The following is a 57,671-nucleotide window of genomic DNA, read 5'->3' as shown; positions in this document are numbered from 1 at the left end:
GGACTCCCCCTGATGCTAAAAAGTGTGTTTTTTTAGCTTCCGAAAATTGTTTGGAGTGTAGAGTGTTTCTTTCTTAAAAACATGGATGAAGTACTTCACATCATTGAAACCCGACGCTTCGCTAACTTCATAAATCGTAAGATCAGAGTCGAGCAGAAGTTGTTTGGCCTTGTCCACCCGTTTCTTAGTCACATAAGCTGTATAATTTTCTCCTCTAGCGTTGAAAATATTACTTAAGTAGGGTGTGGACAGATTGAGATAGCGAGCGACCGATTCGAGGGACAAAGAAGCATTCAAATAATGTTTTTCCACATATTTTACGGCCTGCAAAAAATGGTCAGGGGCCTTTTTTTGTTCAATTTTCATGATCTCATCAATCATCGGTTCAAGCCCTTTGTGTCGCCATATCTTCAATTCGTTTGATGTCTTTATATTCTTTAAATCGTGCAGCCACAGTACCTGCTCAGCAAATCCACTGGTGTTAGACACATATTTACCGAAAAAAAGGTAAAGTTGAAAATGGGCCACCCACTGCTGTTCGAAATATTCGCAGGTATGTAAGAACTGATTCACTTTGTGCAGGATCTTGTCTTTCTCCCTCGCTTGCAGCGCCTCCAGGAGATAAATTTCATCCTTACTGGATAAAGCTATGTCGTAAGGCATATGAGTTTTTAAGCTTATGCTATTTTTATCATTAAGAAGATAATCGTGTTCCGTTTCTTTTAGCGCCTGATAAAAGGAATGGTCCCTATACATCCGGATTTTGCTGATGCCGATGATATGGTTTTTGCGAATCGCATCGATTGCGTTCATGACACGCTTCTGCATTGCTTGCTCGGAACTAGCCATAAGAAAGTATAAATAGTAAGCCCCTAATGGAAGGGCGAAGTAAGTTAAACCCGGGGTGCCAAGTTGCTCAGATAGTTCCTGATACACTGAATGTATGGAAAATAAAAAGCAATAACAGGAGTTTTCTGGAAGTAAATCATGATTCACTTCACTCGTGGGGTGACTAATCCGTTCATAGACGTAATCCTTTATTCTTAATTTCCGTAAGTTATCGCGCTCCGATCTTTCAATTTTCAATTTATCTACCGCTTTTAGCACGGAGGCTCGCAGCTCTTTGGGATCTACTGGTTTTAGGATGTAATCCAAAACACCTTGCTTTATAGCATTCTTTGCATAATGAAAATCATCATACCCCGATATAATCATATATTTGGGAGTGGGATTGACATATTCCGCCAAGCTATCCATGAGTTTGAACCCATCCATCTTCGGCATTTTAATATCCGTAATCACAAGATCTACGCTGGAATTAACAATAATGCTGAACGCTTCCTGCCCATTTCTCGCGCATCCTGCGTATTCTATGCCTAGCTCATTCCAAGGTAGAATCTTCTCCAACGATTTTCGTATCCATGGTTCATCTTCAACTATTAGTAAGCGAAAAATCGTAGTCACCCCTCTTTATGCATGACCGCAGGAAAAGTTATTTTAACGGATAACCCCCTCGGTAGTAGAGCATGACAGGAGAGACCATACGTGTTCCCGAATGTGATTTTAACTCTCGAATTCACATTAAGCAGACCCACGCCTTTGGGACCCTGCCCGGAGGCTTCTTCTTCGATGACCACGCAGTCAAGTTTCTCATTGATTCGAGCTAACTGGTCGTTATCCATCCCGACACCGTTATCTTCAATAGAAATCGTTATCTTGTCGTCTTCCATACAGCCTCTGATAATAATTCGGCCTTGCTCGTCGAGATCCTTGAATCCATGAATGAAACAATTTTCAATTAGCGGTTGAAGTATAAATTTAATGCTCTGTTTCTCCAAAATTTTCTTATCGATATCCATTTGGCTCGTTATAATCCCATCGAAACGGATCAATTGAACATTTAAATAATTCTCTGCCTGCTCTAATTCCTCCTTAAAAGTTACGAAACCGCCTGCTTGCATCGTGTTGTAACGAAACATTTTGGAAAGCGCTCTCGATAATTCTGCTATGATGGGCACGTTCTCAATTAAAGCAATGGAATTAATCGTCTCCAGTGTATTATGGAGAAAATGGGGATTGATTTGAGATTGCAAGGCAAACAGTCTGGCTTGGTCGGACTTCATTTTAAGCTGATAATGCAAATTCATCTGATCTCTTAGGTTGTTGACGATAGCATTAAAGCTGCTTCCAATTTTCCAGATCTCGTCTTTCGCTACAACCTCCTGCTCATCCAGAGGGTCCATCCGCCCGTGCTCCAGGCCTTCCAGTTTCTTTCTCAACGTTCTGATAGGCCGCGTGAGATGAAATGAAATTAGGACGACAGATGCGATGCTTAAAACGAAGCTGAATAGAATCAGCACGATCATTAACCGCTGCACGGAAGACAGCTGTTCGTAAATAACGGCAGTGGGAGTGAGCACGACCATGTGCCACCGGGAGACCGGGTGACTATAATAAGTGACCAGCATTTCCTCTTCGTAATCGCGGGTAACAAAATGTCCATCTCGGCCCGACTTGGATAGAACCGTACTCTTTATATCACTGTGTGCTAAAATCTTATTTGAAGTATAAATGAGCTCTCCGGAATGATCCATAACCAAAATCTTGCTTTGTTTATCCAGACCTGAGTTGTCAATTAAATCACTTACGATGTCTCTGTTCTTTACTGCAGCGATCAAGGCGATAGAGTTACTTAGCTGTGAGACCAGTTTCGAATTGGAATCGACGATTGTATCATGCAGCTTTTCGGACCACATCTGATACACCCATATATGAAACATAATGATGGGCAGTATCGTTAGCATAGAATAAATAGCAATATATTTGTATTTTATGCTTATGTACAAATTTTCACCTCCGCCAAGTGGACTCCCGCGATCCCGGGTTTTGCCTGGTCCAGGTTCAGCCCGATTGACTTATTTCGACTAAGTTGATTAAAAATCATTCTATCACAAAGTGCAATGTTTGTTACAAAACGTAATCGGACTAGTTTAAAATAATGCACCTTGATTAAATATTCGGAATTTTTATTTGAACAACTTTGAACTATACTGAAAGCGTTATCAAACAATTACACGATCAGGAGGCAGGACCATGCAAAAAAGCGGAAAAGTAAAACTCCCTAAAGGTAAAAAAGTGGCAGTTAATATCGGGTGTGATTTCGATGCGCAATCTATTTGGATTGGTTCTTTTAACCAGACGTCGCCAGCCTACATGGCACGGGGCGAATTCGGGGCTGAAGTGGGAGCGCCGCGGCTGCTCAAATTGTTCGAGAAATATGGGATTAAGACAACTTGGGCCATTCCTGGTCATACGGTAGATACTTTTACCGATGTGTGCAAAGAAGTGGTGGCACGAGGGCACGAAGTTGCTCACCACGGCTATGTGCATGAAAATCCGGCCCCACTTAGTTACGAGCAGGAAGAAAGAGTAATGCAGATGGGCCTAGAATCCCTAGCCAAGATTGGAGTGACTCCCCGTGGATATAGATCGCCTTACTGGGATTTTAGTCCGAACACATTCAATATATTGCAGAAGTATGGATTCAAATATGACAGCAGCTTGATGGCCAACGACCTTCATCCTTACTGGCCACGACCGGTAGAAGTGAACGCCGACAAGGCTAATGTGTTTGGTACGGAATACAATGTTTTAGAAATTCCGGTCTCGTGGTATTTGGATGACTTCCCTCAAATGGAGTACTTAACCGGTGGGCAAGAAGGCCAGAGATCAACAAATGATATATTTGACCGTTGGGCGTCGATTTATGATTACGCATGCAATAATGAAGAGGGAGCTTGCTACGTGCTCACGACGCATCCGCAAACTATCGGCCGCGCGCACACTATTCAACTGCTGGAAAGATTGATTCAGTACATGGAGCAGCGTGGAGCATGGTTTGCCACATTAAGTGAAATTTACGATGCTTACGAGGACAATTAAATCAGACAGATCGGAGGAACCTCGTCATGAGAACAGTAAAAATATCCGCTTGTCAATTCAGTGTTGAGAAAGTAGATCACTTCGCCGCATTCCAGGAACAAGTCAGCCAACTGATGGATCAAGTTCCCCAAGATTCGGACTACGTTATTTTCCCTGAACTACTCACCGTCGGCCTATTGATGAGCTTGCCTGATTCAGATCAACTGAAGGCGGAAGATTTATATCGAATTGATGCATACACCTCTCAGTACAGAGAGTTATTCACCGGTATTGCCACAACCAGAAAACAAATCATCATCGCTGGTTCCCACCTCGAACGACGTGGGGACAAGTATTACAATATTGCTTATATTTTTAAACCAGACGGCACGTACATTGAGCACAAGAAAACGCATATTTTTCCGGCGGAGGCCAAGTGGCAAACATCGGAGGGGGACGACCTGGCCGTATTCGATATCGGGCCGGCTAAGATTGGGCTAGCCGTGTGCTATGAATCAGAAATTCCGGAAATTTCCCGCATACTAAGCGTGAATGGTGCTGAAATCATTTTCTGTCCTTCTTATACTTTTACGGAGTACGGTTTCTGGAGAGTCAGACACTGCGCTCAGGCACGCGCGATTGAAAACCAGGTATACTTTGTCCACTGTCCAACAGTAGGCACACCTGGAGAGCCATTGCCGAATGGTTATGGCCGGGCCTCCATTCTCTCTCCTTGTGACACGGCTTGGTCGCCTAACGGCGTGGTAGGCGAGGCTGAAACGAATAAAAACATGGTTTTAAGCGGATCTGTTGATATCGACGAATTGTATGCGAACCGCAGAAACGGTGCTGCAACCACGTTCGAAGACCGCACGCGTAGAAGAGATGTGTATAATAAATATGAACCCTTTCAGAGTTTGTCCCGGTAGTACCCGCTTATGAATCCACTCCGTGCCGCATGTGTGGACACATGTGGCATTGGCTCTACACTGGGCTTCCCCTCCGTGTTGTGTTGAGCTTCCAACATCATGTGCAGCTTATGAACAAATGTATAAACAGATCTCTTGATTATGTTGTGCTGTAATTTTAAAAAAGACGGGGTTTCTCGGCACTGTGAAGGCTGCCTCTGGCAGCCTTATTTGTCATCATTTCCGCCTAACCGAATATATTTAATGGCAGGGAAGCGGGAACCCAAATTCGCCGTGGTCTGACCATCATAAAACATGGATGGTTTGCACGGGCCACACACGTAAGGGGGGATGTCACATGTCGAGTAAGAAGGTCATTTATTTTGACAAGGTGTTCGAAGAGTTCAAGCAGCTGCTGCAAGAGCACACGCCGCCGGGCTTTGAATTGTGGTATTGGCAGGAGATGGATGCTGGGGAACGGGAGGCCAAGCTGGCGCTGGCTGATTATTTGTTGGTCGCCACCACCAAAATGGACGAAGCCATTTGCGCTAAAGCTGAGAAGGCACGTTACATCCAGAAGACAGGGATCGGCGTCGACAATATCGATCTTGAAGCGGCGGGGAAATACGGCTTGCCGGTTAGCAATACTCCTGGGGGAAATGCCACAGGCGTTGCGGAGCTGACAATTTTGTTAGCGCTTGCATTATACCGAAAAATTGTTCAGGTGAACGAGGCGACCAAGAACGGGCGCTGGCTAATGTGGGAATTGCGGCCGTCCTCTTACGAAATGGAAGGCAAGACACACGGCTTTATCGGCTTTGGGAATATCGGGCGGGAAACGGCGAAGCGCTCCAGGGCATTTGGCACCGAGCTTATTTATTATGATAAATACAGAGCCCCCGAACATGTCGAAGCGGAGCTGGGCGCAGCCTATTGCTCCATGGAGGAAGTTTTGCGGAGATCGGACATCTTGAGCCTGCACATTCCACTACTGCCCGAAACTCGGGGGTTGATCGGCACCAGGGAGCTTCAGATGATGAAGCCGACCGCGATATTGCTCAACATGGCCCGCGGCGGGATCGTGAAGGAGGCCGAGCTCTATCAAGCGCTGCAAGCTGGGGTTATCGCAGGAGCCGGTATAGACGCGTGGGAGTCTGAGCCGACCGACCCGGCGAATCCTCTATTAACTCTAGACAACGTAATTGCGAGTCCTCATATCGGAGCAGGCACACGCGATACGTTAAATAAAGTGCTGACGCTGGCATTTCAGAATATGGTGCGCGTTGATCAAGGGCTAGCGCCCCAGTTCGTGGTCAACGGAGTGCGCACGGCAAGGAACTCTGTCCAATAAAATTACCGGATGCGAGTATGAAGCAGTACGGTACATATTTGATCCAGGGAGGTTGCGTTTATGCGTCTTGCGTCGATAAAAACAAATGGTGTTGAAGCTGCCGCTGTAGTTGGGCACAGTGGAGTTATTTTGGTGGAAGCGATAAACAACCGGCTCGCGAAAAATTGGTGTACAGAGCTGTTCGATATGATTAAGACAGGGCAGCTGGACGAAATGAAATTTTGGTATCAAAACGGCGGCGCAGAGGAAATTAACTCGTTGAACGATGCAGTGATTCCGTTTGAGCGTGTGGAGTACGCTCCTCTGTATCGTCATCCAAGAAAAATTTGGGGCATAGGCCTCAATTATGTGGAGCATGCCGCTGATCTCCATGAAAAGGCGCCTAACACGGAGCCTGCGAGCTTTATGAAGCCGGACACTACGATCATAGGACCTGGCGATACGATACAGATTCCTCGCCAATCCGACCGGACGACAGCGGAATCCGAATTGGGGATTATTATCGGGAAAGAATGCAAAGATGTATCTGAGGAAGATGCAGAGAGCGTTATCGCAGGCTTCACGACCATTATCGATATGACGGCGGAAGATATTTTGGCTGTTAACCCGAGATATCTTACCCGCTCTAAAAGCTTTGACACCTTTTTCAGCTTCGGCCCGCAGCTGGTCACGCCGGACGAAGTGGATGAGGTGCTGGATCTGAACGTGTCCACTGTGATCAATGGCGGCATTCACCGGAAAAACGTAGTGTCGAACATGACGTTCCGTCCATGGTATCTCGTATCGTTTCACTCGAAGGTCATGACGCTCCTGCCCGGCGACATTATATCGACCGGAACGCCTGGCGCTGTCGTTATAAGGGACGGCGATGTGGTGGAATGCCATATCGACGGATTCGAGAAATTAGTCAACCCGGTCAAAGACTTAAAGGCTACTTAAGGAGGTCGTGACGTGGATTTAAACCTGCAGGGTAAAACGGCATTGGTCGTTGCCTCCAGCCAAGGTCTGGGCAAAGCGGTTGCCGCGCAGCTGGTACGGGAAGGCGCGCATGTCATGTTGACCAGCCGCAGCGAGGATAAGCTGCATAGCGCGTATCAAGAGTTGGCCGCTCTAGGCGGCGGCAGAGTTGCGTACTACGCCGCGGATATCACAAAAGCGGAAGATATCAGACAGTTGGTGAAGGCAACCCGCGAACAGCTTGGAGCCATCGACATCCTCGTGAACAACGCAGGCGGTCCTCCGGGCGGCAGCTTCGAGCAGTTTTCCGACGAACAGTGGCAGCAAGCGTTCGAGCTTAATCTGCTCAGCTATATTAGACTGATCCGTGAAGCGCTGCCTGACCTGAAGCAGAATGCAGGCCGTGTGATCAATATCGCATCATCCTCGATCAAAACGCCGATACCCGGTCTCATTCTCTCCAATACATTCCGGCTTGGCATTGTTGGCATGACCAAGACGTTGGCGGAGGAATTAGCACCCTACAACGTGCTCGTCAACACCGTGGCGCCCGGGCGCATCGCGACCGACCGCACCGCCTATCTGGATGAGCTGAAGGCCCAGCGAACGGGTCAGACGCGCGAAGAAATAGAGGCGCAGTCCAAGCGGACGATTCCGCTCGGACGGTATGGCACGCCGGAGGAATTCGCCAAGGTTGTGACCTTCCTTGTGTCTGCAGCCAGCACTTATATTACGGGCAGCTCCCTGCTCGTAGACGGCGGTATGGTAAAAGCGATATAATCCCGGCTCTAGAGTGACTGCCGGTGATCATGCCCCTTATGACCTGGGCTGCACACGTATGGGATCCATCGCCCGTGCCTCGGCAGGCGCCGGCGTGACGATCCCCGCGGTAGGCCGCATAGTTGCGATCCAGTGCGATCCCAGCGGAGGTTACGCCGCGGTACATTCACCAACGACGTGAAAATGGATGGCCGCCCTTCTTTTGTGTGCATCATCCCAAATGAGTATATAAGTTCTCATTTACATAAACTATTGCCTGAACGGAGGTGAGATGATGCCGACCAAAATTGAAAAAGTTAACCCTGGTACTGAAGATCACCCGTACAATGATGGCAATAATGGCGCCGGCGATGCGCTGGAAGTTGGCGGTTCTACAGACGAGGCGACTTGGGCAAACGCACGCAATCATGTACGCGCCCAAGAGCCGCTTAGCCCCAATGGCGATGCAACGCCGTAATTGAAACAATAGAGCGGAGGTGCTGCAGCACCTCTTTGCACTTATGTAAGAAAATAGGCGCATTTCGTGTGCTTTTTTGCATTTTGCCGATAAAATGAAGCATGCTGCTAGCAGGATTTGTCGGGATTTGAATGAAATCAGCCAAGTTTCTACAAAATTAGCTCATTGTATGTTGCACAGGTTTGGACTAGCATATAAGTTGGGAGCAGAACTAACCGCTACCATATAAATTGAAAGGTGGAGATGGTTTGTTACCGATTCGAATGAGAAGCACGGTTCAACGTTGGCTGACGGCATCGCTTTTAGTTGCCCTTACGGTGCCGGGCTCGATGAGCTTGGCCGCCCCTGCTGCAGGCCCGAATACGGCGGGCGACACCGTCGGCTCGGCAGTTATTGAAAGCGTCTACATTCAAGATGCATACGGTCAGACGCTGGGCAACTATGATACGGTGACACTCAAGACGGGCGATGAATTCCGACTGCAGTTGGGAGGCAAGCTGTCGAGCGGTGAGCCGGCAGACATGTCCAAGGCACAGATCGTTTGGCACAGCGCTAAAACGGAGACCGCTAACGTTGATGCTGACGGGATCGTAAGCGCTATCCAAGCGGGTGCCGCAAAAATCACTGGCAGGGCGACGCTGAACAACGTCACGAAAGAGTCCAGCGTGTGGGTAGATGTGTACGACCCGAGCATATTGCTCGTGGATGTGGAGATGATTCATCCGAATATCATCAAGGAAATCGGCAAACCGGCACTCGTGCGGCTCGGGGGCCAATATCCGGCGGTTGGGCTGGTGCCTCACACAGCGGGCAAGGTGTCCGCGTCGCTAGTTTCGTCGACCAGCGGCAAAGTGTTAAAGGAGCTGCCAGCGGAGCCTCTTGAGCCGGACGTAGAACAGCAGTTAGTATTCCCAGGCATTGTCGAGCAGTACGGTCAATACGAAATCCGGCTAAAATTTGAATTCGCTGAGGGCAAACAAGCGTATGACACGCTCTTCTTCACTGCACAAAACGAGCAGGATGTAGGGCCGGATGAAAGTGCGATTGCTTATGTCGGGGCGGATGGGAAAATGATTCACGTGCCCGATTACCGCGGGAATCGGATTATCGATTTCTCGAACGCCGGTTATATGGGCGGCGGTGTCGAGATCCCGGACGTGCAGGCGAGAATAGTGGTTGAACCGGGAGAAGGGGACGACACGGCACGAGTGCAGGCGGCGATAGATAAGGTTTCGTCGATGCCGCAGGCGGCGGACGGCTTCCGCGGAGCGGTTTTGTTGAAGAAAGGCACCTACGAGATCGAAGGCAGCTTGCGCATACGGGCGAGCGGAGTTGTTCTCCGGGGCGAAGGACAAGCAGAAGACGGCACAATTTTGTACGCAACGGGTACCACCAAACGTGACATTCTGCAAATCACAGGTAAGCCAGTTCAGCTGCTTACAGAGACGTCTGAAGCTGTCTCCGATCTGTTTGTTCCTTCGGGCGCACGGTCGTTCCACGTGGACGATGCAAGCGGTTTTAAGGTCGGGGATAAAATCATGGTCCGCCGTCACGGTAATTCCAGATGGATTCACGAAGTGAAGATGGACACCATATTCGAGAGATCGGGCACTGTACAGTGGACACCATTCCATCTTGATTTCGACCGGGTGATCACAGATATTGAGGATGACCGCATTACTATTGATGCCCCGCTGCCGAATTCTATTGAACGCCGATGGGGCGGCGGTGAGGTCATCAAATATGAAGACCCGGACCGTCTGGAACAGGCAGGGGTTGAAAACCTGCGTGTCGATTCCGCGTTCGATCCTTCGGTGACCGCAGAACACAATGGAAAAACCTATTTTTCAGATGAAAATCACGCTGTTAGCTTTGCGATCTTCAGCCATGTAAAAAATGCATGGATGCGCGAAGTCACCGGACTGCACTTGAATCACGCTCTTGCACACGTCAGCCGCGGCGCCAAATGGGTAACAGTGCAAGATACCAATTCCTTGGATATGGTAAGTGTAATCACAGGCGGAACAAGGTACCCTTATAAAATCAGCGGGGAACTGACGCTTATGCAGCGGAATCACGCTGAAACGGCTAGACATGCGTTTGTGGTCGACAGTCGGGTGCAGGGCCCCAATGTGTTCCTGGACAGCGATTCCGTGGAGGAATACGCGTCAAGCGAGCCGCACCACCGTTGGTCGGTCGGCGGCTTATATGACAACGTGAAAGCAGATATAGCCATCCAGGACAGAGGACAGCTTGGCAGCGGACATGGTTGGTCCGGCGCCAACTACGTCACATGGAACACGGAGGGCGGACTGATCGCACAGCAGCCTCCCACGGCGCAAAACTATGCAATTGGCCACGTTGGCAGCAAAGACAAGCCCTATTTGCCGAATTCGAACGACCGTCGTCCCCGCAGTGATGGCTATTGGGAACACCAAGGCACACATGTGAGTCCGAGAAGCCTGTATCTCACGCAGTTGCAGGATCGGCTGGGCGCTGAGGCAGTGCGAAACATTGCCCGAAGTCCGGTAGGCGGAGGCCGATTGAACACCCCTGTTCTTCCAGCGGATCTTCCAGAGCTGAAAGGGATCAAGCTTGAAGGATTGGGCAAGCAGGAGTTTAAACCCGGCGTATATGATTACGTCGTGGCACTACCGCCGGGCACCACGACAGTACCAGTCATCCGGCCCCACGACATGAGGCACCACGCTGAGCTGTTGCAGGCGTCGAGCATCCATGGCACCACGATACTCAACATCACAGACAAGAAAGATCCAACCAAATCGGTCAGATACAATATTCGATTTGCCGTGCAATAGCATTGAGCAGGCACCGGAAGGCTCCTTGCACACCGACAGGCCACCCAGAGTAATCTGGCTGGCCTGTTTTTTAGTGCCTAGTAGTGTAGATCATGCCCGCGGACCTCTGTCCAGCCGCAACTGCAATAGATAAAGCCCTCCCCGCCGGCCCTTCAATCAGCGGAATGCTTTAACGGCACGCTAAACTGCGCTTCAGGGATCCAACGCCTGTTGTGGAAATCCCTCCCCCGGATTCTTACCTCATCCTTGTAAACTTCAACGTACAGCCCTTCACTCGCCTCAGGTCCAAGTACGGTTTCGCCGCCATTGTTGTTGTCCGTCCAAGGCTGGATGACTGAAGACGAGTTCACCATGGTGAAGCCGTCACGCACCAGCGTGTCGGGTAATTTCAGTTCCCAATGAGTATGTGCTGTGAAAAAGATCACCTCAGGATACTCGGACAGAATCCGCTTCAACTCTTCGTGCTGCACGATCGCTCGATTGTTAACGCAGCAAAACGAGGTTCCTGCTACCGTGTGCGGCAGTGGCTGGTGGAGAAACACAAATACCGGTTTGTTCCCCGCGGCGCGTTTTTTCAAAGTCTGTTTGAGCCAATCCAGCTGGGTGTCCGACAAGTATGCATCCTCGAGGTTGGCCGGATCAGATTGCCGATACTGCTCTGATCCCAGAAAAATGAAAGAGTAGCCCTGAATTTGTCTCTCATAATAAACCTGCTTGAGGCCGGCGAAGCGCAGGAACCGCTGGATTGAGGCTTGCTCGGTTTGACCATTTGGAAAGTCCGCGGAGTTCCAATTCCCGCTGCTATCGAACCATGCTTTATAGAATTCATGATTTCCGATGGAATACATTACATGTTTTGCGTGTGGTGTCTCAGCTATTAACTCCTTCAGTTTGTCATAATCTGCGGGCATCCCGTTTGCCAGGTCGCCGTTGATGACTAAGGCGTCCGAATGCGCATCCACCGCATGCAGATCGGTGAGCGCTGATTTAAATTTTTGATGGGAAGCGCCATCCCAAGATTGGATATGAATATCACTGACAACGGGGAACGTGAGCCGAGGTTTTTTCTTAACTATGTCGGAGCCTGTAAAAGACTTGTTGTAGACTGAATCAGCCACCGACTCGTCGTAGACTGAATCAGTTACCGACACCGGCGCGTCAGCTGCGGCGAAGGCGGGCAGCAGGCGCGCGGCAATCAAGCAGAGCGTCAGGAACACGGTACAACTGAGCGTTTTCATTAATTCCCTCCATATCATTGGTTTAGCTGACAATCTCTAGGTTAGAACACCAATGTTATGGGAATGTCATGTCCTCATTTTGTTTTTATTAAGCAAGCGCACGTGTTTGGAAACAAAGAGAAAACTCGTCATCGGTAAAGTTTGGGAGGAAAAATGGGTAAATGAAAAGATACCCGTTTGTAAAGGAGTCACGCTGCAGTGAAACAGACACGCCACATGGAAAAGAACGCAACTAGTCAACTGGAGTCAGCCGAATCACTGCTAAGGGAACTGGAGAACCGACCGAGGGATAAATTGGGCGACGAGGATGTGCAAAGGGTGGCCCACATCGTGAACGAATACCAGAGAAAAATCAAAGCGCACCTGCATGAGCAGCAGGAAAAGAAGGCGAACCGGTTCGACATGTTCGCGGACCGGGTGGCCAACTTCTGTGGTAGTTGGAGTTTTTTGGTTGTTTGGGCAGGCATTATCGCCATATGGCTGGTGTTGGATCACAGCCGGAATTCATTGTTTTTGCTCAGCTTCTGCTTGTCTGTGTTCACCACCTTTCAGGCAGCCTTCATCCAGATGAGCCAGAACCGGCAGGCGTTCAAGGACAAGCAGGAGCAGATGCTGGACAACGCCATTAACTACAAAGCGGAGCAGGAAAATCGGGAGATACAAAATTATTTGCGAAAGATCGACGGGCGCCTGCGAATTTTGGAGAAAGGCCTGCCAGACCGCCCCCTGCAGCGAAGAAGGAAAAAAAGCAGCAACAGCTACTTCTGAGAGGGCTGAGTGAAAGCAGCGGCAGCTCCGAGCGCTATGTACACCCCGCCGGTAAGCCAGTTCCGGATTGCTGCTTTCATTGGGCGCTCCACCACCCACTTACGCGCTCTGGCGGCCAGCAGTGTATACAGCGCGTCACTGATCAGAGCAATGGCTAAGAACAGACAGCCTAAAGTAATAAATTGCAACGTGACGGAGCCCGCTCCCGCGATGATAAACTGCGGTAAAAAGGCGAGGGAAAACAGGGCCGTTTTTGGATTGAAAATAGCTACGACAACAGCTTCAAAAAAATTGATTTCAGCTGCTTGGGGTGAGTTGCTTGACCGCCGGACGGGGCAGTGTTGCTTGAAAACAGTTGTTTGCAGCCGAGATAAATCAAATACGCGGCGCCTGCATATTTCACGATACTAAACGCTAACGAAGATGCGACGAGCAGCGCGGAAACGCCTATGGCTGCCGCTGCCACGTGTACCAGGCCGCCGACCGCCATGCCGAGCACGGACAGCAGTCCGGCTGTTCTGCCGCGGTCGATACTCCTCGCGACAATGAACAGCACGGCGGGGCCAGGCGTCACCACCAGCACGACAACGGCAATGATGAATAACCATAAATGCGAAAATTCCAAGCCAGTTCACTCCCTTCTGAAAAAGACCATATTATGGCATTATTTTACCTGTTTTTCATCAATGCGTAAATGCGAGGAGCGACCTGCGCAACCGCCAGGGGGCCCCCCCTTTTGAGGCGGACAAAAAATTACCTGTCACCCCTTTAGACGGGCGACAGGTAATTTTTGAAATATTGTGTTGCTTGCATCTGACATTCGAACGTGTCAGGCTGCTTGTATGAAATCTCAACGGTGCCGTTGATTACTTGGAGGAGCCGGAACGTTGTTCCTCATTCGCGGCAGCTTCCATCGCGGATCGCGCCCTGTCATTATGCATAACAGCGTCTTCGCGGGCAGCGCCGGGTGATCCATACACGACGCCCTCGGTCGGATTGGACAAATCTTCGCGTGTCAGCTTAGGGATCGGCGCACTTTCTCTCTCCTCGAGATTACTCCTATTGTCTTGGTTCGCCATATCAATTCCTCCTTACCACGTGTGCATCAGACATCTGTGTATAGAGCAACAAAGCCTGCCACGCTGCCGCTTTGGCAGCTACTATGTTATTAAACGTGTTTATTATGTTATAAACATCTTAAGATTTATACAACGGGACATGTTTACTCTGCTCAATTATGGGGTATAAAAGAATACGTGTGCTTAGTGAATCCACCGAGCACGTTACACCCATATTGGAGGTTAATTAATAATGGAAACTGGTACAGTGAAATGGTTCAACGCAGAAAAAGGCTACGGTTTTATCGAACGGGAAAATGGTGAAGACGTATTTGTCCACTTCTCCGCCATCATGGGAGAGGGATTTAAAACTTTGGATGAAGGCCAGCGCGTGCAATTTAATGTTGTGGACGGCCAACGCGGGCCGCAAGCGGAGAATGTCGAAAAATTATGATATAAAAGGATTCGCCTGCTCTTGACGTCGTCCGGAGCAGGCTTTTTTTACGCCGCGCATCCACCCGTTCCACAGGTCTGCAGCCTGGGCATCGGAACCTGGGTATGGTCGCATACTCACTTCCTTTTGGGGACATGCTATTTCTTGGAAAGCGGAGGTGAGTGTTGCACATGGTCCAACAGGAATTGGCGGTACACGAAAAGATGGAACTGCACGAGCTGCTTATGTTTAAAAGCACATGTAAAACGAAATCCGAGGCGATGTCAAGCTTGGCCGCAGAGGGAGATTTGAAATCACTGCTTGACCGCCATGCGAAACAATCGGCTAACCACGTGAATGATCTTCGAACGCTGCTCGGCGGAATGACAATACAATAAGGATGGAGGCAGAAGGCAGATGGATGTTTTTATACAAAATATAACGGGAACCGAGCATCTCACTGACCGTGTCCTCGCGACCGACTTGTTGTTTGCGACAAAGACCGGGATCATCAATGACGCCCGCGCCCTGTCTGAAGCCGCTACCCCTGAGGTGCGCCAGGTGTTGAAAAATCATTTAAATGAATCTATTCATTTTCACGCGAGAGTATTCACCTACATGGTGAACAAGGGCTGGTACAACCCGTACAATGCTGAAGATCAAATTAAGATGGATATGAAGTATTCTGAAACGGCATTGAATCGCAAATAAACAAGGCGGCCTTGCGAGCCGTCTTTTTTTATGCATGTTGTGCCGCGGTGAACATATACTCAGAATGGAGCGATCGCTGATGAAAGAAAGCGTGTTGGCGCTGCTGGCCGGACTGGTCGTAGGTGCTGTGTTTACGCTGTTGAAGCTGCCCATCCCGGCCCCGCCTGTCTTGTCTGGTGTGTTAGGCATCGTTGGCGTTTATTCGGGTGGCGTGCTTATGCAGCGGTTGCTGGAATGGTTCAATAAATGAGTCGGCAAATGGTAATAACTTCTTGTTGCCATGTATGGTTTTGCATGTTATATTTAATAACCTCGGTGGCTGGAGTCCGCTAGGGCCGACCACCAATTCGTTGTCGCGGGGTGGAGCAGCCCGGTAGCTCGTCGGGCTCATAACCCGAAGGCCGCAGGTTCAAATCCTGCCCCCGCAACCAACATGGAGCCGTGGTGTAGAGGCCTAACATGCCTGCCTGTCACGCAGGAGATCGCGGGTTCGAATCCCGTCGGCTCCGCCATTCATTGTGCCGCCGTAGCTCAATTGGTAGAGCAACTGAATCGTAATCAGTAGGTTGGGGGTTCAAGTCCTCTCGACGGCACCAACTCTGACGGCGCCATAGCCAAGTGGTAAGGCAGAGCTCTGCAAAAGCTTTATCCCTAGTTCGATTCTAGGTGGCGCCTCCATCCTAACTATTTGATCCAATTATGCATGTGCCCTTAGCTCAGCTGGATAGAGCGTTTGACTACGAATCAAAAGGTCGGGAGTTCGAATCTCTCAGGGCACGTATTAATACTTCACGCCGGCGGGCGGCACGTTATGTGCACTGTATGTATGGCAAGCACCTTGTGATGCCGCTCTCGCCGCGCGATACTTTCAATTTACGGGACGTAGCTCAGCTTGGTAGAGCACCTGGTTTGGGACCAGGGGGTCGCATGTTCAAATCGTGTCGTCCCGACCACCTGCGGATGTAGTTCAATGGTAGAACTCCAGCTTCCCAAGCTGGTAGCGTGGGTTCGATTCCCATCATCCGCTTAATGTGTTTCATCTTGTGTATACAGATCTCCGGCCCCTTGGCTCATTCGAATCAGGGGCTTTTTTATTACACAAGCGACCGCTCTCCAAAATTACGGCTCCGGGGCCACGGCAGCGCACGACGGAGTGATGTAATGTCGTTTGCCGGGATGCCTGATCATGCAGACGGTGTTGGCTGTGCAAGAAAGAATGGATAATTCCCAAACTGATGTGGGAAACTCATACTATCACAGCCAACAAGGAGGCAATTTTGCGTGTATTTTTATAGAGAACGACTGATTAATGAAATCGTGCCGGACCGGCCGGATCCGGAAGCGGCGAAAGTGTTTCAGGAAATATTGGGCGGCCGCTTTGGCGAAATGCGCACCATGCTGCAATATTCATTCCAAGGCGCTAATTTTAGGGGACCGGCGACACAATTTCGTGATTTGATCAAGGGCATTTTTCTCGAGGAAATCGCACATGTGGAATTGGTGCAGCACACGATTAATGCACTTTTGAACCAGTCGGGCGATTCGCCGACACAGCAGGGTGAGATGGCGGCGCTGCGGGAGGCGGCTGAAGATGCCAACCCGCACCAATACATCATAGGCGCCCAAAGCTCCGTGCCGGAGGACGCGGCCCATAATCCGTTCCTTGGCACTTATGTGTACAGCCATGGGAATTTAGTCAGCGACCTGTTGGATAATCTGGTGTTAGAATCTACCGGTGTTATTCAGAAGACCAGAATTTATGAAATGAGCCATAACAAGACTTTGCGTGAAACATTGGCGTTTCTGATTGTGCGGGACAATGCGCATCAGAACGCGTTCGCCAAAGCACTGGAGACACTCGGTGTGAATTGGGGCAAGCTGCTGCCGATTCCGACCTACGATATCACACGTTTGCCTGAGTGCCGAAAGTACCTCGATATGGGTTATAATAACATTCAATTCAATTTCAGATTGGATGACACCCGGATTGGGGAGATCTTCCAAGGTACCTCGCCAAGCAAGGATGGCGGAGAGCTGCGGATGGTGGAGCCGCCGGCTGGATTCCCTGTGCCGGAACTGCCGGAACTGCCAATACATTATGCTCCGGATCCGCAAGTTAGAGCTAGAACCAATATTTAGAGCGTGGCTGCTGCGTCAAGCACACGGTAGTCAATAATTAACCCGCAGTATGACGATCTGGCGGACAGGTCCCGGTTGCTGCAGTTATCCATGTGCAGCAATACCAGGGGAGCTTGTTCCGCCATTTTCGTTTGGCCTATCCGCCCTGGGATCACAAAGCAGAAGGAGAGAGAGCGATGAAAGTGCTTGTAGTTGGATCAAACGGTCAAATCGGGCGTCAGGTGATCGACTTGCTGCTCAGCAGTGGGGAACATCAGGCGAGAGCCATGGTTCGTACGGCAGAACAAGCCGAAAGGTTCCGTGCACTGGGTGCTGAGACAGTGGTTGCTGACCTGGAAGGAGAGGTCGAAGCAATAACAGAGGCAGCACGAGGCTGTGACGCGATCGTGTTCACCGCGGGCTCAGGAGGGCATACGCCGGCGGACAAGACGCTCTTAGTGGACCTCGACGGTGCTGTAAAAACGATGGAAGCCGCCGAGCAAGCGGGTGTGGATCGCTTTATCATGGTGAGCGCCATTCAAGCGCATAACAGAAGCCGCTGGGCAGAATCGATTAAACCATATTATGCGGCCAAGCATTACGCCGACCGTATGCTGGAAGCGACCAAGCTCAACTATACCATCGTGCGCCCTGGAGGGCTGCTGAACGAGCCAGGCACCGGGAGGGTAGCCGCTGCCGAAAATCTGGCACGCGGATCGATCCCCCGCGCGGATGTCGCAGCGTTCATTCTTGCTGTCTTGCAGGCGCCTAATACATACCGACGTTCATTCGACCTCACATCCGGCGGCGTAGAAATCGCGAAGTCCGTCCAACAGCTATAGCGGTCAAGCCCACCTTGAGACTATACCGCGAGTGTATGTCAACGGTGCTGGAGACCTTGGACTATACCCCGAGTGTGTGTCAACTATGCTGGAGACCCTGGACTATACCGCGAGTGTGTGTCAACTATGCTGGAGACCCTGGACTATACCGCGAGTGTGTGTCAACTACGCTGGAGACCTTAAGGCCATACGAGTGTTTACGCCAAGTTCATCAGAAGCAATGGATTTGGCGCTTCCGTTATGTTGCGAGCATGAACAGTGCCGTACAGTCAACGGGCTCGGCCCTCGCGAATACTAGTATGTTTCTCCTTCGTTTCGACACAACACTGGCTGTGCCACGCCCGGGCAGCGGCTATAAAATGGTTGGACTTTACTAGTGGGTGTGGTATTTTATGTAATTTTAGTATATTGTTAAGGGGAAATTGTAAACGCTATCAATTTCATTTTTAACTTTTTGAAAGCGAATACACGGTGGATTGGGGGTGCGTGGGTATTCATAGCAAATCTGGAGTACGCGGTTGTTAACCTGTGCTTGCAGCTGAAGCGCAGAAGCGTACAGGTCGGCGCACGTGGGAGCTTTTGTGAAAGGCTGGATAACAAACGAGTAAAGGAGATTGTTTTTATGAAAAGAAGGCACCGTCAATGTTTCAGCTTAACCGTTGCCATGGCTGTTTCCTGCGTCAGCTTGTTCTGCCTCACCTCGCCAGTATCCAGAACGTATGCCGCAGACACCGAACTAACCAGAAAAGGCACGGGCACGATGGGCTGGCACGCCACCAATTATGGCGGAGGTTTTACCGAAGATCGAATGGTGGCCAACACCGAGTGGATCGCAAACAACATGAAAGATTTTGGTTATGAATACATTTGCCTCGACGGATGGATCAATGACGGCACCGATCACAATGAAAACGGCTATGTGGTGCGGTACAAGAAATGGATCCACGATTTTGCTTATTGGGCCAACTATGTCCATGCCAAAGGCTTGAAGTTCGGGGTGTATTACAACCCCACATGGGTGCTTAAATCGATTGCGGACGACCCCAACGTAAAAATTGTGGGCACTGATATACCGCTGAAGAGCATCGTTCATCCGGACGATCCGTCGAAAAGCTTTCAGGACTGGTACATGGTGGATCCGAGCTTACCTGGAGCGGAGCAGTACATCAAGGGAATGGTCGATTATTATAAAAGTGCCGGTGCGGACCTGCTCAAGGTTGATTTTATACGATTATTCGATGACGCGTATGGGCCGGAGGCAACCACTACTTTTTATAAATGGATGCGGGAAGCTGCCGGCGATGATATCATTCTATATTACGCGAATCAGAAAAACCGTGATCATGCCGCTGCGGAGAGTGAATATGCAGATATGATCAGAGCCAGCGAGGACTACAGGCAGGACATCTGGTTTCACAACAGCGTGCGTAATCGCGGCCAAGTGAAAGACAACAGCTGGCCTCCGGCTTACAATTTGTTTGACGGACTCGTGTGGCTGTCCGATAAATCGGGCAAGGGCAAAGCGATCCTTGACGGCGATTTTAGTGTACTCAGCTCTTCTACCAGCGATTCGGAAAAGAAATTCAGATTGAGTCTCCTGGCCATGGCAGGCAGCAGTCTTAACATTGGCGACAATTACTCCAATGTCGGAAACAACGACGTCTACTACCAAAACTGGGAAATTATCAATATGAATCAAGCAGGATTTATCGGCAAACCGTTGGTGAGAGATGTCAATGACCCCTTAAGTCAAATTTGGAAAGGTCAGATGCCTGACGGCAGCTGGGTAGTCGGTTTGTTCAACAGGGAAGATACTGTGCAGACTCGTTCCATTGACTTCGCCAAAGACTTGGGCCTGACAGGGAATTACCTGGTGAGCGACATGTGGACTCATGCGCCTTTGGGCAGCATGTCCTCCTATAGTGCGGATATAGAAGCGCATGGCGTCCGATTGATAAAAATATCACAACTGGCTATGGAGCCGAGCGGTGCGTTCTTCCATCGCTCACAGAAGGTGACGCTGCATGGACTTGATCCTAAGGCAAAAATCCACTACACAACCGACGGCAGTGAGCCCGACGCGAGTTCGCCGGAGTATAAAGGCTCCATCAAGATCGATAAAACTACTACGCTGCGCGCCAAAATCATCCAGGGTGACGGTCGGGGCTATGAAGCTGCGGCGAGGTTTATTAAAACCGATACTGACCCTATCGACAAAATTGCTGCCAACATTCAATCCATTCCGGCTCCGGATAAGGGAGCGGAGGCAATTATCATGCCGGCTGTGCCTTACGGTTACACAGTAGATCTCAAAAGCTCAGATCGTGAAGATGTGATTACCAGAAAAGGCTCAATTATCACCCCGAAAGTTGATACCCGGGTAGAACTGGTTTTCGAGGTGAAGCGCAAATCTGAGGGCGGCAAGAGGGAAATCCGCGTCCCGGTTAACGTGCGCGGCAGCGCCAACACGCCGGGCATAGTGATTGAAGGTGAGTCTATGCAGAACAGCACCAGCGGGCCGACCATGACAACCCTGACCGATACGTACGCCAGCCAAGGGAAGTTTCTGCAGACCAAGTCGGCTCCCGCAGTAAACGATTGGGTTGAGCTGACGGTGCATGTAGCCCAAGCCGGAACTTATCGCATGGCATTAGGATACAAAACCTATGGCAACATGGGTACCGCACAGCTGTTTGTCGACGGCAAACCACAGGGCAATCCGGTTGATCAGTATGCGTCCGCCCAGATCATCACGTCCGCCGATTTGGGAGACGTGACGTTCTCCGAGCCTGGCGACCACCGCTTACGTTTTGTCGTAACAGGCAAAAATGCGGGCAGTACCGGGTATCATCTCGGCTTTGATTATATTAAGTTAACCAACAGCAGCATGCCGCCTGTCACCACATCTCAGGCCGATCAGTCCGGCAAATAACGTGCTGGATCGCTAACAGCCCGCAAGGTGCAACCCGCTGGCTGGCTGCGTGGTCCTGCAGATAGACGCGGCAGCCAACAGTCGGCGGCCTCAAGCCCGTTGTGGCATAGCTTATAAACTAGCAGAGTAAGCGTCCGTCGTGCTGCAGCGATGCGCATGCTCAGACGCAAAAGAACCTTCATCTCCACTTCTGAAAGTGGTGAGAAGGTTCTTTTCGCTGACCCTTAGAACGTGATGTTGGAAAAAGGAATCCACAGGCCGACGCCGACCAGCATCCACTGGAACGCCGTTTCGCCGGCGGATCCTGTATCGACAGCGAGATATTTCGGGAGCAAGCGGATTTTCCACGGGAGCGGCCAGAACAGCTGCACTCCGTTCACATTCAGCAAGTCAATCAGCGGATGCGAGGCGTATGCGGCCATAAACACAAGAAAATACAAAGGCGGCAGCGGCAGAGTCAGCAATAGTAGTGCAAGCATGAATAGCAGTGAATGTGTCAACGTGCGGTGACGTACCTTCAGTACCTTGAGCAGTGCAGACAACGGGAACAATATTTTGGCCATCGTTGAGCCCTGCTTATCTACATCGGCCAATGGACCGGCTAAACACCCCAACAGGATAGCGCCCGCCGCCTCCCAGGACAAAAAAGCGACGTCTTCGTAGATGAGCACCATTTCGGCTACGACAAGACCCGCGGCGCTATGCGTTTTTTGTAAAATAATGCATTCCTCCCTGAGCAGATCTCACCTAGTTGTTGTTAGAACAGTATAAAGTTCGTAGCGTATTTGCGAAAACAGTACGTGATTTTTTGCCAGCGCGTTAAAAAAATGTGTTATCTTGTAAGAGCAGATCGGCATCTCATCGTATGCATCTTACATGGTCGACACGAAGGTGGTTTATATGACATGGAGTAAATTTGTGACGAAGTTCCTCAATCTCGGCTTGGAGCGCAAAGTGTGGATTATGACATCTATCGTCGTGCTGCTCACGGTACCGCTTACAGGGCTGTTCTCGTATCATCAGGCTGCTCGTATTCTTGAGACCTACGCGTACAATGCAGCGGAGCAAACGGTGAATCAATTGGGCGAATCCATGAATCAGCAGCTGAAAAGCGTGAGCCATAGTCTTTATTTGATCAATGCCAGCGACGAAATGAAGAAAACGATGGAGTGGGTGGATGGCAAGACAGAGGAAAAGGAACAGGTCAATATGAACCGCATGTATTCTCTTTTTTCTCGCATCCGCCTGACGGAAGACGATATTCGTACGATGTATATGCACACACCGAAAGGCGAGTTTTATGAGGGCTTGCCGTATGAGAAAAAACATGTCGCGTTCCAGGACACGCCATATTACACTGCGATGCAGGGGTCGTCGCTGAATAAGTGGGTTTATCTGGAAGAGGATCCCTTGTTCGCGGCCCCGGGTCCAGTCATCAGCTTGGTATCGAAGCCGGCATATGTGAATGAATCCGGGAGCTCCGAATCATATTTAGTGTTAACGCTTTCCGCAGATAAATATTTGAATAGCTTAAAGGCTATCCAGCTTGTGCCTGAGGGATTTTCCATGATTTTGGACGGTCGGGGCAGGCCGGTTCTCGAATCATCTCCCGACCTCGCGGAAGAACTGCTGAAGCACGATGCTTTTAACAATTTGCAAGCCAATCCTGCTCAGTTTGATGTACATACAGCGGAGCAAGAGTTTTTGGTGAATCATAGGGCAATTCCATTTGCCGGCTGGCACGCTGTTATCGTGCAGCCCAAAAACCGTCTGCTTGCACCGGTGCAATATATTAAATATTTTTCAATAATTTTGACCGTGACGCTGCTGGTTGCATCATTTTTTTTGATCCGCGTCATTGTCCGTTGGGTCAACCAACCGCTGCGCAGCCTGCACATCTTGATGAATCGGGTAAAGGAAGGCGATCTGGGCGTGAGATTCACGCCGAAGTACGCGGATGAAATCGGCGAGCTGGGAGCGCGTTTCAACGAAATGCTTGAAAGGATCAAAGAGCTGATCTTGCGCGTCAAGGAGGAGGGCGACGCCAAGCGGGCTGCGGAAATGCGCGTGCTGCAAGCCCAGATCAACCCTCATTTCTTGTACAATACTTTGGATGAATTGTACTGGCGGTCTCTGGAGTTCCAAGATAAGTCAGCGAGCGAGATGATCTTAGCGTTGTCCAGTTTCTTCCGCCTCAGCTTGAACCAGGGCGATGAGGAAACGACTGTGGCAAAAGAGCTGGAGCATGTAACCCAGTATCTCAAGCTGGTGAATTTTCAATATCAGAGGCAGTTCTGTTTTGAAGTAGACGCCGATGAGCAAACCAAGAATGTGATAGTGCCCAAAATTATACTGCAGCCGTTGGTCGAAAACAGTATATTGCATGCTTTTAAACAAAATGATTACAGCGGCTCTCACATTCTCATCCGCAGCAGACGGGAAGCTGCCGGCATCATACTGTTGTCTGCGGAGGACAACGGCTGTGGCTTGCCTTGTGAGCTGGTCACGCTATTCAACCGTCCGCTGAAAGAGGACTCTATGTTCCCAAGCAATAACTCCTCAGCAAAAGGTTATGCAATCAAGAACATACGCGGCCGGCTGTGGCGGTTTTTCGGAGAGCGGGCCTCGTTCTCGGTGAACAGCGAGAGAGACAGGGGCACCCGCGTGGAAATACGGATCTTCGATGAAAGGAGCAGCTTGAGTGATGAAAGTGCTGTTAGTTGACGACAAGGAAAGCGTTGTGCAGGGGTTAAGCAAGCATGTGCCATGGCAGGAGCTCGGCGTACATGCGGTAGAGACGGCACTGGACGGGCTGCAGGCGCTCGACATTTTTTCCCGTTTTCGAGCCGATCTGGTCATAACAGATATCAAAATGCCCAATATGGGCGGAATCGAGCTCATGCAGCGCTTATCCCGTGAGAGCGATTCCATCCGGTTTATCGTGCTGAGCGGCTATGATGAGTTTGAATACGCCAAGCAGGCCATATCTTTGGGAGCAAGCGAGTATTTGCTAAAGCCTTTCAACGTAGGAGAATTGATTGAAATTGCGGAACGCGTCCTGTCAGAGCTGCGCAAACTGCGTGAGCAAACAGTGCAAAAGGCACTGTATCAGCAAAAGATAGTGAAAAGCCTCCCTGCCCTGCGGGAGCAGTACATGGAGGAGATCATCCGCTTTCGCACGGAGAACAGCCATCAGCTGCAGGAAAAATGGGAGTTTGCCGAAGTCTCTCTGGAGCCGGATCGCTTGGGCGCACTGGTTGTGTCCATCGACGCGTTCGATGAAATATCCCGTCAAACCGTCAACGAGGTGGGGCTCACCCGATTTGTTGTCAAAAATATCGTCGATGATTGCTTAGCGGCTTGGGGGAGAGGGCTCTCCTTTTACTCCGATTGGAACCGGCTGACTGTACTGGCTAATTACGAAGAAGCCGCGCAGCCGGAGCGGGTCAAAGAGGATTTTCTGCACTTTGCCGATTACTGCCGGGACGCGATAGAAAGGCACTCCAAGTTGACCGTGACCGTCGGGGTGAGCTCATTGTGCCCTAAGCTGCGTGATCTGCCGCATGCGCATTCGCAGGCCAGCCAAGCGGTGGAACACATATTCTTTTTCGGCAGCAATCAAGTCATTCACTATGAAGATCTCAGTGAGTTTCGGGTTACACGGGTTGCTTATCCGTCGCAGCAGGAAAAGGCTCTGATCGATCTAGTCCGCGCTGGGCAAACAGACGGCATGCCTGAAGCGACGAACCGCTTTTTTGAGTGCCTTGAAAGCAAGGGGGTGCCGTCTGATATCCGGGCTTCCTGCATCCAACTCGTCACGGTGCTCTACCGGCAATTGTCGGCTTTGGGCATAGAGGACAACGCGTTATCCGATACGCTTGCCGTATGCTACGATCAGTGCGATTCGGCCAAGCTTCCGGAGCTCCGCCACACTGTACTGGCATGGTTCACGGAAGCTGCACACCGGGTGAAGGAACAAACTCAGCAGGGCTCACAGGACCTGTTGGAGCAGGCCAAAACCTACATCCGCGGACAATCGCTGCATTCGATATCATTGTCGATGGTGGCCGAACACGTGAAAGTAAGTCCGAATTACTTGAGTGCTGTCTTTAAAAAGGAGACGGGCCAGACGTTCATTGACTACTTGACCGACCTGAGGTTGCATCAAGCGAAAGAGCTGCTGGCTTACACGAATGATCCGGTATTTGAGATTGCCGAGCGGCTCGGGTACCATGACAGGAAGCATTTTCGTGCGCTGTTTAAGAAAAAGGTAGGCGTCACTCCATCCGAGTTCCGTGACCGGCCGTTTTGGAGCAGGCTGAACAGCTTAAGTAAGTGAAATAACCCCCCCTGCAGAAGAGAAAAATCCCCCTAGTTGATAGAGCAGCCCGGGTTTATACTGAATCACAGAAAGCATAGGGGAGTGACACGCAATGAAATATCTTAAGCTCACAAGTATTGTAATGGCGGCTGCGCTGGTGGCCACAGGCTGTGCGGCCAAGGAAGCGGCCGAGGGAACCTCGGGAGCTGCGGCACCCGACGGCAAAGTGAAACTGACGTTTTGGACCAATGCACGCCATGACGCGGACCTGATGGAACAAAAGATCAAACAGTTCAATGAAACAAACAAGAGCAATATTCAAGTGGAGTACCGCATCATGACCGATAACTATGAGCAAGCGCTGCAGGTAGCGATTCAGTCGGACGAAGCTCCTGATATCATGAACGCGAAGAGTAAGCTCAACATGCAAGACGTGGTGAAAATGAAAGCTATTGAACCGCTCGATGAATACCTGACGCCGGAGATGAAAGCGCGTTTCGGCGAACAGCTGCTCAATCTGGACCGGATTAACACGGTGGACGGCAAGCTGTACACTCTTCCAAACTATGGCTCGACCTTCCGCCTCTTATACAACAAGGACCTGTTTGCGAAGGCAGGCCTGACCGAACCGCCGAAATCATTGGACGAGCTGGTGACTTACGCCAGCAAGATCACCGAGGCCGGCGAGAATGAAGGCGTTTACGGCTTTGCAGTGAACATGAAAAATCCTGTCGCCGCTTTCGAGCGTGCATTGACCCCGTTGGTGCGCCTGGACGGCAAAGACTACTATGATTGGAAAACAGGGAAGTACGACTTCACTATCGTGACCCCTTACGTGGAAACATTCAAGAAGATCGTCGAAAACAAAAGCATGCTGCCAGGTTATGAGTCGCTAGATATCGACCCGCTGCGCAACCAATTTGCACAGGGGAAAATCGGGATGTACATGTCGCTCTCCGCAGAGCCAAGTGTATACGACACGCAATTCCCTACTAAAATCGACTGGGGCGTTGCGCAAGTGCCTACCATCGACGGACAAGCTCCGAAAGGCGCGAATTACATTCATGCAGCGGGCAACTGGCTGTATATGTCCGCCACAAGCAAACATAAGAAAGAAGCCTGGGAATTTATGCAGTACATGTACAGTGACGATGTGCTGGTGCCTTACTTCGAGCAGGGTAAAGGCGTAGGTATCATTCCATCGGTGGTGGAGAAAGCAAAAGAACCGACCTTGAAAAACTTCAAGGATTTCTCGCCGAAGGATGATGCAATCTGGCCGGCCACTTTAACTCACAAGGTCGAAGGTAAGGCGTGGCAGAACGTGATCGCCGAATCCATTCTCGGTGTCACACCTCTCGACAAAGCGATTGCAGACTTGAATAAACGCTATAACGAGGGCTTAGACAATGCAGAAAAAGCCGGTACCGTAAAGCGCGTTGTCATTCCGGATTTCAATCCGAGAAATCTCGTTACGCAATAAAAAGATACCGGTAAGACGCCGCTGCGAGTGCATCAGCAGCGGCTTTCATTTTATCAGATCAAAGAACGAGGAGGATTACATCTATGACCGCATTGAAGAAGGTATGGCGGGCACATTCAGGTCCGTATAGCATGGTGCTGCCCTGTCTGGTGTTCCTGGCGCTATTCACGATTTATCCTCTGGGATGGGCGTTCAAATACATATTCTACGAATATGACGGCTTCTCGCCGGCCACGTTTGTCGGCTTCGACAATTTTGTCCGGCTGTTCACGCGAGACGACCTGTTTTGGCGGTCCGTTTGGAACACACTTATTTTCGCATTCGGGAAGTTGATCGTCACGCTTCCGGTCGCACTTATTTTGGCGGTCATCCTTAATCAAAAAATATTTGCAAGAAATACGCTCCGGGCGATTTTCTTCATGCCCACCATCATAAGCACAGCGGTGATCTCCCTGGTGTTCTACCTGATGTTTAACTCCTATAACGGGATTGTTAACAAGATGCTGCTCCAAAGCGGTTGGGTCGATCAGCCGGTTGAATGGCTGGGAATTGATTATGCCATTATCACTGTCATCTTAGTGGCGATTTGGGGGGCTGTCGGTAATTACATGGTGTTGTTTCTCGCAGGCTTACAGGGGATTCCTAACGATCTGTATGAGAGCGCATCGATAGACGGTGCGAACCGCTGGCAGCAGTTTTACCACATTACGATTCCAATGCTGGGACCGGTCATGCAAGTTATCGTCATGCTGGCCATTGTCAACACGTTAAAAGGCTACGAAAGCATTATGGTGCTGACCGCGGGAGGACCTGCGAACCGGACGGAAGTCATGTATCTGTACGTGTACAAGCTGTTTTTCCCGATATCCGAAGGAGAAGCCGTTGTTCAGCAGTACGGATACGGGGCGGCGGTGGGCTTTGTGTCAGCTTTGATCGTGGGCGTCATCACCGGACTATATTTATACATGACCCGCAAAACTGCGCAAACCAATTAAGAGAGGAGCTTGACGGATGAGTACAGCAGCACATAGAACACCAGTTAACGCCCGGTCACATAGAGAGCCGGTCCGCCCGTTCGCCCTTATCAGCAAGTTGCTTTCGGTTGCGGTGATCAGCCTGTTCGTGCTAGCGATGCTAGTGTTTACGTTGTATCCTGTTGCGTTCTCCCTATTCGGCTCGTTCAAAACCAATATGGAGCTGATGAACAGCAGCAATTTATTACCGGCAGCATTGCAATGGGAAAACTATGCGGAGGCGTGGCAGCGTGCCAACTTCGCCAGGTATACGTGGAACAGCGTATTCATCTCGGCGGCATCCACGGTAATTACGGTTCTCGTTTGTTCCATGGCGGCTTATGCTCTTGGCAGAAGAGCTTTTCCCGGCAACAAATTGATCTTATTCCTGCTAGCAGCCACGATGTTTATTTCGATTGGAGCCATCACATACCGGCCCCTGTACGACATGATGAGAGAAGTGGGCATGCACAAATCGCTGTGGAGCGTGGTATTGATATTCGTGGGTACGCACCTGTCATTCAATATTTTTCTGTTGGAGCGGTTCGTGAAGTCAATACCTAAAGAGCTGGATGAAGCGGCAACGATCGATGGCTGCGGGTTTTACGGCATTTACTGGCGCGTCATCCTGCCGTTAATGGGCCCTGGGCTCGGCGTGGTCAGCCTGTTCTCGTTCCGTGAAGCTTGGAACCAATATATTCTGCCTCTCATCTTCACGATGACACGTCCGGATATGCAGCCGCTCACGGTCGGTGTAATTTCGCTGAAGTATTCTTCCAATGCGGCCGCCGAGTGGCATTTGATGCTGGCAGGATCGATGCTTTCAATGCTTCCGATTTTGTGCGTCTACTTTTTGACCAACAAATCGTTTATCTCAGGCTTGACGCAGGGTTCGGTTAAGGGATAAAGTCACACTATGGAAACGCTTGCGTATGAATTTTACCGTATCTGGAGGGAATCGGATGCCATGGATGGTTACCATCGCCCGGGAGCGCTGGAAAGAGTATTTTGACGTGGACTTTATTGTGAACAAAGCAGAGCGGTCATTGAGTGCGGCGACCGTGCACATAACGGATGCCGTGGCCTCGAAAAGTGAAGGGGGGATACACGACTATTACTCTAACGGCGACTACTGGTGGCCCAATCCCGACACGCCCGACGGGCTGCCGTACGTCAGAAAGGACGGCCAAAGCAATCCGGACAATTTCGACCGGCATCGGTTGATTTTGCGGGAAATGCGTACACACGTCGCCCAACTGGCGAGCGCATATGTGATTACCGGCCATGAAGAGTACGCGCATAAAGCGGTGATGTTTCTTAAGGAGTTTTTCTTGGACGAGCGTACGCGCATGAATCCTCATCTGTTGTACGCTCAGGCGATTCCCGGTGTCTGTGCCGGCCGCGGTATCGGCATTATCGACACGCTCCATCTCATCGATGTGCCGATGGCTGTTCAAGCGCTGATCAGCTCCGCGCACATGACGGATGACGTTCTTGCGGGGCTTCAGCGTTGGTTTGGCGATTACCTCTACTGGATGAGCCACCATGAGAATGGCCTGGAAGAGATGAATCAGAACAATAACCACAGTGTGTGCTGGTTTGTGCAAGCGGCGGCGTTCGCCCATTTCACGCGAAACGACGAAATGCTGCAATTTTGCAGAGCACGGTTCAAAGAGCAGCTGATTCCGGATCAAATGGCATTGGATGGAAGCTTCCCCCGGGAAATTGCGAGAACAAAGCCCTATGGCTACTCGATTTTTGTGTTAGATAATATGGTGACCTTGACCCATGTGCTGTCCACGCCGGATGACGACCTGTGGAAGTTTGAACTGGCGGATGGACGCGGCATTCGGAAAGCCGTCCAGTTTCTGCTGCCCTATTTGGTGGAAAAGGAACGTTGGCCGTTTGCTCAGGACGTGGAATATTACCAGCATTGGCCTGCCGCGATGTCCTCGTTTCTCATTGCCGGCTTAGCCTATGGGCTGGAGCCGTATCTCGATTTGTGGAATACGCTGGAGCGTGACCCGCAGGCTGGCGAAGTGCGGCGCAACATGGCGATAAGGCAGCCGCTGCTGTGGCTCGCTGCGTTCGAAGAGTGATGCAGCTGGGTTGGTTGAACAACAGCTGCCCGGCTGGCGCTACATGACATCGTCGGGGCTTGCTGCGCGCCCGGCGGTGCCCGCACCACCGGCCGGTGCCGGTGATCATGGAATACGCCACACACAGATGAATCTTTTGGGGAGGTGATGTGAGCGCGCTGATTGACACTAGGTGGCATTTGTGTGGGAAATCAATTTACAGCTGGTTAACTAATACTAACTTAGGAGGAATTGTATGAAGCGGTTTATTAAGCAACGTTTGTCCGTGCTGCTCAGCTCAGCCATCATTGCACAAGCATTCGCACTGCCAGGCGAAATCCATGCGTCATCTATTGAAAGCCCTTTCAATGATATTGTACCTGTGTCCGTCACAGACAGCAGCAATGATGGCAACATCCCTGCCAACGCGATAGATCACAACCGCGCAACCAAATGGGGCACGTCCATACCCGGCAACTGGCTTCAGTTTGACTTGGGCGAGCCGAAACAGATCGGCTATCTCGGGATGGCCTTTTACATAGGAGATGCACGGCCCAGCAAATTTGACATTCTCGTCTCTAACGACGGTCACAGCTGGCAGAATGTGTTGACCGGACAGAGCAGCGGCACAACAAACGATATTGAACCTTTTAAGCTCGCTGAGCCCGTCGAAGCCCGTTATGTAAGAATCAGCGGCAACGGAAACACGAAATCGACCTACAGCGGTATCACCGAAGTGCAGATCTATGCGCCGACATCCGATGGCAGCACGCCGGTAGTGTCAGTGCCAAGCTTCGACCCACCCAAGCCTGAAGGATATCAGCCGTTTACAAAAGCGGGAATGTATAACGCGGACGGGTCGGTGCACGCGGTCCACACCCCAAACGCGGTGACTGGCAGGACGATTAACGTGACGGATTTTAATGTCAACTTGGCAGACAATGATACCGATGATACGAAGGGTATTCAGGCGGCTATCGCAGCCGCCCAGCCCGGAGACGAGGTGTATTTGCCGGATGGCGTGTACAATCTGACTGCAAGCACAGACGACTACGCGAACACCTATAACATTCTTTTGAAATCCGGAGTCAACTTCCGCGGGCAGAGCGAGCAGGGTACCGTACTCAAAACAACGCTTGATAAAATCAAAGGGAGCACTGTTTTGAAAGCGCCTTCACTCAATAACATTTTGATTTCGGATTTAATGATCACATCCACCTGGAACAAGGCGTTTCCAACCACAACGTCCAAGAACAACCCCGACGCCGGTGGTCCCGACAATGCGATCACCATCGTTAACGTGGGGGAGCAACCAGCTTATAACATCACGGTCGACAATGTTACGATGGAGCGCTACATGCGGGTTGGGGTCAAAGTCGACAGCAGCCGCGACATCGTCGTACGGAACTGCCTGTTCCGGGATACCACGGACGCTGGCGGAGGGGGAACCGGCTACGGCATGAACTTCCAAGGCCGTCCGAAAGTAGATCGCACCGGTTTCAAGGATGATGCTGTTTGGAATTTAGCTGAAAATAACACTTTCCAAGGGCCACACCTGCGGCACGGAGTACTGGTGCAGTACATGCAGCATAACTCCGTGATAAGAAATAACACGTTCAAAGACATATGGCTCGATGCTATCGACTTACATGGCGAGGGTGAATACCTGAACGAAATCACAGGTAACGTCATCACCAACATTCGCAGCGGAGCCGGTATCGGCTTAGGCAACACGGGGGGCACTGCGCCATACGACCATAGTGCATCCGGTCACGGCAACTTGATCCGTAATAACATCATCACCGAGTCCAACGATGGAGTTACAGTTACGATGGGAACGCCTGGGACCGTGATTGAAAATAACGTCATCAAACAGAGTGACGACGATAACGGCTCCGGCATTACTGTGCAGAACGGTCCTGGCACCATCATCCGAGGCAATGAAATTAGCGGCAGCCCTGTTACAGGCTTCTGGGGCATTCAACTCAAGCATGATAATGGGGATAAAAATGCCGGCTACATCGGCAAAGGAGACCCGAAGGACGTACAAATCGTGTACAACCTGATTGTCGACAATGACAATGGTATCGATGTGCAGGCAGGTACGGGGATCGTGCTGAAAAATAACTATTTGAAAAATGCAACAAAAGATTATAACAAGGGTGCTTCTGCTGACGTTCGCGAGGAATGGCCTCTTGCAACACCTCTCCCACCGACTGTGGTTTCCGCTGACATCACCAGCGATGGGCACGAATTCATCGGAGATGTTGTGCTGAGCGCGCCTAAATTCATGCGAGTGGACTTGTACGCTAATGATAAGGTCATTGGTTCGGTGTACGGTCTCGGCCAACCCGATCTTATCATCCCGGTCCGGCTTGCCAACGGTGACTACACGCTCACTGCCGCTGCTGTCGACCCTTTTGGGCATGTGAGCAAGACAATTGCGGTAACACAGTTAGAGAGGGCGAAATCAGCTAATGCCCATCTTAGCAGTCTGACCGTGAAATCGGATAAGAAATACGGCACGCACGAAGTGGACTTCAACATCGACACTACAGAGTACCGCGTTCAGGTCGACGAGCCCGACAATAAGCTGGTGGTGAATGCGGTGACCGCTGATAGCAAAGCGAAACTGTTCATCGACGGACGAGAGCAGCCCAGCGGCCAAGATGTCGCGTTGGAGAAATTGAAAAAAGGCGACAACGCTTTCAAAATCCAGGTAAAAGCCGAGAACGGCCAGGTGAAAACATATACGCTGATCGTTCGGCGTAAATAGCCTTTCGGGGCCATACGCGAGACGTACCGGACAACGTTGAATAACAACGTTCTCCGGTGCGTTTGTGAAGATCGCGGTGAGAAGGGACAACGTGCCAAAGAAACATTGGGCGAATACACTAGAGCATCTAACCAACAAAGGGGATGTTTTCAATGTATCGTCCAATCAATGCGTGCCCATGGCCGCCTTATACCGTTCAGCCCGGCGACACCGTGCTGCTGCTGGTAGACAAATTCAAGGTGTACTGGAGAGATATCCTGTGGTGGAATCCGTCAATTGCAAATATCAGTACGATAGTTGTGGGGCAGCAGTTATGTATACCCAGAGGTATATGTCCGCCAGGATCCTTTAGCTATACCGTGAAACCCGGAGATACACTTTATCAACTGGCTCTCTATTTTGAGGTGCCATTAGCTCGTCTGCAGCAGGCCAATCCGCGCATTAATCCGAATCTGCTGCAGGTCGGTCAAGTCATTTGCATCCCGGACTCCACGCCTTACAAAGGGTATCCTTTCCCCCGCCACGCTAGAGGCGCTTATTGTTGGCCTGCGCCTGTGTGGGGCTAGTGCCTCGGGCTGAAACGTTGACAACGTATCATAAACCCGGGGGTCTAGTCGTGGTTGCATCTCCCGGCCACGCTCTTCAAAAAGTCAAAGTCACACCCCTCATCGGCTTGCAGCACATGCTGCTGGAACAGCTTTGTGTAGCCCCGTGGCGTGATCACCGGAGGCTTCCAAGCCTCACGTCTACGCGTCAGCTCCTCATCCGGCAGATGCAGATCCAGCCTGCGGTTTTCCACATCCAACTCGATGATATCCCCTGATCTCACCAATCCGAGCGGGCCGCCTGCAGCAGCCTCGGGAGCGATATGCAGAACGACGGTGCCAAAGGCGGTCCCGCTCATTCGGGCATCGGACAGCCTGACCATATCCCTCACACCCTGCTGCAGAAGCTTAGCCGGAATCGGCAGCATTCCCGCTTCCGGCATGCCCGGTGCGCCCACTGGGCCAGCATTTTGCAGCACCATGATGTCGTCAGGCGTGATGTCCAGCTCTGGATCGTTTACTCTGGCCTCCATATCCCGAGTGGAGCTGAATACTACCGCTCGGCCTTTGTGCTTTAACAAATGCTGCGAAGCGGCTTTCGGTTTGATCACGGCACCGTTTGGCGCCAAATTCCCATACAGCACCGCGATGCCGCCGGTGTTGTGTAACGGGCTCTCAAATGACCGGATGATGTCGCGATATACTTCGGAAACCGTTACATTTGCCAGGTTCTCACGCAGCGTTTTGCCGGTGACGGTCATTTCATCCAGGTACAAGAGCTGCTCAAGCTCCTTTAAAACCGCAGGGGTGCCGCCCGCCTTGGCAAACTCCTCCATCTGGTACTTGCCCGCGGGCCGCAAATTAGCCAAAAATGGCGTTGTTTGACCCAGCTCATCGAATAGCTTGAGCGGCAGCTTAATGTTGAGTCGCCCAGCAATCGCGACCAGGTGGATAACAGCGTTGGTGGAACCGCCTACGGCCATAAGCGCGCGAATTGCGTTTTTGAATGCATTTTCCGTCATGATTTTAGAAGGAGTCAGCCCGAGCTCCACCAGCTGTACGATTTGTTTCCCGGTCTCCTGAGCTAGTCTCAAACGGCGGTTGTCGGTCGCCGGTATAGCCGCAGCACCGGGCAGCATCATACCCATCGCCTCCGCACAGACCGCCATTGTGCTGGCGCTGCCCATTACCATGCAGTGGCCGGCGGTGGGCGCGAGTGCCTCGTTGATGCGGGCAAGCTCGTCCGCGTCAATTTTGCCTGCGCGGTATTCCTGCCAATAGTACCTGCAATCGGAACAGGCACCCAACGTCCGCCCCTCGTATTCTCCGTTGGCCATCGGTCCGCCCGTGATCATGATCGTCGGAATATCGGCACTGGCTGCCCCCATGAGCTGCGCAGGAGTCATTTTATCACAGCCCCCGATGAGCACCACTCCGTCCAACGGCTGTGCGCGGATCATTTCTTCCGTGTCCATGGCAGCGAGATTGCGGTACAGCATCGTTGTCGGGCTGGTAAAAATCTCACCAAGTGAAATGGTCGGGAATTCGAGCGGCGTTCCTCCCGCCATCAGCACACCTCGCTTGATCGCTTCCACAATTGGGCCGAAGTGAGAATGGCAGCGGTTTATCTCACTTTCCGTGTTGCATATGCCGATCACCGGCCTCTCAAAATCCTGTTGGTCATGCCCCAGATGGCGGTTAAACGCCTGCCGGATAAATGCACTGAAGCCGGCGTCGCCATAGGAAGTCAGATTGTTTTTTTCAGCCATATCCATCTCTCCGTATATACAAATTTATACTGCGCTACAAATGATATATATTGCACGCCAGTCTATTCAATAACTCGTTTAACCTCGGCCTATCCGATGCGTTATGAGCGTCGATCAACTCCTGAAAGGCAAACGGCGGCTCCTGCTGCAGCAATGGTCCGTACTGTACCACCATGTCAAAGCACTCATACCATAGCCCGGTGTGACGTGTCGCATCGAGCCTTTCAGCCAGATCGTACACAAAAACCAGCATGCACTGCCAAAAGTTGTCCGAACCCGATGATTGATCATACGCGTTCCCTCGAGCGGCCGACAAAAGAATGACTTGCCGGGCGAGCAACAGAGAGAAGTCGTAGTAATCACGCCACTCTGCCGGGCTGGGCCCCAGTCCGATCATGCGATGAGGGAGCAGACATAAGGGGGGAAGAGCCACAAACGTACCTTCGCCGTGTTTTGCCTCCAGGAAGCCGAGAATTTCCAAAACGCGTATTCCTTCCCGCACCGAGGAGCGGCTGACCTGCAATATTTCGCTTAGCGCCCTTTCGGCAGGCAGCTTTGTGCCGGGGGCGAGGTGCTGTGCTTCAATATATTGTGCTATCTGCCGGGCAACCTGCTCGAACGTCCGCGCTACTGCGGTCAGTGTGTAAGTTTTTTTCATCGGCTCAAATCCTTTTTAGATAGAATATACGTCGCCGATGTGCGCATATAACTACAGTAACCATCCATACACAAAAAAAATTGCCGCACGTGGTCAGACCACCATAAATTAGTTAGGGGTGAACGTATGAACAGAGCCGATACAACGGATCACAACGATCAGAAAACCGCGCTGGTCATTGATCCGAAGGACAATGTCGCTGTAGCATTGACGGATTTCAGCAAAGGAGATGAGTGTACGGTAATAACGGGGGAGCATCAGCGGTTAATCACTGTGATAGAGGACATAGCGTTCGGGCATAAGCTGGCCATTAAACCTATAGAGGAAAATGAAAGCGTTTTAAAATATGGTGAGGAGATCGGAAAAATGTGCGTGTCGGTCGCTGCCGGTGCCTGGATTCACAGCCATAACATGTATTGTGAAAGGGGGATGAAGCGTGACTGACAAGTTTATGGGCTATTGGAGAAAAGACGGTACCGTCGGCGTGAGAAATATTATCGCGGTCATACCTTCGGTGTTCTGTTCGTCCAAGGTGGCTGAAAGGATCGCTGCCCAGGTGCCGGGGAGCGTGTTCTTCCGTCATCCGGTCGGATGCAGCCAGGTAGGCGAAGATCTGGAAGTGACGGCGAGAACATTAATCCAAATCGGCAAAAATCCGAACTTTGCGGGAGTCGTTGTGGTTGGACTGGGATGTGAGCGGTTTTCGCCGTATGAGCTGGCCGAAGGTATCGCTCCAACTCAAAAATTGCTCGGGACGGTTGTCATCCAAAAGGAAGGAGATTCACTGGCGGCGATTCAGCAGGGCGTCAAATATGCCAAAGAAATGCAGCAATTGGCGTCCAGGCAGCAGAGGGAAGAGGCGGATGTCAGACATCTGACGATTGGCCTCAACTGCGGCGGGTCCGACATGACGTCGGGTTTGATTGCTAATCCGGCTTTAGGCGTTGCCTCCGACATGCTCGTCTCCAGAGGAGGCACATCCATTCTGGCCGAGATTACCGAGCTTATCGGTACCGAGCATATTTTGGCACGCCGAGCGGCAAACGAACAAGTGGCACAGGAGATTTATGCCATCATCGCCGCAACGGAAGCAAAGCTGGAGCGGCAGGTACGGGAATCGAGCAATGTGAAACGCACACATCTGATTTCGACCGGCAATTATGACGGCGGACTGTCGAGCGTCGTAGAGAAATCACTCGGCAGCATGAAGAAGGCAGGGAATGAAAAGTTCAGCGGCACGATCAAGTACGCGGAAACCCCGAAAACAAAAGGGCTGCTGTTGATGGATTCACCCGGCCAAGACGGGGAGGTGTCAACGGGGCAGGTGGCGGCAGGCGCACAGATGATCTTGTTTCCGACAGGCAGAGGCACGCCGACAGGCTTTCCGGGTGTTCCGGTGATCAAGATTACCGGCAATCCGATAACGTTCGACAAAATGAAGGAAAATATAGATATTAACGCGGGTGAAGTGCTGCTCCACCGCAAGACGCTTCAGCAGATGGGTGAACAAATTTACCGGGAGATGCTGGAGGTTGCGTCGGGAAAAATGGTAAAAGCGGAGATTCTAGGCCATGACGAGCAGTTTTGCGTGACCCGAATGCCCTGAGTGTGCGGGATGTGTGGCGGGCAATGCGCTGGCATGTGACATGTTGTGGGGAGCGCCGCGCCTTGCCGGGTGAGGACTTGCAACGGACTGTGTGCGCCCTGTTTTGTGTGAGTGCGTGGTCAGATCTGTGCCCAGCGTGCCTGCGGTACCCTTGCTTTCGGGCGGTGAGATGCCAAGTGGCGTAACGATCATCTAACAGCGCTGTAGGGGTATTGTGATAAGGAGAAAGGATACCAACCAGGAGGGATAACATGAAAAAAAGTACCAGCTTGCTTATGAGTATCGGGTTTGCGTTAGCGCTTACCGCATGTGCCGGGGGAACCAGGACGACAACGAATGAGGGCTCCTCGGCTTCGCCGGCTCCCGCAGCGCCGGCAGCTTCGGAAGCGAAATCGCAAGAGAAATATCCGACCAAGCCGATCAATCTGATCATCGCCTACGCGGCGGGCGGCGGCACAGATGTTGGGGCCCGTATGCTCATGCCGTATGTGGAAAAAGAGCTTGGCGTACCGATCAACATCATCAATAAGCCGGGAGGCGGCGGCTGGGTTGGCTGGACGGAGCTCGCTAATGCTAAGCCGGACGGCTATACCATCGGTTACATCAATACTCCCAACTTGATGACAGGTTACCTGGACCCGAAGCAAAAGCGTAAAGAGAGTTTGGACAGTTTCACCACACTGGCGAACCATATCACGGACCCCGGCGCCATAGCGATCTCTAAGGATGAAAAGCGATTCACGGATATTACTTCTCTGATTGAGTACGCGAAGAAAAATGCATTAACCGCAACATCGACTGGGGTCGGCAGCGATGACCACTTTGCCTCGTTGAAGCTGAACAAAGCTTTCGGCACCAAGTTTACCGCGGTGCAAAACGGCGGGGCCGCGGAAAGTCAGGCGGCGGTGCTGGGCGGACATGTGGATGTATTATTCGCGAATGTGGGCGAACTGACAACGCTGCACAAGAACGGAGAGATTAAGATTGTGGGTGTGATGACCGACCAACGATCTCCATTCCTTCCTGATGTTCCGACGCTGGATGAGAGCGGGTTCAAGGGGATCACTTCCTGGTCGGCCCGCGGGCTTGCAGCACCGAAGGGATTGGATCCTGAGAAGGCCAAAATTTTGAATGCGGCGCTGGAGAAAGGAATCAATAACGCGGAGCAGGTGAAAAAGCAGGGCGAGAGCGGCCTGCAGGTCGATTACAAATCAGGGCAGGATTATGCGGATCTGTTGAAAAAGGATGAGCAGGGAGTCATAGACTTAAAGGATTTGATGGGATGGTAATCCGGTAATCAAAAGGATGTGTGCCAAAAATGAGAAATGCAGGAATCTGGGTCGGTGCCATGATTCTCCTATTTGCCGGCACTATTTTTGCGCAATCCCTATCTTACGATTATTTCAGCGATTTTGGGCCGGGCCCGGGATTGTTCCCGCTGTGGCTCAGCGGCATGCTCATAGTCTCTGGGGTGCTGTACATCATTACGGCAATTCGTAAAGACAGAATCGATTTGTCAAAAGTGTTCCCGCCGGGACCCGGCTTGAGGAAAGTGATATCCATCATTGCAGCCGTTGTCATTTTTCTTAGCCTCGCACCTGTTGCCGGGTATATCCCGGCAAGCGTAATCATGCTCTTTATCCTATTTTTCGCTGACTACAAATGGTATTGGAATGTGGGAATCTCAATTGTGGTGACGCTGGCCATCTTCTACGTCTTCCAATCCCTGCTGAATGTGCCGCTGCCTGAGTTTTCGATCGGATAAAGAGAGGGGGAGGGATCGCAGATGGAATACTTGCTGTCGGGCTTTGCCGCAGCCATCACCCTGAGCAACCTGCTGTATTGCTTGATCGGCGTAACCGTCGGCATGGTGGTAGGGGTGCTGCCCGGGCTGGGGCCCACGACGGGAACCGCAGTTCTGCTTCCGCTGACGTTCGGAATGGAGCCTATACCGGCGATCATTATGTTGGCGGGCATTTACTATGGAGCCATGTATGGCGGCACGATCACGTCCGTGTTGATCAATACGCCCGGAGAGGCCGCTTCCGTGGTCACTTGTCTGGACGGTCATCCGTTGGCGAGGCAGGGCAGAGCCGGCACAGCGCTGGGCGTGGCGGGCATAGGCTCATTCGTGGGCGGAACTTTATCCATTATCGGCTTGGCCTTTATCGGGCCGCCGATCGCGCGGCTCGCACTCAAATTCGGTCCGCCCGAGTTTTTTGCCTTGATGGTGCTGGGGATGACTATGGTTATCGGTTTGATGGGGAAATCGCTCGTTCGCGGTATCATCGCCGCACTCATCGGCTTAAATCTGGCCCTTGTCGGTCTGGATCCGGTCACAGGGACAGTGCGTTTCACGTTTGATCAAATGGAACTGATGAACGGGTTCGATTTTGTTCCGTTGGCAATGGGACTGTTCGGCATCTCGGAAATTTTGATCACGGCGGAAAGCAAGCTGAAAACGGAGAAACCGCCGAAAGTAAAAGGACTTCTGCCTAGACGGGAAGAATGGAAGCCCATGATGGCGGCAATTCTTAGAGGCTCCGGGCTCGGCTTCATCATCGGTCTACTGCCGGGCACCAACTCGGTCATACCGGCTATCATGTCGTATTCGATGGAAAAGAAACTGGCCAAAGATCCGAGCCGCTTCGGCAAAGGCGCTATAGAAGGTGTGGCGGGACCTGAAACTGCGAACAACTCCTACTGCGGCGGCGCTTTAATCCCGCTGTTCACTTTGGGCATTCCCAGCTCACCGGTCATTGCCGTTCTGCTGGGAGCCTTCATCATGCATGGTTTGACACCGGGTCCCCAGCTGTTTCAGAAAAATCCAGATTTCGTGTGGGCCGTCATAGCCAGTATGTTTATCGGAAACTTCATGCTGCTGATCATGAATCTGCCGATGGCCGGCTTCTGGGCAAAGATTACAATGGTACCGTATAAGCTGTTGTTTCCGATCATCCTCGCGGTAGCCGCTGTGGGAGCATACAGTGTGAACAACAACATGTTCGATGTGGGGATTATGCTCATGTTCGGCCTGGTCGGCTATATTTTAAAGAAGGTGGATATCCCGCTGGCGCCGATCGTATTGACATTCGTGCTCGGCAAAATGATGGAATCTTCGCTCATGCAGTCCTTGACCATTTTTAAGGGGAATTTTTTCGCCTTATTTACTAGACCGATTTCCGGCACATTGCTGGTCATCTCCATTCTGATTTTTGCCGTGAGCATTTATGCCGGCGTCAAGAACAAGAAGGGTGTTCTCGCGGAGGATTTCGAAATGTAAGCGAACGATAGAACCACACACGGGAGGATGTTGTATGTCTGATAAAGCAGGCTCAATTCAGGTTTACCCTATCAAAGTGCACTCTCAGAGTCCGGCAGTCGAGGATATGGCACACAGCGTTGGCAAAGCGGTGGACACCTTGCTCAATGGCAGCCGTTCCCGCAATTTACAACCCGGCGCATCTGTAGCAGTGACGGCAGGAAGCCGCGGAATCGCTAATTATGTGGAAATCTTACGGTGCACGGTGTCTGCGCTGAAGGCGCGGGGATTTCAACCTTTCGTGTTCGCGGCGATGGGTACGCACGGACGGGGCGAGGCGGAGGGACAGCGAGAAATATTGGACAGTATGGGTATGACGGAGAATGTGCTGGGTTGTCCCGTTTCCTGTTCAAGCGAGGTTGAGCAAATCGATGAATTTGACGCGTTCGGCCGGCGCATTCCGGTATATTGTGCCAAAGAAGCGCTGCAGGCCGACGGGATCGTTGTGGTGAACCGTGTCAAGCCGCACACATCGTTTCGCGGCGAGTATGAGAGCGGGCTGTTAAAAATGATGACAGTAGGCATGGGCCGGGCGAAGGGCGCCGACATGTTCCACAGTCTCGGGGCCACCCATTTGGCGGATATGATTCCGCTGATCGGCGGCAGTGTGCTGCGGCAGGCGCCTGTCATAGGCGGGCTAGCGGTTCTGGAAAATGCCAAGGAGCAAACCACGGTGGTGGAGGGTATACCGGATGACCGCATAATGGAGAGGGAGAAGGCGCTGCTCGAGTTGGCGAAAAGCTTTATGCCGCGCCTTCCGGTAGATAAAGCCGATTTGCTCATCGTAGGTGAGATGGGCAAAAACTACAGCGGGACCGGGATGGATACGAACATCATCGGTCGAATGCGTATACAGGGAGTGCCGGAGCCGGCAAATCCGTTTTTTACCTACATCGGCGTACTGCGTTTGTCGGAGCCCTCTCACGGCAATGCAACGGGAATCGGTCTCGCGGATATGACCACGCAAACGTTGGTTGACGACATAGATAAAACCGCAATGTATTTAAACTGTGCGACCAGCGGTTTTATTATTCGCGCTGCGGTGCCGATGACGTTTGCCCATGACCGGGCGTTGATTGCCGCGGCGGTCGACATGCTCCGCATCGATGACACGTCACAGCTTCGGATGCTGTTAATTCGCAGCACACTTCATATTGAACATCTTTGGGTCAGCGAGGCTGTGTATGAAGAAGTCAAGAACGAGCCACATATAGAATTGACGGACGACCCCAAACTACTCGCCTTTGATGAAGCGGGGAATCTGATTTGGTGACTGTGGCATGAATTACCGTGAACAGTCGCAGCCGAAAGGGAAGGTAGCCGATGATGGCTCTGAAGCCGATTAAGAGGAAGCGTCTTTTTGAGGAAATCATTGTTGCCGTCGAGCAGTTCATACAGGACGAAAACATTCAACCCGGCATGCGGCTTCCGTCCGAGAATGAGTTGGCCGCCATTTTCAATGTGAGCAAAACCGCGGTAAGAGAAGCGATGACAGTGCTGACGAGCAATGGGGTCGTTGAAACACGAGCCGGCTCGGGAATTTACCTCAAAGATATGCAGGGCGAATCCATCGTGCTGCATGTCACTTACAACCTGATGCAAAAAAACGAGCTGCAGGATATTTTGGAATTCCGCAGAGGGTTGGAGGTTGAGGCCGCCGGCCTAGCGGCGATGCGGGGAACGGATGAGGACCTTCTGAAAATCAAGACCGCTCACGATGAGCTGGTGGCGGCTAATCAAGCGAGCTCGGTGGGCATTGACGAGGATTACCAGTTCCACTATCACATTATGAAGGCGTCTCACAATTCCATTTATCAGCAGGTGTTCAAGAGCGTTTCAACTAAATTGAAAGAAGGCATACGCATCAGCAAAATGCAATCGTTAAAGCTGCCGGCCGGGTTTTTGCCGGGCTACCGGGAGCATGAGGAAATCATCAGCGCTTTGTTCGCCCGCGCGCCCGAAGCCGCCTCCTCCGCGATGAGACACCATTTGACCCGGAATGAGAAAAAAATATGGAACACGTTTAACAGAAATCTCACGGTATAAAAGATTCATCCGAATGGGATTCGGGGCTCAGAGGCATTGAACGCTGAAGCGGGGGCGTATGCTCTCGCTTCTTTGCTGTAGGAGGTTCTTGGGGAGCGTTAACGTTACGCTGCTTGTCACATTACTGCAAACGCTTGCATATGCTGCAGTAGAATGTGTTTGGAGGTGCGGCGATGCGAGTCAAGAACGAACTGTCCACACTGATTGGCGCATGGTTCATGCTCACCCCGTGGCTTTTGGACTTTACCCCCTTCAGCAGCCAATATTATCTCTGTGCGATACTCGGCGGCTTGCAATTTTTAGCCTCCGCTGCCGCTGTCGTGGCGGCTCGGGGGCGGAAAACTATGGTACTCAACCTGCTGTCCATTTTGGTCGGAGCGTCCTTCATCATAATTTCCAATGCGTTCGAGCTGGATACGATGGAGTTTCTTTCATTCGAAATCCTGGCGTTCTCGACGATCATGATAAATTATTCAGCCATATATCCCGATTCATAATGTTTTTTGCAGGGCGGCCGGCGAAAAAGAGTAGAAGGCTCCGCATCAGACGCTGAACAGTATGGGCGCACTGCGAGCCCCGATTGCAATTGGTTACACCCACGCCTGGCCTCGGTCAGGCTTTTTTGCTTTTATTACCATGATTCATGAAAACAGTGTAAAAGATGCATTATACACATCAATAGATTCGGTGTATGCTATATAAAACTAAACAGAAATTCGGAAGGATATGAAGACCCCCGTGAGAGTGACATCGAACACGCAAATTTATGACCGTACAGCCAGAGCGGCCGCCCCTAACTCAGGCGATGAGCACACTGGTTATTTGCAAAGAGGCAGCAAAGAGTATCAGCTGGGCAGCTTGGCGTTATTTGCCGCGGGCTTGGCCACTTTTGCTATTTTGTACTGCGTTCAGCCGTTGTTTCCGATTTACTCACAGGAAATGGGGCTTTCACCCGCGCATGTATCCCTGGCCTTATCCGTTAGCACGGTTTTGCTCGCTGTATCGCTGCCTGTGGCAGGCTTTTTATCCGACCGTATAGGTAGAAAGGCAGTCATGGCCATATCACTATTCCTCTCTTCACTGTGCTGTTTATGCACTGCGTTCGCACCAAATTTCACCGCTCTGCTGATTATTCGGGCGATCCAGGGGATCGTGCTGGCCGGGCTGCCCGCCGTGGCGATGACCTATTTAGCGGAGGAAATGGAGGAGAAAAGTCTAGGCTTTGCGATGGGCTTATATATAAGCGGCAACACGGTTGGCGGGCTCTTCGGCCGGATTGCTGTGAGTACAATCACCGACCACTACTCGTGGCGATGGGGGATATGTATATTAGCACTGATCAGTCTGCTGGCTAGTGTTTATTTCTGGCGCAGCCTCCCGCCGTCTCGCCATTTCAAGCCCAAACGGATGAATCCCAAAGCGATAATCGGCCTGTTCGCCGCCCAGTTTCGGGACGCCGGCCTTGTGTGCCTGTTTGCATTGGGTGCAATTCTTATGGGAAGCTTCGTCACTTTATACAACTACCTATCGTTCCGGCTGATCGAGCCGCCGTTTCAGCTTTCCCAGACATTGGTAGGATGGACATTTCTCATCTATCTGGTGGGAACGTTCAGCTCCTCCTGGATGGGAACGATGAGCGACAGGCTTGGCAGAGGCATCGTATTATGGATTAATGTGATGCTGATGTTGGTCGGAGTTTTGCTCACCGTGTCTGCGCACTTGACGGTTGTGATCGTTGGCGTGGCAGTGTTTACTTTCGGCTTTTTCGGGAGCCACTCGACCGCCAGTGCTTGGGTGGGTAAGAGGGCTGCCGCAGGCAAAGCGCAGGCCTCCGCCTTGTACCTGCTGTTTTACTATGTGGGCTCGAGCATCGGGGGCACGGTGGGCGGCTTGTTCTGGGTGCGGTTTGAGTGGACCGGTATTGTTGCAATGATTTCTGTTATGCTCATTATTTCGATGGCAGCTTCGTTTTTATTAACGCACATACTACCTCAACGGGCTCGTTTGAGTGCGTGATGCCGGTGTGACATTCGGCTGTGAACAGGTAAAAAAGCCGTTCCTCCAGTGTTGCACAACTTTCGGAACAGCTGCGGTTTGATAGCTTATATTGCTTTAATCTCTGCTGTGCATCGGGGCCCGCACTCGCAGTTCAACCTCAATATTGTCTCTGGTTGCCTTGGAGTATGGACACACTTTGTGGGCGGCTTCCGCTAATTCCAGCACTTGTGACGAGCTCACGCCGGGAACGGCCACGTCCAGCTGCACGGACAGATAGTACTCGTTGCCATTTTGATGCAGCGTTACGTTAGCAGTGACTTCCGAGTGGCTCGTATCCATCTGCTTGCTTTTGGCGATACTTTTCAGCGCGCTGTGAAAACAAGCCGAGTAAGCCGCCCCGAACAGTTGTTCAGGATTTGTCCCTTTAGCCTCTCCTGTAGCAGGCCTACCGACTTGCAAGTCAATTACGCCATCCGACGAACGAACATAGCCGTCTCGTCCCCCCTGAGATGTAACCTGGGCTGTATAAAGTGTTCCCATTTGTAGTTTCTCCCTTCCTATCGTTATGTTTCATAATCCATTACCCTCTGCATATGGAGGCGAACCCGTCCACAATCGCGGTGCAGCGGGTCGGATCCCACACACCCCTGAATGATGCTTACTGCAAGCCCGAAGCTGTCGGATAAAAAGAGGCCCCACTGCACCCCCCGGCGGCAGCCGAGATAGCACGACAGTTCTTCCAAAACGGCAACAATAACCCTATAATTGAATTTGTCGGGAGCTTGATGCACACCATATTTTGATAGCGGTTACATATGTTTTGACAGAGCGGCAGCTGGAACCACGCCGCGCCAAGAAATTTATGAAGTATTTTAGAGGATGGAAGGATGGATGACAAATGAAGCTCTCCTTTACTACGCTGGGCTGTCCGGAGTGGGATCTCGAGACCATCATTGCACGGGCGAAAGAGTATGGATTTGACGGCATCGATTTTCGCGGGTATTTGGGTCAGATGAACATCTACAAGCTGCCGCAATTTTCTACTGATGTTCACAGCACGATTCAGCGCATCAAGGAAGCAGGTCTTGAGGTCACTTGTTTCTCCAGCTCAATCAAGCTGTTTGCCACTGAGCCAGAGCATGCAAAGTTTGTTGATGAGTTTCGGGCATATGCTGGTCTGTGCAAGCTGTTTGGCACCCGGTACATCCGCGTGTTTGGGGGAAAAATCGGGGATACGGACCGTGCGGAAGCGACTCGCATTGTGGTTCGGCATCTGCAGGAGTTGAGTGATGTTGCCGGCGAGCACGGGGTGAAGCTTTTAATAGAAACACACGACGACTGGACCGATTGCCGGGTGGTAAGAGATGTGCTCGAGCGGGCGAATCGCCGAGAAGCCGCGGCGCTGTGGGACACGCATCATCCGTACCGCACACTGGGTGAGCAGCCTGCTACTACCTGGGAAGTGCTTGGAGATTGGATTGAGTACACGCATTGGAAGGATTCGTTTACACGGAAGCCTGAAGACGGCGGAGGATTCCAATACTGTCCGATGGGGCAAGGCGACATTCCGCTGCAGCAGATTTATGAGCTGCTGCGCGACAACAATTACTCGGGATTTTTCACGTTGGAATGGGAAAAGAAATGGCATCCGGAGATCGAAGAGCCTGAGCTCGCTTTTCCGCACTTTGTCCGATACATGCGCAAATTGGTTGTATAAACACTCCAAGTCGGAAAAGGAAGCGCTGGACACACTACGGCCGTGCAAGCTTGTGGCGTGGAAGCTCTCCTGATGAAAGCCACGGTGTCCGACGATTAGCAAATCCCGCTTTGTAACCGGGCAAACGATCGTTCTGGATGGCGGGATGTTTATTGAGGTTGGAAGATAACATTGGCCTACTGCGGCACGGGTGAGCGATGTGCACAATAGCGGCAGCCATTCTGGTACGGCACTAAGCTGGCCGGTCTGGGCTGTTGCGCGCACGGCTAGCCCTTCCGGATACGACCGAAAGGGCTGCACGAGCGGCCGCAGTGCAGATGGCACGCACAACGTCCATGGGAGTTGGTCTCCGCGACGATGAACGCAACCGTTATTTCATCACAGCGCAGGCTACCCGGTCACCAGAGTTGCCGGAAGGATCTGTCTTGCCGTCATCCTCTTTGGCATGGATAATAAGCGATTTGCCGTCGCCGCCCAAGAGTGAATTAGTTTTGCCTGTGTCAAGTGTAGTAGTTTTGGAGATTAGCGTGGCGTTCACGCTGCCGTTAGCGTCAGCCTCGATATTTGGCAGGTCGCCCGCATGGCCTCCATCCGGCTGCTCCAATCCGTGCTTTTTCTGCTCAGGATTAAAATGGTCTCCGGCCGATTTGAAGTCCGGTCCCTCGCACTTGGCGAACTGATGTATATGAATCCCGTGTTTGCCTGGAGTTAGTCCGCTAACATTCAGCTTGATTTCCACACCCTCTGCGTGCTTCTTAAGCTCGGCGGTGCCAAGCGAAGCCATTTTCGTGTCTTTGATCTCCAGCTTAATAGGCTGATCCGATGCTTGCGCGCTCGGTGTGCCTTGTGGAGAGCTCTGCGGTGTGCCCTGCTGTACCGTGCCGGCACCGTTACCGCCGCTGCTCGTGCTGCTGCTGGCACTTCCGGTGGTGCTGCCGCTCGTACTGCCGGCGCCTGTCCCACCATTCGCGCTGCCGCTCGCACCGGTGCTGCTTGAGCTGCTGTTCGTATCGCTGCTGCTATTTTGGCCGCTGCTGCTTGGATTACCGGTGTTTTGGTTGCCGCTGGTGGTTTGTTCTCCCGTCGCACACCCGCTCATGCTTAAGCTCAATGCCAGAATGACCGCCGGGGTAATTCTGCTCCATTTTTTCATCAGACACCCTCCTCGTATAGTGTGCTCTCCCTAACCAATAACCTCCAGAAATAAAAATGAAACGATGCACTGCCGACGTGCTCTGGCACAAGCTCCCCAAACAAGGTATAGTTAGGTCACTGATGGAACGCATGGAACGCAGAGCGCACGCACGAGGAGTGCTGGAAGAAGTGAAAAGGGTACTTGTAGCCGGATATAAGGCTTCGGAGCTGGGCATTTTCTCACGCAAACATCCGGGTATTGAAATCATAAAGAACGCCATTAAGCAGCGGTTGCTGATGTTAGCGGACCAAGGATTGGAATGGGTAATCGTGAGCGGCCAGTGGGGAGTGGAGCTGTGGGCTGCTGAGGCTGTGCTAGAGCTGCGAGATGAGCACCCAGCGCTGCGGCTGGCCGTCATCACGCCGTTCATTGAACAGGATGAAAAATGGAGCGAAGAGAAGAGGGCAATTTACCGAGAGGTGATCGGAAGGGCCGATTACGTCAACAGTGTGAGCCGCAGCAAGTATGACGGACCATGGCAATTCAAGGAGAAGAACAAATTTTTGCTGCGAAACTCCGATGGAATAGTGGTTGTTTATGAGCAGGAGCAGGAAGGCTCGCCCAGGTATATGCTTGATCTGGCTGTACAGCATGCGAAACAACGAGACTATCGGATAATACAGATCAACGCGGAGGACTTGCAAAACATAGCCGACGAGCATAATCAAGACTATTGGGCGAATTGAGCGGAGAACAATCAAGGCAGGAGAACGATAAAAGCGGTCGCCTGAGGGCGCCGCTTTTGTCGTGTAAACTTTTGCATCACCGCAAAACGAAAGTTATTTCAATGTATTCTGAGCCTGAGAAGTCTGCTGTTGAGCCTGCTGTGCAGCTTGCTGAGCTTGCTGCAGCTGCTGTTGTGCGCTGGATTGTGTTTGCGTAGCTTGCATGGCTGTTTGCTGCACTTGTTGAGCCTGCTGTGCCGCTTGCTGGGCCTGCTGCGTAGCTTGTGCTTCAGACTGAGCCTGCTGAGTCAGCTTTTGAGCTGTCAACTGTGCTTGCTGTGCCGCCTGTTGAGCGTCTTGCTGCACTTGCGTTGCTTGTTTTACAGTAGACTGTGCATTGTTTTCCACCATGACTAATCCCTCCTTTATTGTTTCAAAGACATCTTTATCATGACTAAAGGCGGCCGGTTTTATGCAACGCGCCTGGCCGGTCATTGCCGCGGCTTCAAGCAGCCTCAACCCTGGCGTTGTCCGGATCGTTGATGACCATGTCTCCTTCCCTGATGTCGGCAACAAAGTGACGATTCGCACCGCGATGAGCGAGGTTTCGCCTCAACCCGAGAGCGTGCTCCCTGTTGTTGGCGACGCGCCGCATTGGAATTGTCACACATTCCCGTTACTCGTTCGGAATAACACAAGAGTATCAGGTAACAATAAGCCATATTCGACGATATGTGCCAACCGCAGTCCGATGCGTCTGACTGGCGCAGATGCAGGACATGGCGCACAACGATCGCAGATGAGGGTGAACCGACATGGCAAACGACGATAAAGTAGAAAATCCGGGCCTGATACAAGGCCATACCGCATACAGCTCACGCTTGGATCCGTTGGAAGTCGATTCTGACATTCACCAGGATCCGAGGCGCGAGGTTCTGCTGGATATGGCTATGGAGCGGACTCTGGAAGACGCACCCTCCGATGATAAGGCCAAACGGAGACTCCTCGATGAGGCGAGGTCGTCGGCACGTAAAGCAGCTGATGACTTGGATGCCTGACCGGCAACGGAGGGACTCGCTGGCCGCGCGTTCAGAGCCGACCGGCAGCGAAACAAGGCAAAAAATCATTGGCTGGAGGTAATTCCGCTATGAATAGTGAATTGCAGCAAATCACGCAATGGCTGAATGGATGCAAGGGGCAATCGCTACATATTCAGAAGCGTGAAGCAAATGATCTGGATGAAACACATATACAGCTTGAGCAGGTGACTGTGGCCAACGATTACCCCGACCGGCGCGATGATTACGTCTCACGTCATGAGCTTATCCTGCACGGACGCGGATACATCGTGAACTCGAACCCGGCGCTCAATGTCAGCCCGCCGCTGCCGCGCGACCGATATGAAATTCCGCTGCTGGGCAATTGGCGCGGGCAAGTACACAACGAGATGGTTCAGCTGATGACGGACCGTGCGAGCTACGAAATCACGCGGCAGCCGTTCAACCAGCTTGAGTAGACGGCAATCCGTAACGCCCACCGCATACCAAACAAGCCCTGCGAGAGAGTTGTGCGTTTTCCACGCACCGTGTCCGCGCAGGGCCTTTTTTTGGCGTTTCCTAGCTCATTTCGCAACAGGTTTTCCCCAGAGCCGCAGCACCTGCTGGATTTCTTGCGTCCGATAAGGTTTGCGAATAACATCCTGCATCCCGCTGTCGAGGCACATTTTTCTGTCCTCCGCTCTTACATGAGCTGTGACGGCGATGATAACCGGCTTGTTGTCGTCAGGCAGCAACTCCAGAATGTGCCGGGTCGCTCGCATCCCGTCCATCACGGGCATATCCACGTCCATAAATACGATATCGAATGAGCCGCGGGCGACCGCGTCAATCGCTTCGCTGCCGTTCGACACAGCGGTTACCGCATGTCCGAATTTTTTCAATATGCGTACGAGCAGCTGGCTGTTCACCGGATGGTCCTCCGCGACCAGAATGCGGAGCTGTTCGGAGCCCGAAGACGGCGCGGCTGACGCCCAGTCGGGTTCCCCGGCGGGCTCAGGCTCGCCGGCTATGTCCACCTGTTTGCTGCAGCTGGAAGCAGGCAGTGTAAAGTGGAATGTGGAGCCAACGCCTTCCTTGCTCTCCACCCATATATCCCCGCCCATAAGTTGGACCAGCTTTTTGCAGATCGCGAGGCCCAGCCCCGTGCCGCCGTATTTGCGATTGATGCCCGGATGCAGCTGCGAGAAGGACCGGAACAGCTGGTCTAACTTCTCCCCGGGGATACCGATGCCGGTGTCTTGGACTGTGAACAGCAGAATGAGATCATCCGGCTCTTCTTGCGGGTGAGCTTTCACGGATACTGTCACTGTACCTGTATCGGTAAATTTGATCGCGTTTCCGATCAGATTCAATAAAATTTGCCGTAATCTCACAGCATCCCCCACGATGCGCTCGGGGAGCCCGGGCTCCAGCTCAGTGATGAGCTCAATGTGCTTTTCCGCGGCCTTTGGCGCGAACAATTGATGAATGTCCCCGAGCAGCGGCCGCCAATCAAAAGGCTCTGTCTCCAACACCAATTTCCCGGCATCGATTTTGCTGTAATCCAATATGTCGTTCAGAATGCGGAGCAGAGCATCGCTGCTCGTGCGAATGATATCTGCGTATTCCTGCTGCTCTTGCGTGAGCCCGCTGTCTGCGAGGAGATCGGTCATCCCCATTATCCCGTTCATCGGCGTGCGAATCTCATGGCTCATCATCGCCAAAAATTCGGATTTCGCATGGGCCGCCCGTTCCGCGGACTCCTTGGCCTGCAGGATATCCCGCTCTGTGGTGATATCGTTAAAAACAACGACAGCACCCTTAATCGTTTGATTGTCGATGATCGGACTTACCCTGTACTCAGCCAAAAAGCTGGAACCATCCGGCCGCCAGAAAATGTCCTCCTGCACAACGCGGGATTTGCCGTCTTTGATCGTTTGGAAAATCGGACAGTCCTCGACTGCGCACGCGCTTCCGTCCGGCTTCGTATGATGGAAGGTGTGATGACTTTCTGCACCGATAAATTGTGCCATCGGTACGCCGAACATGTCTGCGCCTGCCGGATTAATGAACATTCCTCTGCCTTCTTTATCCAACCCGTAGATGCCCTCCGACACCGAATTCAAGATTAACGAATGCTGATAGCTCAGCTTCTCGATCTGGTCCAGGTAGCTTTTTTCTTCTGTTATATCGTAAGCGATGCCGTACACGCCCACGACCTGATCATCCACGATGATAGGGACATTGGTTACATGCAAGTCCAAAAATCCTCCGCTCTTGTGGATAACACACGTTTCATAATGCTGGGGAATTCCTTGCTTTGCCAGATCAAAATGGTGCCTCGTGTCTTCCAGATATTCAGGCCGGATGATCTGTTCAAACGACATTGTCAGCAATTCACTCTTAGAGTAACCGCTCACTGCTTCCAGGTTCGAGTTGGCTGTCACATAATTGCCGTCTAAATCAAAGGAGTAAACTGCAGCGGGATTATATTCGAATAGTGATTTATACCGCTGTTCACTTTCCTGCAGTTTCTGTTCGGCCGTTTTGCGGTCGTTTATATCCCGGGAGATAGCAACGATTTCTTTGATAGCCCCCGTGTCCGCATCATATGTGTAACGTCCGGTGCTTTCAAACCAGATGTAACCGCCGTTTTTTTGCCGTATCCGATACGCGACCGTGTACACTCCCGCGGATGCAAGATTCGCCGTTAAATACTCGTTGACCAGATCGACATCGTCCGGGTGAAAATAGTCATATGCGCTTGTGCCTACCAGTTCCTCCGGTTGATAGCCAAGCAAAGAGGCGCAGGAGGGGGAAGCGTACAAGTAGGTTGCCGTTTGGTCTGCCGAATGTACCGAAATAAAATCCAGAGAATGCTCGGAAATCAGCCGATGCTGTTTTTCGGTGACGTCCGAGCTCCAAGCGCCGATCCCGGCCGCGCGCTGTACCTGTGCCAGATTGGCCTCGCTTTTTCTGAGATGTTCTTCCGCCTGCTCAAAATGACGGCGCGCTTCCACCAGGGGGCTGACATCTTTGGCCAAGCAATAGACCCCGACAACATCGGACTGTGATGTGATCGGGGCGTAAGTGACCGAGATGTATATCCGTTTGCCATCCTTGTGGGCGGCGAGCATTTCACCGGCGGATGGACGGCCTGACAAAGCTTGCGCGAACAGCACGGCGGGCAGGTCCCCGCCTTCCATCGAGAATAACAGTTCTGGCTGCAATCGCACTAGCTCCTGTTTCGGATATCCGAATATCCGCTCCGCTGCGGGATTGGCATCGGTGTACCGCCCATCGGTATCTATTATAACAATCGCGTCCGGATGATTATAAAATAATGATTGATATGCGCCTTCTAGCGAAATGGTTGGTTGCGGCATGCTGTTGGTATCGTTCTTCAAAACGGGGACATCCTTTCTATCACGGTCGGTCATTCGTAAAATCTAGCCGTCTGGCGCGATATGATTTACGCGATTTGATTTAGTGGAAGGGAGGTGGGTCTGCAGCACAGCGCACGCCTAGCACCTCCTAATTCTATTACTCATACTATGATTTCATGAAACGCTAGGGAGGTGGAACTCATAGATAAATCTGTGCTTTATATCGGCGGCGTTTTCGGCGGCTTTGCGTTGGTACAAGCACCTACTCCAGGCATACTATCCGCTCTGAACCCTGTACTGGACGTAGTTGGAGCCGTTGCCATGATTGTATTTGCCGGCGGGTTGATCGTGCGTGCAGCTCGGTCGTTCACGTTGAAATGAAGATGATGGACCACGCCAAGCAGGCTGACTTAGCAGCCTGCTCACAGTGTCCAGAAAGTACCGAATACTCACTTTCTTGATAAGCTCAACAGGCTGTCTTGACAGCCTGTTTTACATAGACCTTTTAAGATTTGGTGCCTTTGCTCACCCAAAAAGTGACGTGATCGCCCTTGGCAGCGGGGGAATTTGGCAGCGGATCCTGTCTAAACACCGTGCCTTGTGCCTCTGGGTTCTCTTCCAGATAAAATGTATATTTCAAGCCGGATGACAGGGCTTGTTGCTCAGCGGCTTCCTTGGATAAACCGGTTAAAGTCGGTACCGAAACCCCATTTTCCGTGTCGGGTGCTGCGCTATCTTCCTGATTTTCCAGCGGTGCCTCCTGAGGCGGGCTGTTTTCGGCGTCTGTCTCGGGCGGCTGAGCAGGATCCATAGGCCGGTCAGGTTCAGCCTGCTCTGTGCCATCGTCGGGTTGAGCCGGCTCAGCGGGCTGCGCTGACTGCGATGGTTGTGTTGGCTTCTGATCAGCATCCGGAGCAGGCTTTGAGTTCGAAGCAATCGCGGACGACTGCGGGTCGTCGTCATTGCCGCTGAAATTGACCAGCATCGCGAAGACAGCAACAAACACGGCTAAACTCAACAGTCCGAGGGACGCGGTCGCGAACACTCGCCCCACGATTTTTTTAGCAGGTGTCGGCTCAGCGCCGTCATCATCGCTGGTTTCATACGTCTGCGACGCAGTCGGCTCCGCGGCTTTGCTTGTGACCGGTGGCGTAGCTCTGCGCATAGCCAGCTCGGCAGCTCTACGAGTCGATGTCCCTGCGCGTCTATCCGTGCCGGGTTCTGCAGGTCTGCTCGCCATCGGGGCCGCCGCTGCCGTCCCTTGCGCAGCCGGCACCGCATCCATATCCGCTTCGAGCGGCAAGCCGCTGCGCAGATCTTTCAGACACTGGATGAAAGACACCACCGGCAGGCGCTCTTTGTAAGCATTGCTAAGAACGTTGACTGCCGTCGCACGCTGAGCGGGGTCAAGATCTCTTGCAACACGCTGCAGTTGACTCTCGAATACTTGTATATCGGAAGGTGCTTTTTCGTTGTGAGTCAGCAATTGGTACAACAGAATGCTCAGCGGTTTCGCCAAGCGCCGGTTACCGCCCACTTTATCCCACCAATTGATAACACATACTCTCCGATCGTCCCCAAGCCACAGGTTCTCCGCCGAGAGACTAAAATCAATCGGCCGCTCCTCGTTGGCCTCCGACAAAGTTTCACCAAAATCTGCGATAATCGATGAGGCGTCCTTAAAATCGAACGAGTTTCTCTCAATCACATGCTTCAGAGATTGGCCGCCTTGATGTTTCAAAATCACATAGATATGTGTATCGTCAAACACGGCATCCAACACCTGCATGAATTTTGCCTGAGCCGATTTTTCAACCGCATTTCCCAATCCCACCAGGTAATTTTTTCGTGTTAGCTCTCCCCTGTAAGGAAGCATGTATATTAAAACGGTGCGCTCCAATGACAGGTCCTGCGCTTTGTGCAGCACGCCGCCGTTCAGCCGAGCGATGGATTCTGCGAGAACATATCGGTTTGAGATTGACTTCATCTTTGTTCACCCCAATATTGATCTTATCCCTAGAATGTTCGGGAATGATTACCCGTTTTAGGCAAAAATGATTCAAAAATTCGCGGATTATGGCGAAATACGCCGAAAAAACCAGTAATTATTCCAAAATCTCCTAAAAGCAAACAGAATCTCCCATTGCTCAAGCAGAATCTCCCATTGCAACTGTGAATTCTCTGAAAATTATTTTAGCACACATCGTCTATTCAGGTTAAGAACATGTTATAATTTACCACATGACATTGCAGCGCTTTTACCGTAACGTAGTAACTTGAATCTATAAAGAAGGTTGGTAGGTAACATGCAGATTGGAGAGGATACTCAATTGGCCGCAGGCCAGCAGAAAGGGACGGCTGAACGTTTCACACGAGCCGGATTTATTCTGGCTGCCATCGGCAGCTCCGTAGGTTTAGGCAACATGTGGAAATTCCCATACATTACAGGGCAAAATGGTGGAGCCGCTTTTTTTCTATTGTTCATTATATGTCTTATTGTCGTAGGATTGCCAATTTTGTTGGCGGAAATGACAATAGGACGTGGAGGCAGAGCTAACGCCGCCACATCGCTTATCAACCTGACCGGCAAAAAGTATTGGGGTTGGCTTGGATTTTTAACAGTTGGCACCGCATTTTTGATCATGTCTTATTACGCCGTGGTTGCCGGTTGGACGCTGCATTACACTCTGGAATCGTTCACGGGTGCGCTGTTCCAAGAAGGGGCCGACTACAGCAACAAATTCAAGGCGTTTGCCGGCGGCTACATGCCTGTGTTTTGGCAGGCTGTTGTCATGGTGCTCAGCGGGTGGGTACTTGCTCGTGGGGTGTCAGGGGGGATTGAAAAGTTAAATAAAATTTTGATTCCCGGGTTTTTAATCATTCTTTTGGTACTAATGGTACGTTCGTTGACGCTGCCGGGCGCAGGCAAGGGCGTAGAGTTTTTCTTGAAGCCTGATTTTTCACTGCTGACTCCAGAATCGGTGCTAATCGCACTAGGACATGCATTTTTCTCGCTATCTCTTGGCATGGGCTGCATGATTACGTACGGCTCTTACGTAGAGAAGCAGCAGTCATTGGGCGCTGCGACATTGGCGGTTGGCTTTGGAGATTTGGTATACGCGTTCATCGCTGGATTGGTCATTTTCCCGACCGTGTTCTCTTATGGACTGGCGCCCGGCGAAGGCGTAGGCCTGGCATTTATGGCGTTGCCAGCAGCGTTCTCCCAAATGCCGTTTGGTGCCTTCTTCGGCGGTCTATTCTTCCTGCTGCTGTCGATCGCCGCCTTGACTTCCGCTATCTCCATTATGGAAGTGCCGATGGCGTACGCTATGGACAAATGGCGTTGGAGTCGCACTAAGGCTGCGGTTGTGATCACCGCGCTGTGCTTCGTTATCGGGGTGCCTTCGGCTTTGTCCGTCGGCGGAGTTCTTAGCCACATTGAGATCACCAAAGATAAAACCATCTTTGATTTTGTGGAGTTCGTCACCTCCTACATTATGATGCCGCTTGGCGGATTGCTCGTCACTTTATTTACGGGATATGCGTGGAAGCGGGCGGGAGAAGAGGCCGGGCTGTCCGGACCTTGGTACAAAACCTGGATGTTCCTGCTTAGAGTTGTCGCGCCAATCCTGATCATTCTGGTCTTTTTATATTCCGTTGGCTTAATTAAGTTCGAATAGGTACTTGTCCGAAACGCCATTGTGCAGATCTAGGTCTGTGCATCGGCGTTTTTTTATTTGGATTGATATGGCATTGAGCTGTATGTCAGCTACTACCTGGCTGGCTTGCAACAGCGAACGTTCGCGTTGGTCAAGATGAAAGAGACCGGCAGGTTAATCCCACTATCATACTTTTGTTCACGTTCGCAGCCATCGTTACTCACAATATTCTCCGTGCGGTGACATATCTTCTTAGCCAGTACGGGCTTCGCCAACGTGTAATCGTGACCCCGGCCGGTGAAGCGTAGGTGTGGAGCATGTACCCTTTGCCAATATCCACCCCAGCATGGCCAATACCATTGCCTGAGCAGCCGTCTCTTCGAAAGAAGACGAGGTCTCCGGGCTGCACGGCCGACTGCCTGACAAACCGTCCCATGGCAGCCTGCTGTCGGCTTGATCTTGGCAGGGCTATGCCACAGCGCCCGAATACATATCTTACGAACGACGAACAATCAAATGCGCGGCTGCGCGGATACGGTCCGGCGCCCAACCGGTACGGGGTTCCGCGCAGCCGTACGCCAACAGAGATAATGATGCGCGCCAGCTCGCGGTGCTGTTTGATTTTCACTACTTTTCCGGGTTTACTGGCTCTGCCTGGTACCGGTGGGACACTAATTGTCGGAATGATGAGTTTGGTGCCTGCAGGCATCGGTTCTTGCAATACAGTGAGCTGCACTTTAGATCGGCGGATGCTCAATTTAACATCTCCTTTTCAATCTGAGCGTTTCCCCTGCGGCCGAGCCTCATAGTGCTCGCAGACCTTAACAATGCAGCGTACGAAAAGATGTGACTGTAGGTGTCGGCGTTCCTTAGGCGGAGCGACCATAAGAGAGATGGAACATCATCCGTTTTTTGAATGCGGACACAACGGTTATCTCAAGGCAAAGATTCTATATCAATCTTTCATAGCTTCTAGTGGGGTCTGTGTTTTTCGGAGGCGGCGTCAGAATCCCCTATGTGCCAAGAGAAACTGCACAAAATGTTGCATATGGCTTAGCAACACTATCCAAACTTTTTTGAATCTCAGATCATACGATATAACGTATT

General features: G+C 51.5%; 54 protein-coding genes and 7 tRNA genes. 46 read left to right on the top strand and 15 right to left on the bottom strand.

Features of this window, described 5'->3' with window-relative positions; all coding sequences use genetic code 11:
• Positions 1 to 15: 15 nt before the first annotated feature.
• Together CBW46_RS07240 and CBW46_RS07235 are read right to left on the bottom strand one after the other, a co-directional pair.
• Positions 16 to 1,464: a response regulator transcription factor gene (locus tag CBW46_RS07240; protein WP_089199306.1), complete on the bottom strand. Its 1,449-nt coding sequence runs from the start codon at positions 1,462 to 1,464 to the stop codon at positions 16 to 18.
• The gene (locus CBW46_RS07235; RefSeq protein WP_089199305.1) at positions 1,461 to 2,846 is read right to left on the bottom strand and encodes a sensor histidine kinase; all 1,386 of its coding nucleotides are present in this window, start codon (positions 2,844 to 2,846) and stop codon (positions 1,461 to 1,463) included. Before CBW46_RS07235 ends, CBW46_RS07240 begins: the two co-directional genes overlap by 4 nt.
• Before the next feature lie 247 nt (positions 2,847 to 3,093).
• Between CBW46_RS07235 and CBW46_RS07230 the strand changes: the two genes are divergently transcribed.
• From CBW46_RS07230 to CBW46_RS07200, 7 genes are all read left to right on the top strand, one after another.
• Entirely contained in the window at positions 3,094 to 3,942 is an 849-nt protein-coding gene (locus tag CBW46_RS07230) for a polysaccharide deacetylase family protein (RefSeq protein WP_089199304.1), read from the top strand.
• 26 nt (positions 3,943 to 3,968) lie between these two features.
• Positions 3,969 to 4,850: a carbon-nitrogen hydrolase family protein gene (locus CBW46_RS07225; RefSeq protein WP_089199303.1), complete on the top strand. Its 882-nt coding sequence runs from the start codon at positions 3,969 to 3,971 to the stop codon at positions 4,848 to 4,850.
• 337 nt (positions 4,851 to 5,187) lie between these two features.
• Positions 5,188 to 6,180 carry a 2-hydroxyacid dehydrogenase gene (locus CBW46_RS07220; protein ID WP_165842216.1) on the top strand — a complete coding sequence of 331 codons (993 nt, stop codon included), beginning with the start codon at positions 5,188 to 5,190 and terminating at the stop codon, positions 6,178 to 6,180.
• Positions 6,181 to 6,240: 60 nt separating this feature from the next.
• Positions 6,241 to 7,119, top strand: a complete 879-nt coding sequence (locus CBW46_RS07215) for a fumarylacetoacetate hydrolase family protein (protein WP_089199301.1) — start codon at positions 6,241 to 6,243, stop codon at positions 7,117 to 7,119.
• Between the two features lie 12 nt (positions 7,120 to 7,131).
• Positions 7,132 to 7,917: an SDR family oxidoreductase gene (locus tag CBW46_RS07210; protein WP_089199300.1), complete on the top strand. Its 786-nt coding sequence runs from the start codon at positions 7,132 to 7,134 to the stop codon at positions 7,915 to 7,917.
• Positions 7,918 to 8,188: 271 nt separating this feature from the next.
• On the top strand, positions 8,189 to 8,374 hold the full coding sequence (locus tag CBW46_RS07205; RefSeq protein ID WP_133253939.1) for a hypothetical protein: 186 nt from the start codon (positions 8,189 to 8,191) through the stop codon (positions 8,372 to 8,374).
• A 248-nt stretch (positions 8,375 to 8,622) separates the two neighbouring features.
• Positions 8,623 to 11,193 (top strand): Ig-like domain-containing protein, encoded by a 2,571-nt coding sequence (locus CBW46_RS07200; RefSeq protein WP_089199298.1) that lies wholly within the window; start codon positions 8,623 to 8,625, stop codon positions 11,191 to 11,193.
• 152 nt (positions 11,194 to 11,345) lie between these two features.
• On the opposite strand, the gene CBW46_RS07195 is transcribed toward CBW46_RS07200, so the two are convergent.
• Entirely contained in the window at positions 11,346 to 12,431 is a 1,086-nt protein-coding gene (locus CBW46_RS07195) for a metallophosphoesterase family protein (protein WP_089199297.1), read from the bottom strand.
• Positions 12,432 to 12,629: 198 nt separating this feature from the next.
• Between CBW46_RS07195 and CBW46_RS07190 the strand changes: the two genes are divergently transcribed.
• Positions 12,630 to 13,199, top strand: a complete 570-nt coding sequence (locus tag CBW46_RS07190) for a DUF1003 domain-containing protein (RefSeq protein WP_089199296.1) — start codon at positions 12,630 to 12,632, stop codon at positions 13,197 to 13,199.
• Here CBW46_RS07190 and CBW46_RS22040 read toward each other — a convergent pair.
• The 3 genes from CBW46_RS22040 to CBW46_RS07180 all read right to left on the bottom strand — a co-directional run bounded on the left by CBW46_RS22040 (position 13,190) and on the right by CBW46_RS07180 (position 14,278).
• The gene (locus CBW46_RS22040; RefSeq protein ID WP_279386456.1) at positions 13,190 to 13,465 is read right to left on the bottom strand and encodes a LysE family translocator; all 276 of its coding nucleotides are present in this window, start codon (positions 13,463 to 13,465) and stop codon (positions 13,190 to 13,192) included. The genes CBW46_RS07190 and CBW46_RS22040 overlap by 10 nt on opposite strands.
• Positions 13,466 to 13,467: 2 nt before the next feature.
• The gene (locus tag CBW46_RS22035) at positions 13,468 to 13,824 is read right to left on the bottom strand and encodes a LysE family translocator (protein WP_279386455.1); all 357 of its coding nucleotides are present in this window, start codon (positions 13,822 to 13,824) and stop codon (positions 13,468 to 13,470) included.
• Positions 13,825 to 14,065: 241 nt separating this feature from the next.
• The gene (locus CBW46_RS07180) at positions 14,066 to 14,278 is read right to left on the bottom strand and encodes a hypothetical protein (RefSeq protein WP_089199295.1); all 213 of its coding nucleotides are present in this window, start codon (positions 14,276 to 14,278) and stop codon (positions 14,066 to 14,068) included.
• Between the two features lie 232 nt (positions 14,279 to 14,510).
• Between CBW46_RS07180 and CBW46_RS07175 the strand changes: the two genes are divergently transcribed.
• The 14 genes from CBW46_RS07175 to CBW46_RS07110 all read left to right on the top strand — a co-directional run bounded on the left by CBW46_RS07175 (position 14,511) and on the right by CBW46_RS07110 (position 21,293).
• Entirely contained in the window at positions 14,511 to 14,711 is a 201-nt protein-coding gene (locus tag CBW46_RS07175) for a cold-shock protein (RefSeq protein ID WP_089199294.1), read from the top strand.
• Between the two features lie 170 nt (positions 14,712 to 14,881).
• Positions 14,882 to 15,088 (top strand): hypothetical protein, encoded by a 207-nt coding sequence (locus CBW46_RS07170; protein WP_089199293.1) that lies wholly within the window; start codon positions 14,882 to 14,884, stop codon positions 15,086 to 15,088.
• 19 nt (positions 15,089 to 15,107) lie between these two features.
• A complete protein-coding gene (locus CBW46_RS07165; protein WP_089199292.1) occupies positions 15,108 to 15,401 on the top strand; it encodes a spore coat protein in 294 nt (97 codons plus the stop codon).
• A 79-nt stretch (positions 15,402 to 15,480) separates the two neighbouring features.
• The gene (locus tag CBW46_RS07160) at positions 15,481 to 15,651 is read left to right on the top strand and encodes a XapX domain-containing protein (RefSeq protein ID WP_089199291.1); all 171 of its coding nucleotides are present in this window, start codon (positions 15,481 to 15,483) and stop codon (positions 15,649 to 15,651) included.
• 104 nt (positions 15,652 to 15,755) lie between these two features.
• Positions 15,756 to 15,832 (top strand) — tRNA-Met (locus CBW46_RS07155).
• Between the two features lie 4 nt (positions 15,833 to 15,836).
• Positions 15,837 to 15,913: transfer RNA gene (locus CBW46_RS07150), tRNA-Asp, on the top strand.
• Between the two features lie 8 nt (positions 15,914 to 15,921).
• Positions 15,922 to 15,997, top strand: a tRNA-Thr gene (locus CBW46_RS07145).
• A gap of 8 nt (positions 15,998 to 16,005) precedes the next feature.
• A tRNA-Cys gene (locus CBW46_RS07140) sits at positions 16,006 to 16,079 on the top strand.
• 27 nt (positions 16,080 to 16,106) lie between these two features.
• Positions 16,107 to 16,180: transfer RNA gene (locus CBW46_RS07135), tRNA-Arg, on the top strand.
• Positions 16,181 to 16,277: 97 nt separating this feature from the next.
• Positions 16,278 to 16,354 (top strand) — tRNA-Pro (locus CBW46_RS07130).
• 3 nt (positions 16,355 to 16,357) lie between these two features.
• Positions 16,358 to 16,428 (top strand) — tRNA-Gly (locus tag CBW46_RS07125).
• 254 nt (positions 16,429 to 16,682) lie between these two features.
• On the top strand, positions 16,683 to 17,540 hold the full coding sequence (locus CBW46_RS07120) for a manganese catalase family protein (RefSeq protein ID WP_089199290.1): 858 nt from the start codon (positions 16,683 to 16,685) through the stop codon (positions 17,538 to 17,540).
• Between the two features lie 176 nt (positions 17,541 to 17,716).
• Positions 17,717 to 18,361 carry an SDR family oxidoreductase gene (locus CBW46_RS07115; RefSeq protein WP_089199289.1) on the top strand — a complete coding sequence of 215 codons (645 nt, stop codon included), beginning with the start codon at positions 17,717 to 17,719 and terminating at the stop codon, positions 18,359 to 18,361.
• Positions 18,362 to 18,983: 622 nt separating this feature from the next.
• Entirely contained in the window at positions 18,984 to 21,293 is a 2,310-nt protein-coding gene (locus CBW46_RS07110) for a chitobiase/beta-hexosaminidase C-terminal domain-containing protein (protein ID WP_089199288.1), read from the top strand.
• 224 nt (positions 21,294 to 21,517) lie between these two features.
• Here CBW46_RS07110 and CBW46_RS07105 read toward each other — a convergent pair whose 3' ends face one another.
• The gene (locus tag CBW46_RS07105) at positions 21,518 to 22,012 is read right to left on the bottom strand and encodes a metal-dependent hydrolase (protein WP_089199287.1); all 495 of its coding nucleotides are present in this window, start codon (positions 22,010 to 22,012) and stop codon (positions 21,518 to 21,520) included.
• Positions 22,013 to 22,193: 181 nt separating this feature from the next.
• Here CBW46_RS07105 and CBW46_RS07100 point away from each other — a divergent pair, with 181 nt between their 5' ends.
• The 8 genes from CBW46_RS07100 (at position 22,194) to CBW46_RS07065 (ending at position 33,527) form a co-directional block, all read left to right on the top strand.
• Positions 22,194 to 24,017 (top strand): cache domain-containing sensor histidine kinase, encoded by a 1,824-nt coding sequence (locus CBW46_RS07100; protein ID WP_165842215.1) that lies wholly within the window; start codon positions 22,194 to 22,196, stop codon positions 24,015 to 24,017.
• Complete coding sequence (locus CBW46_RS07095) at positions 23,998 to 25,632, top strand: response regulator transcription factor (RefSeq protein ID WP_089199285.1); 1,635 nt, start codon at positions 23,998 to 24,000, stop codon at positions 25,630 to 25,632. Before CBW46_RS07100 ends, CBW46_RS07095 begins: the two co-directional genes overlap by 20 nt.
• A gap of 94 nt (positions 25,633 to 25,726) precedes the next feature.
• The gene (locus CBW46_RS07090; RefSeq protein WP_089199284.1) at positions 25,727 to 27,094 is read left to right on the top strand and encodes an ABC transporter substrate-binding protein; all 1,368 of its coding nucleotides are present in this window, start codon (positions 25,727 to 25,729) and stop codon (positions 27,092 to 27,094) included.
• 83 nt (positions 27,095 to 27,177) lie between these two features.
• Positions 27,178 to 28,089 (top strand): carbohydrate ABC transporter permease, encoded by a 912-nt coding sequence (locus CBW46_RS07085; RefSeq protein ID WP_089199283.1) that lies wholly within the window; start codon positions 27,178 to 27,180, stop codon positions 28,087 to 28,089.
• A gap of 16 nt (positions 28,090 to 28,105) precedes the next feature.
• The gene (locus CBW46_RS07080) at positions 28,106 to 29,014 is read left to right on the top strand and encodes a carbohydrate ABC transporter permease (RefSeq protein WP_089199282.1); all 909 of its coding nucleotides are present in this window, start codon (positions 28,106 to 28,108) and stop codon (positions 29,012 to 29,014) included.
• Between the two features lie 55 nt (positions 29,015 to 29,069).
• Entirely contained in the window at positions 29,070 to 30,206 is a 1,137-nt protein-coding gene (locus CBW46_RS07075) for an alginate lyase family protein (RefSeq protein WP_243633197.1), read from the top strand.
• A gap of 235 nt (positions 30,207 to 30,441) precedes the next feature.
• Entirely contained in the window at positions 30,442 to 32,961 is a 2,520-nt protein-coding gene (locus tag CBW46_RS07070) for a discoidin domain-containing protein (protein WP_089199281.1), read from the top strand.
• Between the two features lie 152 nt (positions 32,962 to 33,113).
• The gene (locus CBW46_RS07065) at positions 33,114 to 33,527 is read left to right on the top strand and encodes a LysM peptidoglycan-binding domain-containing protein (RefSeq protein ID WP_165842213.1); all 414 of its coding nucleotides are present in this window, start codon (positions 33,114 to 33,116) and stop codon (positions 33,525 to 33,527) included.
• Between the two features lie 44 nt (positions 33,528 to 33,571).
• Here CBW46_RS07065 and CBW46_RS07060 read toward each other — a convergent pair whose 3' ends face one another.
• Together CBW46_RS07060 and CBW46_RS07055 are read right to left on the bottom strand one after the other, a co-directional pair.
• Positions 33,572 to 35,275, bottom strand: a complete 1,704-nt coding sequence (locus CBW46_RS07060; RefSeq protein WP_089199279.1) for an IlvD/Edd family dehydratase — start codon at positions 35,273 to 35,275, stop codon at positions 33,572 to 33,574.
• A gap of 34 nt (positions 35,276 to 35,309) precedes the next feature.
• The gene (locus tag CBW46_RS07055; RefSeq protein ID WP_089199278.1) at positions 35,310 to 35,933 is read right to left on the bottom strand and encodes a FadR/GntR family transcriptional regulator; all 624 of its coding nucleotides are present in this window, start codon (positions 35,931 to 35,933) and stop codon (positions 35,310 to 35,312) included.
• 126 nt (positions 35,934 to 36,059) lie between these two features.
• Here CBW46_RS07055 and CBW46_RS07050 point away from each other — a divergent pair, with 126 nt between their 5' ends.
• The 9 genes from CBW46_RS07050 (at position 36,060) to CBW46_RS07010 (ending at position 44,923) form a co-directional block, all read left to right on the top strand.
• Positions 36,060 to 36,377, top strand: a complete 318-nt coding sequence (locus CBW46_RS07050) for a UxaA family hydrolase (protein WP_089199277.1) — start codon at positions 36,060 to 36,062, stop codon at positions 36,375 to 36,377.
• Entirely contained in the window at positions 36,370 to 37,539 is a 1,170-nt protein-coding gene (locus CBW46_RS07045; RefSeq protein ID WP_089199276.1) for a UxaA family hydrolase, read from the top strand. Before CBW46_RS07050 ends, CBW46_RS07045 begins: the two co-directional genes overlap by 8 nt.
• A gap of 251 nt (positions 37,540 to 37,790) precedes the next feature.
• Positions 37,791 to 38,828, top strand: coding sequence for a tripartite tricarboxylate transporter substrate binding protein (locus tag CBW46_RS07040; RefSeq protein ID WP_089199275.1), 1,038 nt, complete (start codon positions 37,791 to 37,793; stop codon positions 38,826 to 38,828).
• A gap of 29 nt (positions 38,829 to 38,857) precedes the next feature.
• Entirely contained in the window at positions 38,858 to 39,304 is a 447-nt protein-coding gene (locus CBW46_RS07035) for a tripartite tricarboxylate transporter TctB family protein (protein ID WP_089199274.1), read from the top strand.
• A 21-nt stretch (positions 39,305 to 39,325) separates the two neighbouring features.
• The gene (locus CBW46_RS07030; RefSeq protein ID WP_089199273.1) at positions 39,326 to 40,822 is read left to right on the top strand and encodes a tripartite tricarboxylate transporter permease; all 1,497 of its coding nucleotides are present in this window, start codon (positions 39,326 to 39,328) and stop codon (positions 40,820 to 40,822) included.
• Between the two features lie 34 nt (positions 40,823 to 40,856).
• The gene (locus tag CBW46_RS07025) at positions 40,857 to 42,134 is read left to right on the top strand and encodes a nickel pincer cofactor-dependent isomerase, group 22 (protein ID WP_089199272.1); all 1,278 of its coding nucleotides are present in this window, start codon (positions 40,857 to 40,859) and stop codon (positions 42,132 to 42,134) included.
• 50 nt (positions 42,135 to 42,184) lie between these two features.
• Entirely contained in the window at positions 42,185 to 42,907 is a 723-nt protein-coding gene (locus tag CBW46_RS07020; protein ID WP_089199271.1) for a FadR/GntR family transcriptional regulator, read from the top strand.
• A 173-nt stretch (positions 42,908 to 43,080) separates the two neighbouring features.
• Complete coding sequence (locus CBW46_RS07015; RefSeq protein WP_089199270.1) at positions 43,081 to 43,404, top strand: SPW repeat domain-containing protein; 324 nt, start codon at positions 43,081 to 43,083, stop codon at positions 43,402 to 43,404.
• Between the two features lie 241 nt (positions 43,405 to 43,645).
• Positions 43,646 to 44,923 (top strand): MFS transporter, encoded by a 1,278-nt coding sequence (locus tag CBW46_RS07010; RefSeq protein ID WP_243633196.1) that lies wholly within the window; start codon positions 43,646 to 43,648, stop codon positions 44,921 to 44,923.
• A gap of 96 nt (positions 44,924 to 45,019) precedes the next feature.
• On the opposite strand, the gene CBW46_RS07005 is transcribed toward CBW46_RS07010, so the two are convergent.
• Entirely contained in the window at positions 45,020 to 45,445 is a 426-nt protein-coding gene (locus CBW46_RS07005) for an organic hydroperoxide resistance protein (RefSeq protein WP_089199268.1), read from the bottom strand.
• A 358-nt stretch (positions 45,446 to 45,803) separates the two neighbouring features.
• On the opposite strand from CBW46_RS07005, the gene CBW46_RS07000 reads away from it, so the two are divergent.
• A complete protein-coding gene (locus CBW46_RS07000; RefSeq protein ID WP_089199267.1) occupies positions 45,804 to 46,622 on the top strand; it encodes a sugar phosphate isomerase/epimerase family protein in 819 nt (272 codons plus the stop codon).
• A gap of 370 nt (positions 46,623 to 46,992) precedes the next feature.
• Here the strand turns inward: CBW46_RS07000 and CBW46_RS06995 are convergent, their stop codons facing one another.
• On the bottom strand, positions 46,993 to 47,775 hold the full coding sequence (locus CBW46_RS06995; RefSeq protein WP_089199266.1) for a superoxide dismutase family protein: 783 nt from the start codon (positions 47,773 to 47,775) through the stop codon (positions 46,993 to 46,995).
• A 170-nt stretch (positions 47,776 to 47,945) separates the two neighbouring features.
• On the opposite strand from CBW46_RS06995, the gene CBW46_RS06990 reads away from it, so the two are divergent.
• Positions 47,946 to 48,503, top strand: coding sequence for an SLOG family protein (locus tag CBW46_RS06990; protein WP_089199373.1), 558 nt, complete (start codon positions 47,946 to 47,948; stop codon positions 48,501 to 48,503).
• A gap of 93 nt (positions 48,504 to 48,596) precedes the next feature.
• On the opposite strand, the gene CBW46_RS06985 is transcribed toward CBW46_RS06990, so the two are convergent.
• Complete coding sequence (locus CBW46_RS06985; protein WP_089199265.1) at positions 48,597 to 48,893, bottom strand: hypothetical protein; 297 nt, start codon at positions 48,891 to 48,893, stop codon at positions 48,597 to 48,599.
• Positions 48,894 to 48,954: 61 nt separating this feature from the next.
• On the opposite strand from CBW46_RS06985, the gene CBW46_RS20990 reads away from it, so the two are divergent.
• The 3 genes from CBW46_RS20990 to ymzB all read left to right on the top strand — a co-directional run bounded on the left by CBW46_RS20990 (position 48,955) and on the right by ymzB (position 49,998).
• A complete protein-coding gene (locus CBW46_RS20990) occupies positions 48,955 to 49,314 on the top strand; it encodes a hypothetical protein (protein WP_133253938.1) in 360 nt (119 codons plus the stop codon).
• Positions 49,298 to 49,540: a hypothetical protein gene (locus tag CBW46_RS06980; RefSeq protein WP_089199264.1), complete on the top strand. Its 243-nt coding sequence runs from the start codon at positions 49,298 to 49,300 to the stop codon at positions 49,538 to 49,540. The genes CBW46_RS20990 and CBW46_RS06980 overlap by 17 nt, the downstream gene beginning before the upstream one ends.
• Before the next feature lie 89 nt (positions 49,541 to 49,629).
• Complete coding sequence (gene ymzB / locus CBW46_RS06975) at positions 49,630 to 49,998, top strand: protein YmzB (protein WP_089199263.1); 369 nt, start codon at positions 49,630 to 49,632, stop codon at positions 49,996 to 49,998.
• A gap of 105 nt (positions 49,999 to 50,103) precedes the next feature.
• Here the strand turns inward: ymzB and CBW46_RS06970 are convergent, their stop codons facing one another.
• Entirely contained in the window at positions 50,104 to 52,926 is a 2,823-nt protein-coding gene (locus tag CBW46_RS06970; protein WP_243633195.1) for a PAS domain-containing hybrid sensor histidine kinase/response regulator, read from the bottom strand.
• A 171-nt stretch (positions 52,927 to 53,097) separates the two neighbouring features.
• On the opposite strand from CBW46_RS06970, the gene CBW46_RS20985 reads away from it, so the two are divergent.
• Entirely contained in the window at positions 53,098 to 53,286 is a 189-nt protein-coding gene (locus CBW46_RS20985; protein ID WP_133253937.1) for a hypothetical protein, read from the top strand.
• 124 nt (positions 53,287 to 53,410) lie between these two features.
• Here CBW46_RS20985 and CBW46_RS06965 read toward each other — a convergent pair whose 3' ends face one another.
• On the bottom strand, positions 53,411 to 54,892 hold the full coding sequence (locus CBW46_RS06965) for a PASTA domain-containing protein (protein ID WP_089199262.1): 1,482 nt from the start codon (positions 54,890 to 54,892) through the stop codon (positions 53,411 to 53,413).
• 319 nt (positions 54,893 to 55,211) lie between these two features.
• Here CBW46_RS06965 and CBW46_RS06960 point away from each other — a divergent pair, with 319 nt between their 5' ends.
• Positions 55,212 to 56,585, top strand: a complete 1,374-nt coding sequence (locus CBW46_RS06960; RefSeq protein ID WP_089199261.1) for a sodium-dependent transporter — start codon at positions 55,212 to 55,214, stop codon at positions 56,583 to 56,585.
• Positions 56,586 to 56,784: 199 nt separating this feature from the next.
• Here CBW46_RS06960 and CBW46_RS06955 read toward each other — a convergent pair whose 3' ends face one another.
• Entirely contained in the window at positions 56,785 to 57,321 is a 537-nt protein-coding gene (locus CBW46_RS06955; protein ID WP_243633194.1) for a C40 family peptidase, read from the bottom strand.
• Positions 57,322 to 57,671: the final 350 nt, after the last annotated feature.

It is taken from the genome of Paenibacillus xerothermodurans, from assembly GCF_002220865.2.
GTDB lineage: Bacteria > Bacillota > Bacilli > Paenibacillales > NBRC-103111 > Paenibacillus_S > Paenibacillus_S xerothermodurans.
This window is presented reverse-complemented; position numbering and strand designations above follow the sequence as displayed.

Excerpts from the sequence above, each read along its gene's own strand:
- CBW46_RS07025 (WP_089199272.1), top strand. The coding sequence starts at position 40,857 with ATGTCTGATAAAGCAGGCTCAATTCAGGTTTACCCTATCAAAGTGCAC.
- CBW46_RS06965 (WP_089199262.1), bottom strand. The coding sequence starts at position 54,892 with ATGAAGTCAATCTCAAACCGATATGTTCTCGCAGAATCCATCGCTCGG.
- CBW46_RS07080 (WP_089199282.1), top strand. The coding sequence starts at position 28,106 with ATGAGTACAGCAGCACATAGAACACCAGTTAACGCCCGGTCACATAGA.
- CBW46_RS07075 (WP_243633197.1), top strand. The coding sequence starts at position 29,070 with ATGCCATGGATGGTTACCATCGCCCGGGAGCGCTGGAAAGAGTATTTT.
- CBW46_RS07040 (WP_089199275.1), top strand. The coding sequence starts at position 37,791 with ATGAAAAAAAGTACCAGCTTGCTTATGAGTATCGGGTTTGCGTTAGCG.
- CBW46_RS07205 (WP_133253939.1), top strand. The coding sequence starts at position 8,189 with ATGATGCCGACCAAAATTGAAAAAGTTAACCCTGGTACTGAAGATCAC.
- CBW46_RS07225 (WP_089199303.1), top strand. The coding sequence starts at position 3,969 with ATGAGAACAGTAAAAATATCCGCTTGTCAATTCAGTGTTGAGAAAGTA.
- ymzB (WP_089199263.1), top strand. The coding sequence starts at position 49,630 with ATGAATAGTGAATTGCAGCAAATCACGCAATGGCTGAATGGATGCAAG.
- CBW46_RS06995 (WP_089199266.1), bottom strand. The coding sequence starts at position 47,775 with ATGAAAAAATGGAGCAGAATTACCCCGGCGGTCATTCTGGCATTGAGC.
- CBW46_RS07165 (WP_089199292.1), top strand. The coding sequence starts at position 15,108 with ATGGATGTTTTTATACAAAATATAACGGGAACCGAGCATCTCACTGAC.
- CBW46_RS07195 (WP_089199297.1), bottom strand. The coding sequence starts at position 12,431 with ATGAAAACGCTCAGTTGTACCGTGTTCCTGACGCTCTGCTTGATTGCC.
- CBW46_RS07175 (WP_089199294.1), top strand. The coding sequence starts at position 14,511 with ATGGAAACTGGTACAGTGAAATGGTTCAACGCAGAAAAAGGCTACGGT.
- CBW46_RS07115 (WP_089199289.1), top strand. The coding sequence starts at position 17,717 with ATGAAAGTGCTTGTAGTTGGATCAAACGGTCAAATCGGGCGTCAGGTG.
- CBW46_RS07035 (WP_089199274.1), top strand. The coding sequence starts at position 38,858 with ATGAGAAATGCAGGAATCTGGGTCGGTGCCATGATTCTCCTATTTGCC.
- CBW46_RS07070 (WP_089199281.1), top strand. The coding sequence starts at position 30,442 with ATGAAGCGGTTTATTAAGCAACGTTTGTCCGTGCTGCTCAGCTCAGCC.
- CBW46_RS07030 (WP_089199273.1), top strand. The coding sequence starts at position 39,326 with ATGGAATACTTGCTGTCGGGCTTTGCCGCAGCCATCACCCTGAGCAAC.
- CBW46_RS07085 (WP_089199283.1), top strand. The coding sequence starts at position 27,178 with ATGACCGCATTGAAGAAGGTATGGCGGGCACATTCAGGTCCGTATAGC.
- CBW46_RS07090 (WP_089199284.1), top strand. The coding sequence starts at position 25,727 with ATGAAATATCTTAAGCTCACAAGTATTGTAATGGCGGCTGCGCTGGTG.
- CBW46_RS07215 (WP_089199301.1), top strand. The coding sequence starts at position 6,241 with ATGCGTCTTGCGTCGATAAAAACAAATGGTGTTGAAGCTGCCGCTGTA.
- CBW46_RS07015 (WP_089199270.1), top strand. The coding sequence starts at position 43,081 with ATGCGAGTCAAGAACGAACTGTCCACACTGATTGGCGCATGGTTCATG.
- CBW46_RS07005 (WP_089199268.1), bottom strand. The coding sequence starts at position 45,445 with ATGGGAACACTTTATACAGCCCAGGTTACATCTCAGGGGGGACGAGAC.
- CBW46_RS07055 (WP_089199278.1), bottom strand. The coding sequence starts at position 35,933 with ATGAAAAAAACTTACACACTGACCGCAGTAGCGCGGACGTTCGAGCAG.
- CBW46_RS07000 (WP_089199267.1), top strand. The coding sequence starts at position 45,804 with ATGAAGCTCTCCTTTACTACGCTGGGCTGTCCGGAGTGGGATCTCGAG.
- CBW46_RS06985 (WP_089199265.1), bottom strand. The coding sequence starts at position 48,893 with ATGGTGGAAAACAATGCACAGTCTACTGTAAAACAAGCAACGCAAGTG.
- CBW46_RS07060 (WP_089199279.1), bottom strand. The coding sequence starts at position 35,275 with ATGGCTGAAAAAAACAATCTGACTTCCTATGGCGACGCCGGCTTCAGT.
- CBW46_RS06960 (WP_089199261.1), top strand. The coding sequence starts at position 55,212 with ATGCAGATTGGAGAGGATACTCAATTGGCCGCAGGCCAGCAGAAAGGG.
- CBW46_RS07095 (WP_089199285.1), top strand. The coding sequence starts at position 23,998 with ATGAAAGTGCTGTTAGTTGACGACAAGGAAAGCGTTGTGCAGGGGTTA.
- CBW46_RS07230 (WP_089199304.1), top strand. The coding sequence starts at position 3,094 with ATGCAAAAAAGCGGAAAAGTAAAACTCCCTAAAGGTAAAAAAGTGGCA.
- CBW46_RS07220 (WP_165842216.1), top strand. The coding sequence starts at position 5,188 with ATGTCGAGTAAGAAGGTCATTTATTTTGACAAGGTGTTCGAAGAGTTC.
- CBW46_RS07180 (WP_089199295.1), bottom strand. The coding sequence starts at position 14,278 with ATGGCGAACCAAGACAATAGGAGTAATCTCGAGGAGAGAGAAAGTGCG.
- CBW46_RS07160 (WP_089199291.1), top strand. The coding sequence starts at position 15,481 with ATGAAAGAAAGCGTGTTGGCGCTGCTGGCCGGACTGGTCGTAGGTGCT.
- CBW46_RS07020 (WP_089199271.1), top strand. The coding sequence starts at position 42,185 with ATGATGGCTCTGAAGCCGATTAAGAGGAAGCGTCTTTTTGAGGAAATC.
- CBW46_RS07050 (WP_089199277.1), top strand. The coding sequence starts at position 36,060 with ATGAACAGAGCCGATACAACGGATCACAACGATCAGAAAACCGCGCTG.
- CBW46_RS07170 (WP_089199293.1), top strand. The coding sequence starts at position 14,882 with ATGGTCCAACAGGAATTGGCGGTACACGAAAAGATGGAACTGCACGAG.
- CBW46_RS06980 (WP_089199264.1), top strand. The coding sequence starts at position 49,298 with ATGGCAAACGACGATAAAGTAGAAAATCCGGGCCTGATACAAGGCCAT.
- CBW46_RS20990 (WP_133253938.1), top strand. The coding sequence starts at position 48,955 with ATGCAACGCGCCTGGCCGGTCATTGCCGCGGCTTCAAGCAGCCTCAAC.
- CBW46_RS07065 (WP_165842213.1), top strand. The coding sequence starts at position 33,114 with ATGTATCGTCCAATCAATGCGTGCCCATGGCCGCCTTATACCGTTCAG.
- CBW46_RS07110 (WP_089199288.1), top strand. The coding sequence starts at position 18,984 with ATGAAAAGAAGGCACCGTCAATGTTTCAGCTTAACCGTTGCCATGGCT.
- CBW46_RS07100 (WP_165842215.1), top strand. The coding sequence starts at position 22,194 with ATGACATGGAGTAAATTTGTGACGAAGTTCCTCAATCTCGGCTTGGAG.